This is a genomic window from Streptomyces morookaense (assembly GCF_013030945.1).
GTDB lineage: Bacteria > Actinomycetota > Actinomycetes > Streptomycetales > Streptomycetaceae > Streptomyces > Streptomyces morookaensis.
Genome location: NZ_JABBXF010000095.1, coordinates 1 through 44529 on the forward strand (window position 1 = coordinate 1; position 44529 = coordinate 44529).

Annotated in this window: 45 protein-coding genes; 24 read left to right on the plus strand and 21 right to left on the minus strand. The window is 70.2% G+C overall.

All coding sequences use genetic code 11. The annotated features are described in order from the left end of the window. Window positions 1–243 precede the first annotated feature (243 nt). The 4 genes from HG542_RS29845 to HG542_RS35520 are packed head-to-tail and all read right to left on the minus strand — an operon-like array spanning window position 244 to window position 4391. Window positions 244–933: a response regulator gene (locus HG542_RS29845; RefSeq protein ID WP_171086902.1), complete on the minus strand. Its 690-nt coding sequence runs from the start codon at window positions 931–933 to the stop codon at window positions 244–246. Continuing rightward, window positions 930–2270, minus strand: a complete 1341-nt coding sequence (locus HG542_RS29850) for a sensor histidine kinase (protein ID WP_227726217.1) — start codon at window positions 2268–2270, stop codon at window positions 930–932. The genes HG542_RS29845 and HG542_RS29850 overlap by 4 nt, the downstream gene beginning before the upstream one ends. Before the next feature lie 10 nt (window positions 2271–2280). Next, window positions 2281–3450 (minus strand): acyltransferase family protein, encoded by a 1170-nt coding sequence (locus HG542_RS29855; RefSeq protein ID WP_229922553.1) that lies wholly within the window; start codon window positions 3448–3450, stop codon window positions 2281–2283. Next, complete coding sequence (locus tag HG542_RS35520; protein WP_227726213.1) at window positions 3447–4391, minus strand: alpha/beta hydrolase; 945 nt, start codon at window positions 4389–4391, stop codon at window positions 3447–3449. Before HG542_RS35520 ends, HG542_RS29855 begins: the two co-directional genes overlap by 4 nt. 163 nt (window positions 4392–4554) lie before the next feature. On the opposite strand from HG542_RS35520, the gene HG542_RS29860 reads away from it, so the two are divergent. From HG542_RS29860 to HG542_RS29870, 3 genes are all read left to right on the plus strand, one after another. Further along, on the plus strand, window positions 4555–4956 hold the full coding sequence (locus HG542_RS29860; protein WP_171086904.1) for a helix-turn-helix domain-containing protein: 402 nt from the start codon (window positions 4555–4557) through the stop codon (window positions 4954–4956). Between the two features lie 18 nt (window positions 4957–4974). After that, on the plus strand, window positions 4975–5532 hold the full coding sequence (locus tag HG542_RS29865) for a hypothetical protein (protein WP_171086906.1): 558 nt from the start codon (window positions 4975–4977) through the stop codon (window positions 5530–5532). An 80-nt stretch (window positions 5533–5612) separates the two neighbouring features. Continuing rightward, the gene (locus HG542_RS29870; protein ID WP_171086908.1) at window positions 5613–5954 is read left to right on the plus strand and encodes a DUF2516 family protein; all 342 of its coding nucleotides are present in this window, start codon (window positions 5613–5615) and stop codon (window positions 5952–5954) included. On the opposite strand, the gene HG542_RS29875 is transcribed toward HG542_RS29870, so the two are convergent. Together HG542_RS29875 and HG542_RS29880 are read right to left on the minus strand one after the other, a co-directional pair. Beyond that, window positions 5951–7204, minus strand: coding sequence for a PP2C family protein-serine/threonine phosphatase (locus tag HG542_RS29875; protein ID WP_229922554.1), 1254 nt, complete (start codon window positions 7202–7204; stop codon window positions 5951–5953). The genes HG542_RS29870 and HG542_RS29875 overlap by 4 nt on opposite strands. A gap of 280 nt (window positions 7205–7484) precedes the next feature. Further along, a complete protein-coding gene (locus HG542_RS29880) occupies window positions 7485–8555 on the minus strand; it encodes a C40 family peptidase (RefSeq protein WP_171086912.1) in 1071 nt (356 codons plus the stop codon). 333 nt (window positions 8556–8888) lie between these two features. Here HG542_RS29880 and pstS point away from each other — a divergent pair, with 333 nt between their 5' ends. The 4 genes from pstS (at window position 8889) to pstB (ending at window position 13023) form a co-directional block, all read left to right on the plus strand. Further along, window positions 8889–10019 (plus strand): phosphate ABC transporter substrate-binding protein PstS, encoded by a 1131-nt coding sequence (gene pstS / locus HG542_RS29885; RefSeq protein ID WP_171086914.1) that lies wholly within the window; start codon window positions 8889–8891, stop codon window positions 10017–10019. 114 nt (window positions 10020–10133) lie between these two features. Beyond that, window positions 10134–11129, plus strand: coding sequence for a phosphate ABC transporter permease subunit PstC (pstC, locus tag HG542_RS29890; RefSeq protein ID WP_171086916.1), 996 nt, complete (start codon window positions 10134–10136; stop codon window positions 11127–11129). Beyond that, the gene (pstA, locus tag HG542_RS29895; RefSeq protein WP_171086918.1) at window positions 11126–12211 is read left to right on the plus strand and encodes a phosphate ABC transporter permease PstA; all 1086 of its coding nucleotides are present in this window, start codon (window positions 11126–11128) and stop codon (window positions 12209–12211) included. Before pstC ends, pstA begins: the two co-directional genes overlap by 4 nt. A gap of 32 nt (window positions 12212–12243) precedes the next feature. Next, a complete protein-coding gene (gene pstB, locus HG542_RS29900; RefSeq protein ID WP_171086920.1) occupies window positions 12244–13023 on the plus strand; it encodes a phosphate ABC transporter ATP-binding protein PstB in 780 nt (259 codons plus the stop codon). Between the two features lie 130 nt (window positions 13024–13153). Here the strand turns inward: pstB and HG542_RS29905 are convergent, their stop codons facing one another. Both HG542_RS29905 and HG542_RS29910 read right to left on the minus strand, forming a co-directional pair. Beyond that, window positions 13154–14152 (minus strand): inorganic phosphate transporter, encoded by a 999-nt coding sequence (locus HG542_RS29905; protein WP_171086922.1) that lies wholly within the window; start codon window positions 14150–14152, stop codon window positions 13154–13156. A 6-nt stretch (window positions 14153–14158) separates the two neighbouring features. Beyond that, window positions 14159–14779, minus strand: a complete 621-nt coding sequence (locus tag HG542_RS29910) for a DUF47 domain-containing protein (protein ID WP_171086924.1) — start codon at window positions 14777–14779, stop codon at window positions 14159–14161. 252 nt (window positions 14780–15031) lie between these two features. Between HG542_RS29910 and HG542_RS29915 the strand changes: the two genes are divergently transcribed. After that, window positions 15032–15403, plus strand: a complete 372-nt coding sequence (locus HG542_RS29915) for a metal-sensitive transcriptional regulator (protein WP_171086925.1) — start codon at window positions 15032–15034, stop codon at window positions 15401–15403. Window positions 15404–15511: 108 nt separating this feature from the next. Here the strand turns inward: HG542_RS29915 and HG542_RS29920 are convergent, their stop codons facing one another. Beyond that, window positions 15512–15691, minus strand: coding sequence for a hypothetical protein (locus HG542_RS29920; RefSeq protein WP_171086926.1), 180 nt, complete (start codon window positions 15689–15691; stop codon window positions 15512–15514). Window positions 15692–15817: 126 nt separating this feature from the next. Then, window positions 15818–16780 (minus strand): SCO4651 family lipoprotein, encoded by a 963-nt coding sequence (locus HG542_RS29925; RefSeq protein ID WP_171086927.1) that lies wholly within the window; start codon window positions 16778–16780, stop codon window positions 15818–15820. Window positions 16781–16875: 95 nt separating this feature from the next. Here HG542_RS29925 and HG542_RS29930 point away from each other — a divergent pair, with 95 nt between their 5' ends. Further along, the gene (locus HG542_RS29930) at window positions 16876–17043 is read left to right on the plus strand and encodes a hypothetical protein (protein ID WP_171086928.1); all 168 of its coding nucleotides are present in this window, start codon (window positions 16876–16878) and stop codon (window positions 17041–17043) included. A gap of 118 nt (window positions 17044–17161) precedes the next feature. Continuing rightward, a complete protein-coding gene (locus HG542_RS29935) occupies window positions 17162–18733 on the plus strand; it encodes an FAD-binding oxidoreductase (protein WP_171086962.1) in 1572 nt (523 codons plus the stop codon). Between the two features lie 6 nt (window positions 18734–18739). Here the strand turns inward: HG542_RS29935 and HG542_RS29940 are convergent, their stop codons facing one another. The 3 genes from HG542_RS29940 to HG542_RS29950 all read right to left on the minus strand — a co-directional run bounded on the left by HG542_RS29940 (window position 18740) and on the right by HG542_RS29950 (window position 22437). Then, window positions 18740–19438, minus strand: a complete 699-nt coding sequence (locus HG542_RS29940) for a phosphatase PAP2 family protein (RefSeq protein ID WP_171086964.1) — start codon at window positions 19436–19438, stop codon at window positions 18740–18742. A gap of 209 nt (window positions 19439–19647) precedes the next feature. Then, window positions 19648–20655 carry a C40 family peptidase gene (locus HG542_RS29945; protein WP_308111081.1) on the minus strand — a complete coding sequence of 336 codons (1008 nt, stop codon included), beginning with the start codon at window positions 20653–20655 and terminating at the stop codon, window positions 19648–19650. Between the two features lie 72 nt (window positions 20656–20727). After that, window positions 20728–22437 carry a serine/threonine-protein kinase gene (locus HG542_RS29950; protein ID WP_229922555.1) on the minus strand — a complete coding sequence of 570 codons (1710 nt, stop codon included), beginning with the start codon at window positions 22435–22437 and terminating at the stop codon, window positions 20728–20730. 146 nt (window positions 22438–22583) lie between these two features. Here HG542_RS29950 and HG542_RS29955 point away from each other — a divergent pair, with 146 nt between their 5' ends. The 5 genes from HG542_RS29955 to HG542_RS29975 all read left to right on the plus strand — a co-directional run bounded on the left by HG542_RS29955 (window position 22584) and on the right by HG542_RS29975 (window position 27207). Beyond that, window positions 22584–22976 (plus strand): DUF6507 family protein, encoded by a 393-nt coding sequence (locus HG542_RS29955; protein ID WP_171086929.1) that lies wholly within the window; start codon window positions 22584–22586, stop codon window positions 22974–22976. Continuing rightward, entirely contained in the window at window positions 22973–25096 is a 2124-nt protein-coding gene (locus tag HG542_RS29960) for a hypothetical protein (protein WP_171086930.1), read from the plus strand. Before HG542_RS29955 ends, HG542_RS29960 begins: the two co-directional genes overlap by 4 nt. Beyond that, window positions 25093–25995, plus strand: coding sequence for a hypothetical protein (locus HG542_RS34440; protein ID WP_176607132.1), 903 nt, complete (start codon window positions 25093–25095; stop codon window positions 25993–25995). Before HG542_RS29960 ends, HG542_RS34440 begins: the two co-directional genes overlap by 4 nt. 198 nt (window positions 25996–26193) lie before the next feature. After that, complete coding sequence (locus tag HG542_RS29970; RefSeq protein WP_229922556.1) at window positions 26194–26529, plus strand: hypothetical protein; 336 nt, start codon at window positions 26194–26196, stop codon at window positions 26527–26529. Between the two features lie 126 nt (window positions 26530–26655). Next, window positions 26656–27207 carry an RDD family protein gene (locus HG542_RS29975; protein ID WP_171086932.1) on the plus strand — a complete coding sequence of 184 codons (552 nt, stop codon included), beginning with the start codon at window positions 26656–26658 and terminating at the stop codon, window positions 27205–27207. Window position 27208: 1 nt separating this feature from the next. On the opposite strand, the gene HG542_RS29980 is transcribed toward HG542_RS29975, so the two are convergent. Next, the gene (locus tag HG542_RS29980) at window positions 27209–27340 is read right to left on the minus strand and encodes a DUF397 domain-containing protein (RefSeq protein WP_171086934.1); all 132 of its coding nucleotides are present in this window, start codon (window positions 27338–27340) and stop codon (window positions 27209–27211) included. Window positions 27341–27364: 24 nt separating this feature from the next. Then, window positions 27365–27496, minus strand: a complete 132-nt coding sequence (locus HG542_RS35525) for a Scr1 family TA system antitoxin-like transcriptional regulator (RefSeq protein WP_229922557.1) — start codon at window positions 27494–27496, stop codon at window positions 27365–27367. Between the two features lie 474 nt (window positions 27497–27970). Here HG542_RS35525 and HG542_RS29985 point away from each other — a divergent pair, with 474 nt between their 5' ends. Both HG542_RS29985 and HG542_RS29990 read left to right on the plus strand, forming a co-directional pair. After that, on the plus strand, window positions 27971–28543 hold the full coding sequence (locus HG542_RS29985; RefSeq protein ID WP_171086936.1) for a hypothetical protein: 573 nt from the start codon (window positions 27971–27973) through the stop codon (window positions 28541–28543). Window positions 28544–28623: 80 nt separating this feature from the next. Then, a complete protein-coding gene (locus HG542_RS29990) occupies window positions 28624–29565 on the plus strand; it encodes a putative endonuclease domain-containing protein (protein WP_171086938.1) in 942 nt (313 codons plus the stop codon). Here HG542_RS29990 and HG542_RS29995 read toward each other — a convergent pair. Next, window positions 29548–30792 (minus strand): serine/threonine-protein kinase, encoded by a 1245-nt coding sequence (locus HG542_RS29995; protein WP_171086939.1) that lies wholly within the window; start codon window positions 30790–30792, stop codon window positions 29548–29550. The genes HG542_RS29990 and HG542_RS29995 overlap by 18 nt on opposite strands. A 296-nt stretch (window positions 30793–31088) precedes the next feature. On the opposite strand from HG542_RS29995, the gene HG542_RS30000 reads away from it, so the two are divergent. The 6 genes from HG542_RS30000 to HG542_RS30025 all read left to right on the plus strand — a co-directional run bounded on the left by HG542_RS30000 (window position 31089) and on the right by HG542_RS30025 (window position 38360). Continuing rightward, a complete protein-coding gene (locus tag HG542_RS30000; RefSeq protein ID WP_171086940.1) occupies window positions 31089–31397 on the plus strand; it encodes a DUF8827 family protein in 309 nt (102 codons plus the stop codon). A gap of 207 nt (window positions 31398–31604) precedes the next feature. Continuing rightward, window positions 31605–32438 (plus strand): DUF8175 domain-containg protein, encoded by an 834-nt coding sequence (locus tag HG542_RS30005; RefSeq protein WP_171086941.1) that lies wholly within the window; start codon window positions 31605–31607, stop codon window positions 32436–32438. Continuing rightward, on the plus strand, window positions 32428–33813 hold the full coding sequence (locus HG542_RS30010) for a hypothetical protein (RefSeq protein ID WP_171086942.1): 1386 nt from the start codon (window positions 32428–32430) through the stop codon (window positions 33811–33813). Before HG542_RS30005 ends, HG542_RS30010 begins: the two co-directional genes overlap by 11 nt. Beyond that, window positions 33810–35369 (plus strand): SCO6880 family protein, encoded by a 1560-nt coding sequence (locus tag HG542_RS30015; RefSeq protein WP_171086943.1) that lies wholly within the window; start codon window positions 33810–33812, stop codon window positions 35367–35369. Before HG542_RS30010 ends, HG542_RS30015 begins: the two co-directional genes overlap by 4 nt. A gap of 20 nt (window positions 35370–35389) precedes the next feature. Then, window positions 35390–36871 (plus strand): ATP-binding protein, encoded by a 1482-nt coding sequence (locus HG542_RS30020; protein WP_171086944.1) that lies wholly within the window; start codon window positions 35390–35392, stop codon window positions 36869–36871. Window position 36872: 1 nt separating this feature from the next. Then, window positions 36873–38360, plus strand: a complete 1488-nt coding sequence (locus HG542_RS30025) for a DEAD/DEAH box helicase family protein (protein WP_171086946.1) — start codon at window positions 36873–36875, stop codon at window positions 38358–38360. A 27-nt stretch (window positions 38361–38387) separates the two neighbouring features. On the opposite strand, the gene HG542_RS30030 is transcribed toward HG542_RS30025, so the two are convergent. The 5 genes from HG542_RS30030 to HG542_RS30050 all read right to left on the minus strand — a co-directional run bounded on the left by HG542_RS30030 (window position 38388) and on the right by HG542_RS30050 (window position 43407). Beyond that, window positions 38388–39557: a helix-turn-helix domain-containing protein gene (locus tag HG542_RS30030; protein WP_176607139.1), complete on the minus strand. Its 1170-nt coding sequence runs from the start codon at window positions 39555–39557 to the stop codon at window positions 38388–38390. A 130-nt stretch (window positions 39558–39687) separates the two neighbouring features. Further along, window positions 39688–40794: a serine hydrolase domain-containing protein gene (locus HG542_RS30035; protein WP_171086950.1), complete on the minus strand. Its 1107-nt coding sequence runs from the start codon at window positions 40792–40794 to the stop codon at window positions 39688–39690. A 140-nt stretch (window positions 40795–40934) separates the two neighbouring features. After that, window positions 40935–41597 carry a response regulator transcription factor gene (locus HG542_RS30040; RefSeq protein WP_171086951.1) on the minus strand — a complete coding sequence of 221 codons (663 nt, stop codon included), beginning with the start codon at window positions 41595–41597 and terminating at the stop codon, window positions 40935–40937. Further along, a complete protein-coding gene (locus tag HG542_RS30045; RefSeq protein WP_171086953.1) occupies window positions 41594–42805 on the minus strand; it encodes a sensor histidine kinase in 1212 nt (403 codons plus the stop codon). Before HG542_RS30045 ends, HG542_RS30040 begins: the two co-directional genes overlap by 4 nt. A gap of 26 nt (window positions 42806–42831) precedes the next feature. Continuing rightward, the gene (locus HG542_RS30050; RefSeq protein ID WP_171086954.1) at window positions 42832–43407 is read right to left on the minus strand and encodes a GNAT family N-acetyltransferase; all 576 of its coding nucleotides are present in this window, start codon (window positions 43405–43407) and stop codon (window positions 42832–42834) included. Between the two features lie 117 nt (window positions 43408–43524). Here HG542_RS30050 and HG542_RS30055 point away from each other — a divergent pair, with 117 nt between their 5' ends. Continuing rightward, complete coding sequence (locus HG542_RS30055) at window positions 43525–44502, plus strand: hydroxyacid dehydrogenase (RefSeq protein WP_171086957.1); 978 nt, start codon at window positions 43525–43527, stop codon at window positions 44500–44502. The last annotated feature ends 27 nt before the right edge of the window (window positions 44503–44529 follow it).

Consider the following 44529-nt stretch of genomic DNA (forward strand, 5'->3'; position numbering starts at 1 on the left):
TGTCGAACTTCACGAGCTCACCCCCGTGTCCCATGTGCCGCCACTCGACGACGCCGTCATGTCTATCAACATCGCCGCGGCGGCAACACAGCACCCCTGCACCTGACGGTTAATCAGCATTGACCCGCCGGAGAGCGGGGATCCTTTTGCCCGCAATTTCCGCCATAACCAGAAAGGTGCATTGCACATGAATCACACGGAAGTTGCACAGGGACCTCCCGGAACCCCCATGCGGCTGCCCCCTCAGTACCCCGCCGGCCGCACCAGGCCCGTCTCGTACGCGAAGACCGCCGCCTGCGTCCGGTCCCGCAGCCCCAGCTTGCCGAGGATGCGGCCCACGTGGGTCTTCACCGTCTGCTCCGCCACGACCAGCCGCTCCGCGATCTCCCCGTTCGACAGTCCCTGGGCGATCAGGACCAGCACCTCGGTCTCCCGCTCCGTCAGGCCCGCGGCGCGCTGCCCGACCGGGGTGCGCACCACGGATCCGGCCGTCACGCGGGAGAACTCGGCGATGAGCCGCTTGGTGATGTTCGGCGCGAGCAGCGCCTCGCCGGCCGCCACCACCCGTACCGCCTGCGCGAGCTCCGCCGCCGAGGCGTCCTTCAGCAGGAACCCGGAGGCGCCCGCGCGCAGCGCCTCGTACACGTACTCGTCCAGGTCGAAGGTGGTCAGGATCAGCACCTTCACCGCGGCGTCCGGCGGGGCCGTGACGCGGCGTGTCGCCTCGATGCCGCCGAGGCCGGGCATCCGGATGTCCATCAGGACGACGTCCGGGGCGAGTTCGGCGACCTTGGCGACGGCGTCGAGCCCGTCCACCGCCTGCCCGACCACCTCGATGCCGGGCTCGGCGTTGAGCAGCACCGTGAAGCCCTGGCGGACCATCATCTGATCGTCGGCGATCAGTACGCGGATCGGCGGCGGCGTTGTCGTCATCGGATGTCCTCGAGAGGGGCAGCGGAAGCAGCGGAAGCGGAGGCGGGCAGGAACGCGGTCACTTCCCAGCCGCCCTCGGGCGTGGGCCCGACGGCGAGTTCGCCGCCCAGCATCGCGGTGCGCTCGCGCATGCCGAGCAGGCCGTGCCCGGCGCCCGGGGAGGGCGAAGCCGTCTGTTCCGGCGCGGAGTTGGTGACGCGGACCGTGAGCCCGGTGGCCCCGTAGCCCGTCTCGACCCGCACCTCCGCCCCCGGTGCGTGGCGCATCGCGTTGCTGAGCGCCTCCTGCACGATGCGGTACGCCGACAGTTCGACGCCCGGTGGCAGCGGGCGCCGCTCGCCGGCCGTCCCCTCGGTGACCGTGAGGCCCGCAGCGCGCACGTTCTCGATCAGCTCCCCGAGCTGGTCGAGGGTGGGCTGCGGGGCGTGCCGCACGCCGTCCGGCACGGCGTCCTCGGAGCGCAGGACGCCCAGCACCCGGCGCAGTTCGGCGAGGGCCTCGACGGCGTTCTCGCGGATGCCCGCGACGTTCTCCCGCAGCGCGTCGGAGGGGTTGTCGACCAGATGCGGGGTGACCTGCGCCTGGATGGAGATGACCGACATGTGGTGCGCGACGACGTCGTGCAGCTCGCGCGCGATCCGGTTGCGTTCCTCCAGCTGGGTGCGCCGGGACCGTTCCTCGGCGGTGAGCTCCTCCTGGACGACCAGCTGGGTCCGCGCCACACGGCGGCCGCGCACGAGGGTGCCGAACACCGTGGTCATCGTGAGGGCCAGGACTCCGAAGCGGAGGTCGTCGTAACGGCTCAACCCCCCGAACGGGTCGCGGAGCAGCGGCATCACCAGCGAGATCGCCAGGGCCTCGAACGCGGCCCGGGGACGGCATCGCAGGGCCACCAGGAACAGCACCCAGGCCTGGGCCAGGAGTCCGTTGCCGGTCCAGGGGACCATCGCGTCGATGCGGACATCGACGTGCGTCGCCCATGCGGTGTTCGCCGCCCACGCGGCCGCGGTCACGACGGCCGTCGACGCCCACCACGCCTGGAGCGGGCGGAACACCGCGACGACGACCGCCGCCGCCTGGACCCCGCCGAGCAGCACGCCGGCATTGGAGCCGAGCCCGTACCCGTATCCGTACTCGCGCTGCAGGCCGATCCACAGCAGGAACCCGATCAGCACCAGCGGCGGCATGAACGCCGGCCACCAGTCCTGCCAGCGCGGCCTCCTGGCCCCGGCCGGCAGCGGTTCGGCCGCCCCCGTCCACAAGTCCTCGCGCAGTGCCCCCGGCACCGCCCGCAGGGCGCGCACGAAACGCCGCCCCTCCCCGTCCCCCGTTTTCACATCCGTCACCTTAAGCACGCCGCATCTCCACCACTCGGAGGGGCTGCACCTCGCGCACGGTCCGGCGGCCGTCCCGCCGCGGCCGCCGCTGCTCGTACCCCCGGAACGCGGCCCAGCAGATCAGCAGCGCCAGCGCGAACACCGGCAGCCAGGCCAGCCGGGCGAGCACCCAGCCGGGACCGTCGGGCGCCGTGTGCAGCCCCGGCAGTGGGTGCCCGGCGAGCAGGCCGGCCGCGGTGACCGCCATCATCGCCGTCTGGTGCCAGAGGAAGACCGTCATCGCCGAGAGGTTGACCAGCGCCACCGCCGCCCACGCGGCGGGCCGCGCGAGCACCCGGCGCAGCGGGCCGCGCAGCAGCAGCGCCGCCCCGCACTGGGCGAGTCCGAAGGTGACGGCGGCCAGGGTCGGCGGGTTGAGGTTGGATATCGCGGCGCCGGGCACCCCGACCATCGAGGCGGGGTAGCCGCCCCACAGCACCAGGCCGGCAGTGGCGGCGGTGCCGCCGAGCAGCAGCAGCCATCCGGTCGCCCGGCTCTGCAGGCCGCCGCGCGCCCAGGCCGCGCCCAGGCAGTACGGGACGAGCCAGCCTGCGGCCACGTTGATCCAGCCCGTCCAGGCCGGGCCGCCGAAGCCGAACCGGTACACGTCGACGTACAGCACGACGGCCAGCGGCCACAGCGGGTGCAGCCGGGCGACCAGCGGGGTCGCCGCCGTCAGTCCGGCGAAGACCAGCAGGAACCACAGGGGCGAGAGCACGAGTTTGAGGAGCGTGTGCAGGGTGTCGACGCCCACCCCGGCGGCGAGCATCGCCACCGCCGCCACGGCCCACACCGTCAGCACGGCGGCGACCGGCCGGAACAGCCGCGCCCACCTGCCGCCCAGCCACTGCAGGTACGTCACCCCACGGGCCCGAGCGGACGCGTGGCTCTGCGCGCCGACCTGGCCGCCGACGAGGAAGAAGACCGCCAGGGTCTGGAACACCCAGGACACCGGCGTCAGTCGGGGCAGGTGCGCGAGCGGGCTGGCGCCGTGCACCGTGCCGCTGTCGGCGACCAGGGCCGTCACCAGCCAGTGACCGAGGACCACGCCCAGGATGGCGAAGGCGCGCAGGGCGTCGACGGCCCGGTCGCGGCCGGGCGGAGTTGCGGAATCGATCCGCTGTACCCATCCATGCTTCACGGCTGCTGCACCCCTTCCACGATCCGGGCGATGTTCTTCAGGGACACGGAGCCGGGCTTCAGGTAGTCGCTGTGCCCGCCGTCGCCCGCGTCGAAGATCCGGGCACCGAACTCCTTCGACACCGGGTCGGTGCCGAATCCGACGGTGGTGAAGGGGAGTTCGAGCCGGACGTGCGGCACCTCGGCGATCCAGTCGTCCGCGCCGCGCCCGGCCCAGACGGTGGCCGGGGTGTGCAGCTGACGGGCGGTGGCGGCGCCGGTGCCGGGGCTGCCGTACAGCACGATGTCGGCGACCCGCAGGCCCGGCGCGGCGCGGCCGCAGACGACGGAGCCGTAGGAGTGGCAGAGGAGTGCGACCCGGGCATCCGGCTTGACGCGCGTCAACTCCCCGACGAACGCGCGGAGTCCGGCCGCGGCGTCGTCCGCCCGGCCCGCCGTCAGGACCGCCGGGCTCACCGTGCCAGGGGTCCGGTAGCCGAGCCAGGCCACGACGGCGGCCCGGGAGCCGCCGAGCCGGCGCTGGAGGGCGACGGCGCCGGCCCGGAAGCGCTCGTAGGTGTCGAGGCTCGTGTCCGATCCCGGTACGAGCACGGCGATGCGCCCGGCACGGGACAGGTCGCCGAAGACCTCGGCCGTCCGCCCGCCGTCGCGCCCGTCGAAGGAGAGGAACTGCCGCCCCGGACCGGCCATCGCGTGCAGCTCGGCGGCCCGGCGGTGGTCGCCGTGACCGGCGGCCATGCGCTCGGCGGCGCGGATGCCGTCGCGGCCGGCGGCATACCGCGCCTTCAGCTCCGCCGGATCTGCGGAGGCGAGCGGCGCGACGGCGGCCGGATCGGGCGCGGGCGCCGGGACGGCCGCGGGACGGGCCGCACCGGAGACCGGCACGGCCACGGAGGCGGCGACGAGCGCGGCGACCAGGCCGCGGCGGAGACGGGTGAGCATGCGAACGACGTTAGGAATCGGACACCCTCGCCGGCGTCACACCGGGGAGCCCACTTGTCGTGTAGCTCCTGGGTACTACGGGTAGGGGGCGGGTGTCCGACCGCACACACTTTTGCAAGCGGGCTGCTTGCAAAAGTTAGCAAGGTGCGGCAGCATCGCAGACATGGCCTCACTCAACGTCGGCAATCTCGGCGAGTACCTCCGCGAGCAGCGGCGCACCGCGCAGCTGACCCTGCGGCAGCTCGCCGACGCCGCCGGAGTGTCCAATCCGTACCTCAGCCAGATCGAGCGCGGCCTGCGCAAGCCGAGCGCCGAGATCCTGCAGCAGCTCGCCAAGGCGCTGCGGATCTCCGCCGAGACGCTGTACGTGCAGGCCGGGATCCTCGACGAGCGGGACCGTGAAGAGGCCGAGGTCCGCAGCGTGATCCTCGCCGACCCGACGATCAACGAGCGGCAGAAGCAGGTGCTGCTGCAGATCTACGAGTCCTTCCGCAAGGAGAACGCCGCCGAGGCGGAGAACGACCGCCCGGGCGCCGGCCCGGGCGACACCACACCTTCCAGCTGACCCCGGGAGATCAACGCCATGGCCATCACCACCCAGGACATCCGCAAGACGGCCACCACCGCCGGCTACGCGGCCGCCGGTGCCGCCGACCTCACCGCGGAGAAGATCGGGCAGTTCGTCACCGAGGCGCCGGAACGTTTCGAGCAGCTGCGCAACACCGACCCGAAGGCCGTGCAGGAGCGGGTGACCAAGGGCGCCAAGGAGGCACAGGCGCAGGTCACCGCGAAGTTCACCGAGATCGTCGGGTCGATCGACACCGATGTGAAGAAGGTGGGCCAGCAGGTCCAGGACCTGGCGCTGCGCGGTGTCGGGCAGGCCGTGAGCCTGGCCGCCGCGGCGGGCGACGGCTACGGGAAGCTGGCCGCCCGGGGCCGCGAGGCCGTGAAGACGTGGCGCGGCGAGGCGGCCGAGGAGCTGTCGGAGATCGCGGTGGCCGTCGAGCCGGATGCCGGCACGGCGGCGCCCGCCGACAACGGCGGTGCCCAGGCCGGGTCCCAGGACGCCGAGGCGAAGCCGGCTGCCGCGCGGCGGACCACCACGGCCCGTAAGCCTGCCGCCAAGAAGACCGAGGGCTGAGCGTTCCTCATTGCGCGTGCAGTAGTCCCGCGCCCCTCACGGGCGCGGGACTGTACGGTGGGTCGTACGGAGGTGGCGGCATGCTCGTCGAAGGATTCAACGAGATTCTGTACTGGGTGTCGGTCGGTCTGCTCCTCTTCACGGTGGCCGCGTTCATCGACGCCGCAGTCCGCCGCGAGGATGCCTACCGCGCGGCCGACAAGCACACCAAGGGCTTCTGGCTGATCATTCTCGGCATCGCGGTGGCCGTGAACCTCTTCCTCGGGATCAGGTCCTTCCTGCCGATCCTCGGGCTGATCGCCACCATCGTCTACTTCGTGGACGTGCGCCCGGCGCTCAAGCAGGTATCGGGCGGCCGCGGTCCCCGCCGCCGCGGCTCCAGCTCGGACGGGCCGTACGGGCCCTGGAACGGCGGGCGTTAGGGCGCGTCCGCGCCCCGGCCGAGGAGCAGCACGGCCAGGTCGTCCGTCAACTCCTCGCCGTTCAGGGCGCGTACCTCGGCGACGACCGCGTCCAGCAGCTCCTCGCCGGCCAGCCCCTCCTTGACCTGACGGGTCACCAGCTCCGTCATGCCCTCCTGGCCCAGCCGCCGCGCCCCGGCGCCGACCTTGCCCTCGATCAGGCCGTCCGTGTAGAGCAACAGGCTCCAGGCGTCGCCGAGTTCGACCCGGCGGTGCGGCCAGCGCGCCTGCGGGAGCAGGCCGAGCGCGGGGCCGCCGCCCTCCTGCGGCAGCAGGCCCGGGGCGCTGCCGGGCCGCACCAGCAGCGGGGCCGGGTGACCGGCCAGGCAGAGACCCGCCGAGCGTCCGTCCGGCGCTATGTCGACGGTGCACAGCGTCGCGAAGATCTCCTCGTCGGCGCGCTCGTGCTCCAGCACCTGCTGGAGCGTGCCGAGCAGTTCGTCGCCGCACAGCCCGGCGAACGTCAACGCCCGCCAGGCTATGCGCAGTTCGACGCCGAGGGCGGCCTCGTCCGGGCCGTGGCCGCAGACGTCGCCGATCATCACGTGCACGGTGCCGTCGGGCGTGCGGACGGTGTCGTAGAAGTCGCCGCCGAGCAGCGCCCGGCTGCGGCCGGGCCGGTAGCGGGCGGCGAACCGCAGGCCGGAGCCCGCCAGGAGCGGGGTCGGCAGCAGGCCGCGTTCCAGCCGGGCGTTCTCCTGGGCGCGCAGCCGCGATTCGGTCAGCTGCCGCTGCGCCAGGTCCGCACGCTTGCGTTCCACGGCGTAACGGATGGCCCGGCTGAGCACCCGGCCGTCGAGCTCGTCGCGGAAGAGATAGTCCTGGGCCCCGACCCGCACGGCCTCGGCGGCGCGCTCGGCGTCGGCCTCGGCGGTCAGTGCGAGGACGGCCTGGCGCGGGGCGAGGCGCAGCACGTGGCGCAGGATGGCCAGTTCCTCGGGCGGGCCGACGGCCGCACCTTCGGGGAGGCCGACGGCCGGGAGGGCCAGGTCGAGCAGGATGCAGTGCACGTCGTCGGTGAGCAGCCGCTCCGCCTCGGTGAGGTTGCGGGCGGTGCGGATGCGCATGGGGCGGCCGGCGGAGCACGTCGTCTCCGCCATCGCGGGGACCGAGAGCGATCCCGTGGGGTCGTCCTCGATCACGAGCAGCGTCAGTCCGCCCTCGGGCAGCACGACGGAGGGCTCCGCCTGCCTCTGCGCGGGTACGGACATCACTCGGTTTCCTTTTCTCCCCCCGCGGGCGCGGCACTCCGCCGACGGGGCGGGCATCGGACGTGACCCTAGCGCCAGGTCCCGGGCGAACGGAATGGTACGGAGCCATCCGCCTCTGTCATATGCCCACGCCAAGGCCCCTTTCGGCCGCATAACGATGCGGACATGACATGACCAGCGTCACGCGGGACGAGCGTCCGCTCAGGGTTTCGTCTCGCTCCATGGACGGCGACCGGAACCACGACCGGGACGCGACCGGGGCTCATGGAGCCCCGCTGCACTACCCCGGCCGCACCACCCCGAGGACCGGCATCGAGCCCGCGCCCGTCGTCGTCACCTGCCGCCCCGGCCGCGGCGCGTGCACGATCATGCCGTCGCCCACGTACATCCCCACATGGCTGGCGTCGGCGAAATAGATGACCAGGTCGCCGGGGCGCATGTCCTTGACGTCCACCCGGGGCAGCTGCCGCCACTGTTCCTGCGAGGTACGCGGTATGGCGTGCCCGGCCGCGGCCCAGGCCTTGAGGGTCAGGCCCGAGCAGTCGTAGGTGTCCGGGCCCTCGGCGCCCCAGACGTAGTCCTTGCCGATCTGCGCTGTCGCAAAGGCGACGGCCCGCCGGCCGTCGGAGCTCGCCGCGCCGGAGCCCGTGAGCAGACCGCCCTGCCCGGCCAGCCATTTCTCCTGCGCCTGCCGGGCCTGCTCCTCCTCCAGCTGCCGCAGCCGCTCCCGCTCCTTCTCCTGCAGCCGGGACTCCAGCTCCTTCGCCGCCGCCAGCCGGGACTCGATCTCCTTCTTCGCGTCCTCCTTCTCCCGACGGTCGGCATCGAGCCGCTTCCGGCGCTCGTCGGCGGCCTTGGCGTACCGGTCGAGCTCGGCGCGGGCGGCGGTCTGCTCGGCGATCAGGTCGCGGGTGGCCTGCTGGCCCTTGTGCAGCAGGGAGACTCCGTTGAAGAAGGCGTCGGGCGAGGGGGCGAAGAACAGCTGGGCCTGCGGCGACATCCCGCCGGTGCGGTACTGGGCCCGGGCCAGGGCGCCGGCCTGGTTCTTCAGCCGGTCCAGGCGCTGCTGCGCCTCGGCCAGGGCGCGGGTGATGTCGGCGACGGACTTCTCCTGGAGGCGTTGCTGTGCGCTCGCCGCGTTGTAGGCGTCGGTGGCCGTCTCGGCCTGCCGGTAAAGGGTCTCCACCTGCCGGTGGACCTCTTCCAGGGACGGGTTCGGGCCGGGATCGGCGTACGCCCCGGGCGCGGTCAGCGCGAGGACCGTCCCCGCCGCGCACACGAGCGCGGTGGCGGTGGCGACCCGCCTGCCGCGGCCCGCCCCAGCGCCCGTCCGTCGTCCAGGAACCCGCACAGGACACCTCCGCGACTCCGCCCCCACGCCTGACACTGCGTCACACGGAACCGGATCGTGCCATGGCTGCCCGAAATGGAACAGAGACCTGGGTCACACTTCGACCGGAACCGGCCGCGCCGTCGGCCACCACCCTGATGGGCGAGGTTCACCCTCCGTTCACCCTCCCCCATCGACGGCTTCACCTGATCTGCCTAATTTCGGCCTTGAGGGTGAGAGAGCCACACCGTCCGGACGGCCTCCACCAGACTCGGCCGTATCGAACGGCTGAACAGCACGACACACCTCTCGCACGCCGCCCCAGCGGCGGCTCCCGGAAGGAACACCCCAACAGTGAAGCTTCAGCGCAAGAACCGGCTCCGCGCCGTCGCCTTCGGCGCCATCGCCGTCTCCGGCGCCCTGGTCCTCACGGCGTGCGGCTCGGACAACAACAGCGGCGGCTCCAACGGTGGCGGCGACTCCACCAAGGCGGCCGGCAACATCAAGTGCGACGGCCAGGGCTCGCTGCTGGCCTCGGGCTCGTCCGCGCAGAAGAACGCCATGGACCTGTGGGTCAAGAACTTCACGGCGGCCTGCAAGAACATCCAGATCAACTACAAGCCCACCGGTTCGGGCGCGGGCATCCAGGAGTTCCTCCAGGGCAAGACCGCCTTCGCCGGCTCCGACTCGGCGCTCAAGCCGGACGAGGCCGAGAAGTCCAAGGGCGTCCTCAAGGGCGGCCAGGGCATCGACCTCCCGATGGTCGGCGGCCCGATCGCGATCGGCTACAACGTGCCGGGCGTGGACAACCTGGTCCTCGACGCCGACACCCTCGCCAAGATCTTCGACGGCAAGATCGAGAAGTGGAACGACGAGGCGATCGCCAAGCTCAACAAGGACGCCAAGCTTCCCGACCTGAAGATCCAGGCGTTCCACCGCTCCGACGAGTCGGGCACCACGGACAACTTCACCAAGTACCTCAAGGCCGCGGCCGACAAGTCCTGGCCGTACGAGCCCGCCAAGGCCTTCCCGGTCAAGGGCGGCCAGTCGGCCGACGGTTCGGCCGGCGTCTCCTCGCAGGTCAAGCAGACCTCGGGCGCCATCTCGTACTTCGAGCTGTCCTACGCGACCGCCAACTCCATCAAGACGGTCAAGCTCAACACCGGTGCCTCCGCCCCGGTCGAGGCCACCTCGGACAACGCCTCCAAGGCGATCGCCGAGGCAAAGATCACCGGCACCGGCCAGGACCTCGCCCTGAAGCTCAACTACACCACCAAGGCCGAGGGCGCCTACCCGATCACCCTGGTGACGTACGAGGTCGTCGGCGACAAGGGCAACAAGCCCGAGACCCTCGCCGCCACCAAGTCCTTCCTCACCTACATCGCGAGCGAGGACGGCCAGTCCGTGCTGAAGGACCTCGGCTACGCCCCGCTGCCCGCCGAGATCGCCAAGAAGGTCCGCGACACCGTCGCGAACATCTCCTGACCCGGTGCGGCCGGCTCCCGCACAGCCCGGGAGCCGGCCGCGCCATCCGGTGCACCGCCGCGCCAGGAGCCGTGACCCGCAAACGGGACCGGTTCCGCAGACCGGAGAAACCCCATGGACATAACATCCGCCACAGCAAGCCCACCGCCCGCACCGGGCGCCGGCCCCTCTCCCGCCCGGCAGCAGGGCAGGGCGGCCACCCGCGCCGGTGACCGCGTCTTCCTCGCGCTCTCCCGGGGCTCCGGGATCCTGCTCCTGGTGATCATGGCCGCCATCGCGGTCTTCCTCACCGTCCGGGCCGCCAACGCCCTCTCGCAGGACCACGGCAACTTCTTCACCGCCTTCGAGTGGAACGCCAACGCCAACCCGCCGGTCTTCGGCATCGCGGTACTGGCCTTCGGCACGATCGTCAGCTCGCTGATCGCCATGGCCATCGCCGTCCCGGTCGCCATCGGCATCGCGCTGTTCATCACGCACTACGCGCCGCGCAAGCTGGCCACCCCGCTGTCGTACGTCATCGACCTGCTGGCCGCCGTGCCCTCGATCGTCTACGGCCTGTGGGGCGCCCTCTTCCTGGTGCCGCACCTGGGCGGGCTCTACAGCTGGTTCAACGACTACCTCGGCTGGACCGGGATCCTCGCCTACCACGACGGCGCCGCCCGCTCGCTGTTCACCATCGGCATCCTGCTGGCGATCATGATCCTGCCGATCGTCACCAGCGTCAGCCGCGAGGTCTTCCGCCAGGCTCCCCGGATGCACGAGGAGGCCGCCCTGGCCCTCGGCGCCACCCGCTGGGAGGTCATCCGGCTGTCGGTCCTGCCCTTCGGCCGCTCCGGCGTCATCAGCGCGTCGATGCTGGGCCTCGGCCGCGCGCTCGGCGAGACCATGGCCGTCGCCACGGTCCTCTCCCCCAGCTTCACCATCAGCACCAGCCTGCTGGACCCGGGCGGTGGCACGTTCGCCCAGAACATCGCCAGCAGCTTCAAGGAGTCCGGTGAGCTCGGCAAGGACGCCCTGATCGCCTCCGGCCTCGTCCTCTTCGTCCTCACCCTGCTGGTCAACGGCGCGGCCCGGATGATCATCGCCCGCCGCAAGGAGTACTCGGCATGAGCGGAGTGACCATGGACCGCACGCCGGTCGCCGGGAGCGGCGCCCCGCAGCCGTCGTACAGCCTGCGCCAACCGCGCCTCCCGCGCTGGACCCCGGCCGCCCTCGCCGCCGCCGCGGTCGCCGCCGGCACCGGCATCGGCCTCGGCGCCGGACTGAGCAGCCACATGCAGTGGGGCCTGATCGCCGCCCTCCTCTACGTCGCCGCCATGTACGTCCTCGCCACCCGCGTCGAGGGCCGCCGCCAGGCCAAGGACCGGCTGGCCACCAGCCTCGTCTGGGTCTGCTTCGTCCTCGCGGTCGTCCCGCTGGTCTCCCTGGTGTGGGAGACCATCTCGCGCGGCGTGAAGGTACTGGACGTCGACTTCCTGACCCACTCCATGGGCGGCGTCCTCACCATCCGGCCCGGCGGCGGCGTCTACCACGCCATCATCGGCACCCTGGAACAGGTCGGCATCGCCACCGCCATCGCGGCCCCCCTCGGCCTGCTCACCGCGATCTACCTGGTGGAGTACGGGCGTGGCCGGCTGGCCAAGGCCGTCACCTTCTTCGTCGACGTGATGACGGGCATCCCGTCCATCGTCGCGGGCCTGTTCATCCTCAGCTTCTGGATCATCATGCTCGACAACGGCTACTCCGGCTTCGCCGGATCGATGGCCCTCGCGATCCTGATGGTGCCGGTCGTCGTGCGCTCGACGGAGGAGATGCTCAAGCTCGTGCCGAACGAGCTGCGCGAGGCCTCGCTCGCCCTCGGCGTGCCGAAGTGGCGCACGATCCTCAAGGTCGTCCTCCCCACGGCCATCGGCGGCATCGCCACCGGCGTGATGCTCGCCGTCGCCCGCATCGCGGGCGAGACCGCCCCGATCGTCCTCCTGGTCTTCGGCTCCCAGGTCATCAACAACAACCCCTTCGACGGAGCCCAGTCCTCCCTGCCGTACTACATCTACGAGCAGTGGGCGGCCGGCAACGAGGCCAGCTACGACCGCGCCTGGGCGGCGGCCCTGGTCCTCATCGCCTTCGTCATGATCCTCAACCTGGTGGCCCGCGGCATCGCCCGCTGGAAGGCCCCGCAGTCCAGCCGCTGACCGCGTCCGTTGTGAAAGAAGTAGTGATCCCCATGGCCAAGCGAATCGACGTCAGCGGCCTCTCCGCCTTCTACGGCGCCCACAAGGCCATCGACGACATCTCCATGACCGTCGAGCCCCGCTCCGTGACCGCCTTCATCGGCCCCTCCGGCTGCGGCAAGTCCACCTTCCTGCGCACCCTCAACCGCATGCACGAGGTCACCCCCGGCGGCCGCGTCGAGGGCAAGGTGCTGCTGGACGACGAGAACCTCTACGGCCCCGGCGTCGACCCGGTCTCCGTGCGCCGCACGGTCGGCATGGTCTTCCAGCGGCCGAACCCCTTCCCGACCATGTCCATCTACGAGAACGTGGCCGCCGGTCTCCGCCTCAACGGCACCCGCGTCCGCAAGTCCGAGCTGGACGCCGTCGTCGAGAAGTCGCTGCAGGGCGCCAACCTGTGGAAGGAGGTCAAGGACCGCCTCGACAAGCCGGGCGCCGGCCTCTCCGGCGGCCAGCAGCAGCGGCTGTGCATCGCACGGGCCATCGCGGTCGAGCCGCAGGTCCTGCTGATGGACGAGCCCTGCTCGGCGCTCGACCCGATCTCGACGCTCGCCATCGAGGACCTCATAGGCGAGCTGAAGGAGCGGTTCACGATCGTCATCGTGACCCACAACATGCAGCAGGCGGCCCGCGTCTCGGACCGCACCGCCTTCTTCAACCTGGCGGGCGTGGGCCAGCCGGGCCGTCTCGTCGAGATCGACGAGACGGCGAGGATCTTCTCGAACCCGTCGGTCCAGGCGACCGAGGACTACATCTCGGGCCGGTTCGGATAAACCCTGCCCAGGACTCGCCTCTGCGGCGCTGCATGGCGGTGCCGCCGCAAAGGCGAAAGGGCCCGTCCCCCTGTTCGTACCAGGGGGACGGGCCCACACCCTCGTGCCGTGCCCGTAAGGGGCGCGGGGCTCACGCAAACGCCAGGTGACCGACCCAGTAGCAGAGCGCCGCGACAGCGGCGGCCGCCGGCATCGTGATGAACCAGCCGAGAATGATGTTCTTGGCGACCCCCCAACGCACCGCGTTGACCCGCTTGGTCGCCCCCACACCCATGATCGCCGAGGTGATGACATGGGTCGTCGAGATCGGCGCCTGGAACAGGAACGCCGTGCTGAACATGACCGACGCACCCGTGGTCTCCGCCGCGAAACCCTGCGGCGGGTCCAGCTCGATGATCTTCCGGCCCAGCGTGCGCATGATGCGCCAGCCGCCCGCGTACGTACCGAGCGACAGCATCACCGCACAGGCGATCTTCACCCAGACCGGGATCTGGTCGTTCGGACCCTCGACGCCGCCGATGACCAGGGCCATCACCACGATGCCCATGGTCTTCTGGGCGTCCTGCAGACCATGGCCGAGGGCCATGCCCGCCGCCGACACCGTCTGGGCGATCCGGAAGCCCCGCTTCGCCTTGTGCGGGTTCGCCTTCCGGAAGAGCCACATGATGGCGACCATGACGAGGTAGCCCAGCACCAGCCCGACCAGCGGCGACAGGAACATCGGCAGGACGACCTTGTCCCAGACGCCCCACCAGTAGACGGTCGACGAACCGGCGAGGGCCGCGCCCACCATGCCGCCGAAGAGCGCGTGGCTGGAGGAGGACGGCAGGCCGAAGTACCAGGTGACCAGGTTCCAGACGATCGCGCCGACCAGGGCGGAGAAGAGGATCAGCATCCCCTGGTTGCCGGTCGGCGTCTCGATCAGGCCCTTGCTGACGGTGTGCGCGACGCCGCTGCCGAGGAACGCACCGGCGAGGTTCATCACCGCGGCCATCGCCAGGGCCGCGCGCGGGGTCAGCGCCCGCGTGGAGACCGAGGTCGCGATCGCGTTCGCGGAGTCGTGGAAGCCGTTCGTATAGGTGAAGCCGAGCGCGACCGCGATGGTCACGACAAGTGCAAACGTATCCACCGGGGGTCAGGACTCCTTGACCGCGATGGTCTCGACGGTGTTCGCGACGTGCTCGAACGCGTCGGCGGCCTCCTCCAGCACATCCACGACCTGCTTGAGCTTGAGCACCTCGATGGCGTCGTACTTGCCGTTGAAGAGCTGGGCGAGCAGCTTGCGGTGGATCTGGTCGGCCTGGTTCTCCAGCCGGTTGACCTCGATCCAGTACTCCGTGAGGTTCGTCATCGTGCGGAGGTTGGGCATGGCCTCGGCGGTCAGCTCCGCGGCCCGGGCCAGGACCTCGATCTGCTGCTCGACGCCCTTGGGCAGTTCCTCGATCTGGTAGAGGACGACCAGGTCGACGGCCTCCTCCATGAAGTCCATGATGTCGTCGAGCGAACCGGCGAGGGCGTAGATGTCCTCGCGGTCGAACGGCGTGATGAAGGAGGAGTTCAGCTGGTGGAAGATCGCGTGCGTCGCGTCGTCCCCCGCGTGCTCCGCTGCCCGCATGCGCTCGGCGATCTCGGCCCGGGCGGAGGGTTCCGCGCCGAGCAGTTCCATCAGGAGCTTGGAGCCCGTGACGATGTTGTCCGCGGACGCGGCGAACATGTCGTAGAAGCTCGTCTCCCTGGGGGTCAGACGAAAGCGCACGTGGGATCCTCGGGGTGCAGCGGAATCGGTCTCGTCGATGCTAGGCGCATCATCCGGCCACAGCTAACTGGCATTCCCTCAGTGTCGCCCATCGGGCAGAGTGCTCACCAAGGCGGTACCGCCTCCGACGGGGAATTTCGGTAGAATATACCCATAGGGGGTATACAAATCGGCTCTGACCGCGGTCCTGTGCACTGCGAACGCATTATGGATGACCAGCACAAACAGGCCGGTGGAAGCACGGAGGGCAGCATGACGGCCACGGAGGCCACAGTGACCAGCACCACTGATCCGGCCACGGAGGCCTGCCACGGCGCACCGGAGACCCCCGGGGCGGCCGGCCCCCACGGCTACAGCAAGCAGAAGGACCAGCACCTCAAGCGGCTGCGCCGGATCGAGGGCCAGATCCGCGGCCTGCAGCGGATGGTCGAGGAAGACGTCTACTGCATCGACATACTCACGCAGGTCTCGGCGAGCACGAAGGCCCTGCAGTCGTTCGCGCTGCAGCTGCTGCAGGAGCACCTGCGGCACTGCGTGGCACAGGCGGCCGTGCAGGGGGGCGACGAGATCGATGCCAAGGTGGCGGAGGCCAGTGCGGCGATTGCGCGGTTGCTGCGGACCTAGCGTCGTGTTGTGCCTGCGGGCCGGCTGTGGCTGGTCGCGCCCACGCGGCGGAGCCGCATATTCAGCAGAGCCCCGCGCCCCTTTCGGGGCGCGGCAGCGGGCCGCCCATCACTCCGCCCCGTCCTCCCGGGGCGCCCATGGGCCCACGCCCAGGACCTGGTCGATGCGGTCGGCGCTGAGCCGGTCCTCGTCGGCACTGGATGCGGCGATCATCAAATCGCCGTAGAGATCGATCTCGACGAGGGCCACGGGATCCGTCCCGCACGACGAACCGCGTCGCGAAACCACGTGATTCACCTCCTCGCGTTTCCCCGGGGCACCCCCTCGGGCCCCGGCTGTCCAGCGTAGTGAGCGGCTCCCACAGTGGGCATGACACAGATGGACCATTTCCATGGCCAACTGCGCCTCGCCGCACTATTTCTGGGGCGATGCAACCGTCCCCGCATAGATATCTGCGGGTGCCGGGAGGGAAACGTCGGGCGCAGGACCGAAGGAGAACAGTTCGACCGTCGACACCACGGTCATCGGCGCCGCGGGCGCGCCGGACACCGCGGACGCGGCCGCCGCCGTGGTCACCCGCCCCCGCCCCGCCGGTGCCCCGGCCTCGGCCACCCCGAAGCGGTAGCGCAGCAGGTGGGGCCTGCCCTCGCCGTCCACGTACGCATCGAACGCAACCGTGCCGCTGGAGAACCCTTTCGCCGCGGCCGCCAGTGCCGCCCGGTCCCGCTCGGGCGCCGTCCGTGCCGCGCGGCCGAGGTCGATCGTCCCCCAATAGTGCGCCACCTGCTCCCCGTCCAACTGCTCGGACCCCGCATAGGCCACCCCCCGCGCCCCGCCCAGCAGTTCCACCGCGGCCAGCGGATCCGTGGCGCCGCTGGTGAGCAGGTCGCCGTCGGCGAGCGAACCCGCTTCGAGCCGGACCCACTTGCCCGTGGGCACGCCCGCGCCCCGGTTCTTCATGTACAGCGCGCCCGGCGTGAAGACCTCGGTGATCGGCCGGTGTTCCGCGGCGCCCTCGGCGTCCTCGGGCAGCATCACGGTCAACTGCCCGACCGGCCGGGCGAAGTCGTAGATCCCCTGCCCGTGGATGGTCAGCCGGGTGCCCCCGCTGACCGTCTCCATCGACGTGCGCACCCGGGCACCGCCCGAGCGGGCGAGGATCCCGGCGGCCCGGCGCACCGTGGTGAGCGCCTCGGTCGGCTCGCCCGGGCCCAGCGCCTGGCGGACCTGGCCGGCGGCGTGCTTGCCGTCCTGCCCGTCCGCGGCCCGTTCCGGATCGGCGCACCCGGACATCAGCAGGGCCGCCACGACCCCGCCGGCCACCGCGGTGGCGGCCATCGCGGCCGTGCGTCTGCGTCCGTGTCCGCGCACCGCCATGTCCGTAAAGCCCCCTGTCCGCCGCACGCGAGATGGAACCCGTTCTTTCCAACGACCGCTCCCTCGTCGCCGTCACGGCCGGGTAGCGTGGTCGCGTGTCCGAAGCAGCCCCCGCGCGCCCCCGCGCGGAACACTCGATCAGCACCAGCGAACGCGGCTCGTTCTGCACGGCCCGCTGCATCTGCGGCTGGTACGGGCCTGCCCGCCGGGCCCGCTCGCTGGCCCGCGAGGACGCCGACACCCACCTCGCCTCGGCGGGATGACCATGAGATGACCTGAGACGGCACCGGGTCTCCCCCGGCCGGAACCACCGGCCCCGGCACACCATCTGACTGGGCGCGGGGGCAGGGAAATCCGGTGCGTCAAGGGGGAGACATGGCCATCAACAGGCGCCAACTGCTGGCAGCGGGAACGGGTCTGGCGGCGACCGGCGTCTGGGCCGCCTCCTGCGACGGCGCGGCGGGCCGGGCCGCGCCCAGCCGCATGGCCAGTGCCGGCAGGACCGTCGCGCCCTCCGCCAGGGCTGCGGGCGCCGACTGGACGGCCCTGGCCAAGGGCCTCTCCGGCGGCCTCGTCCGCCCCGGCGACGCCGACTACGCCACGGCCCACCGGCTCTACAACACCCGCTACGACGGGCTGCGCCCCGCCGGCGTCGCCTATGTCGCGGGCACCCCCGACATCACGGCCTGTCTCGACTTCGCGCGCCGCTTCTCCATACCCGTGTCCATACGCAACGGCGGCCACAGCTATGCGGGTTGGTCGAGCGGTGACGACCGGCTCGTCCTCGACGTCTCCCGGCTCAGGACCGTCCGCACGGACTCCGCCACGAGTGCCGTCATCGGCGCGGGCGCCAAGCTCATCGACGTCTACACGGGACTGGCCGCGCACGGCGTCACGATCCCCGGCGGTTCCTGCCCCACCGTCGGCGTCTCCGGCCTCACCCTCGGCGGCGGCCATGGCATCCTCTCCCGGGCCTACGGCCTGACCTGCGACAACCTCACCGGCGCCACCCTCGTCACCGCCGACGGCAGGACGCTGGACTGCTCCGCCGACCGCAACACCGACCTCTTCTGGGCCCTGCGCGGCGCGGGCAACGGCAACTTCGGCGTCGTCACCGAACTCCGCTTCCGGACCCGCCCCGCGGGCAACGGCGTCACCGGCTACGTCTCCTTCCCCTGGTCCAGGGCCGCGGAGGTGCTGCGCGCCTGGCAGGAGTGGGGGCCGACGCTCCCCGACGAGATCTGGTCCGCGTGCGACCTGTCCGCAACGGCGGGCGGCACGCCGCGGATATCCGTGGCCGCCTTCACCCTCGGGACCCGGGGCGACCTCGAGAACGCCCTGGACCAGCTGATCGAGAACACCGGCAGCTCCCCCGCGGGCCACCCGCCCCGGCTGCGCGACCACTCCTACCTGGACACCGTGCGCGCCTACGCCGGCTGCGGCGACAAATCCGCCGAGCAGTGCCACCTCCCCGGCACCGTCCCCGGCCACGACACCGCGGGCAGCCTGGGGCGCGAAACGTACGCGGCGCGTTCGGACTTCTACGACAGCTCGCTGAGCGAGGACGGCATCCGTGCGCTGCTCGGCCAGCTGGAACGATTCAGCACAGGTGGCGGCAGCGGCGGCGCCTCCGTGCAGCTGACCGCGCTGGGCGGCGCCGTCAACCGCGTCCGGCCGCTGGCCACGGCCTTCGTCCACCGCCGCTCCCGCTTCCTGGCCCAGTACCTGGCCTCCTGGCAGGAGGGCGGCTCCGGCACCTCGCAGATGTCCTGGCTGAACGGCATCCACGCGGCCATGCTGCGGTACGCGTCGGGGGCGGCGTACCAGAACTACACGGACCCGGCGCTGAAGGACTGGCGGCAGGCGTACTACGGCAGCGCGGCGGACAGCCTGAAGAAAATCAAGGACCGCTACGACCCGGACCGGGTCTTCGACTTCCCGCAGGCGCTGTGAGGGGTCTCAGGCGGCCAGATCGCTGTGCCGGTGCCCCACGGCCCCCGGCTGATCCGGCACCGCGACCAGCGGCGTCCGAACCCCTGGCGCCCGTACGAGCCATCCGCCCCGCGACCGTGCGACCCACCCCACCACCGGAGTCAGCAACATCATCGCCAGCGGCGCGAGGAGCAGCGCGACGGCCGTCCCGAGCGCCAGTCCGCCGACGACATCCGTCGGGTAGTGCACGCCGAGGTACACCCGGCTGAACCCCTCGAACAGGGCGAGGAGGATACCGAGGAACCCGTACTTCCGGTTCGCTACGAACAAGCCGACCCCCAGGGCCATGGCCAAGGTCGTGTGGTCGCTGACGAACGAGAAGTCGGTCTTGCCCTTCACCAGGACGTCGAGGCCCTGGTGGTCGAGGAACGGCCGCGGCCGTCTGACGAACCCTCTGATCGGGATGTTCACCAGCACCGCGATCCCCGCGGCGAGCGGCGCCCAGGCGAGGGCGGCCACCGCCGGCACCGCGTCGTCCTTCTTGCGCACACTCCACCAGGCGCAGACCATCAGCACGCCGAGCGCGATCAGGATCCCGTACTCACCGACGAACTCCATGGCCTTGTCCGCCCAGTTGGGCGCACCCTTGGCCATGCCGTTGATGTCGTACAGCAGGCCGACGTCCGGGTTCGAGCCACCCTGGGCCTCCGGCACGGTGTACCCCATCGCGAGTCCAGCCACTGCCCGGCCCCTTGTCTGTCGCCTGTGCCTATATCCCGCTGCTGACCCCCGTGGTCGTGCGCCGCAGCGACGGCGCTGCCGCTGCTGTCCACTTCCATGGAACGCCCCGATCCGGCCAGGCGTTCCACTCTCCACTCAATGATCACCAGGACGTTACCCAAGGGTGACTCACCATCGCCTCCCGGGGCGGGTGTTCAGGCCCCGTTCGTCCTGGGCAGTGCCTTCGCCCCGTCCGCGGTGACCCGGGTGGCACCGATGTAGTCGGGCAGATCGATCTTGTCGAACCGGATGACGGCCCCCGTGTACGGCGCATTGATCATGTACCCGCCGCCGACGTACAGCCCCACGTGGTGGATGGACCGGGGGTCCTTCAGATCGTGCGCGAAGAACACCAGGTCGCCCGGCAGCAGCTGGTCCCGGCCCGGATGCGGCCCGGCGTTCCACTGGTCGTTGGCGACGCGCGGCAGCTCGATCCCGACGGACGCGTACGCGGCCTTGGTCAGCCCGGAGCAGTCGAAGCGCCCGTTGTCCTCCTTGCCGCCCTCGCCGCCCCACAGGTACGGCGTCCCCAGCTTCTCCTGCGCGAAGTAGATCGCGGCAGCGGCCTGCTGCGAGGGCGGCGCCACCCGCCCGACGGGCCGGGCGAAGCTCTTGGCGAGCGTGCGGATCTCCTTCACGTACCCCTGGGTCTCGCTGATGGAGGGCACGCCACCCGCATTGATGACGCGGTACGGACCGGCGTTGTAGGCGGCGAGCATGTTGTCGGTGAGGTCACCGTTCACGCCCTTCACGTCGCCCGACAGCGCACAGTCGTAGCGGGCGGCGGACGGAATCGCGTCACCCGGGTCCCAGATATCCGCTTTGCCGTCCCCGTCCGCATCGAACCCGTAGACGGCCCATGTCTCGGGAATGAACTGCGCGATCCCCCGCGCATCGGCCGGACTGACCGCCTTGGGATCCCAGTTGCTCTCGGTGTAGAGCTGCGCGGCGAGAACAGCCGGGTTGAGGGCGGGGCAGAGGTTCCCCCACTTCTGCACCAGCGGCTGATACTGCGCGGGCACCGCCCCCTCGGCCAGCCCCACGGCCCCCGACCCCGGAGTGCCCAACTTCCAGGCGGCCGTGTACACACCGAGCACGAGCAGCGCCAGGAACGCCGCGAACATCCCGAATGCCGCCCCGCCCACCACCCAGATCTTCCGCACCCGTCAACCTTCCCCCACGCGGACTCCTCGCACTGCAGTTTTCAGGGTTCCTCAGGTGTGTGTCTATGCCGCCTAGTTCACGGCGAAGCCGTCACAGGCGATGTTCGTGTACTCGCCCGGACTCTTGACGTGGAGGTAGAGCACGGTCCAGTTGCCCGGATCGTTCCCGGTCGGAATGCCGCCGCCGATCGGCTTGCCGCGGACGAACTGCTGGAAGTCGTCGGGGTAGGTGAGGTCGACCCACTGCGTCGGGTCCTTCGCGAAGAGGTCGACCGGCTTGCTGGTGTAGCCCAGGCTCAAGTTCTGCTGCAGCAGCCCGCCGATCGGCTTGCCCGTATCGGAGTCGATCTCGTGCGGGGGTTTGACGGCCACGGAGACGAAATAGGGCTTGGCGAGGGCGGGATCGGCGTACTTGAGGCGGAACGAGACCTTGACCTTGCCGTCGTGGACGTCGCCGACGGCCATCTGGAGGTACGAGGCGCGTTCCTCGGCGGGCAGATTGCAGGTGCCACCGGCGAGGCCGTTGCTGTTGGGGGTCCAGTAGTCGCGGCTGGGGTTGGTGGCCTCGATGTACCCGGGTTCCCTGCCGGTGGAGGGGACGGAGGAAGGGGCGGAGGCAGGGACGGAAGGAGCGGCGGAGGAAGGAGCGGAGGAAGCGGCGGAGGAAGGCGTACTGCCCGCCGACGCAACGCCCTTCGCCGATGCCTGTGCCTGTGCCTGTGCCTGTGCAGGCGTACCTGTACGCGTATGCGAACCGTCTGTCGCCCACAGGGCGACTCCCGTCCCGACGCCGAACGCGGCCACGGCCGCCACGGATGCGAGCCAGACCTTCTTCCGCCGGGCACGTCCGGACGACGGGGCGACGCCGGGCACGAAGGTCGGCACGTACGCGCCGGCCGCCTGCGGGGCGGAGTGCCCGCCGACCTCCGCCAGCTCCCGGTACACCGGGTCGTCCACCAGCGCCGACGTCACCCCGCACCGGGCGATGATCTGCGCGGGCGTGGGCCGCTTCCCCGGCTCGCCCGCCACGCAGTCCCGTATCAACTCGGCGAGCCGCGGCTCCACTCCGGCCACGTCGATCTCGCCGTGCACCACGCGATAGGTGACGGCCTCCATCGTCCCCGGACCGTACGGCGGCCGGCCCGTGGCGACGCACGCCATGGTCGCGCCGAGCGCGAAGACATCCGACGCGGTGCTCACCTCATCGCGCGTGATCACCTCGGGTGCGGTGTAACCGGGCGTACCGGGCGCGGAGCCCGCCTGGGTGAGCGCCGTCTGCTCCGCGCCGCGCGCGATCCCGAAATCGATCAACTTCGGCCCGACGGGCGAGAGAAGAATGTTGTGCGGCTTGAGATCCCGGTGCAGCACGCCGTACTCGTGCACCTGCGCAAGAGCCTCGGCCAGCGCGGCGAACAGCCGGAAGCACGTCTCGGCCGGCAGCGCACCGCGCTCGGCCGTGGCCTGCACGAGCGTGGGCCCGGGTACGTACTCGGTCGCGAGCCAGTACGGCGGAGCGGCGAGCGAGGCATCGATCAACTGCGCGGTGTACGCGCTCCGTACGGCCTTGACGGTCTCCACCTCACGCCGAAACCGCGCCATGGCCTCGGCCGACCCGGCGAAGTCCTCGCGGATGACCTTGATGGCCACCTGCCGACCACCCTGTGTCCGGCCGAGATACACCTGCCCCATACCGCCCGCCCCGATACGGGCGAGGACTGTGTGCGTGCCGATGCTGGTGGGGTCCTGGGGACGTAGCGCTTCCACGGCGGTGGACTCTGCCACATGTGTATCCGGCCGGACGCACCCGCATCCGGCTTGAGTACGGATACTCATGAGCACTGTCAGTGCCCTGTTCGATACTTTCTCCCAGTCAGTTGCTGAGTACACGGGGGCAGGACGACAGGTTCTGGGAGGGGTGTGGCGTCGTCATGGCGCGCTGGGACGTCGAGCCGGGGACGGTTCGCACGGTGGTGGGGAACACGGCCAAGGCGGCAGGTGAGTTGCAGGGGCCGGCGGAGTCGTATGCGAAGCATGTGCAGTCGGCGGCGACGAACGCCGGCAGTCTGGTGGGTCCGTGCGAGGCCCCGGGCGGCTTGGTGGGTCCGGCGCTGGTGGCGTGGGCGAACGGCATGACGCCGGACCTGGAGTTCATGGCGGAACGTACACAGCGGACGCTCGAGGGCGCCCTGTTGGCGGTCGGAGCGTACGAGGACGGCGACCAGGAGATGGCCGAGCGTCTGGAGCGGGCAGCGATCGAGGGGCGTGACCCGAAGGACATCCTGGGCGAGGCCGAGACTCCGGGCGGGAGGAAACGGTCGTGACGGTCATCGACCCGATACTCATCCCCCACTTCACGGGGAATGTCGACGCGTTGGAGCAGGACGTGTCGGCTTTGGCGAAGGCGGCGTCCGGCGTCCGCGGAGCCGGCGCGGACATCCACTCCACTTTCCAGGGCATCTCGCCCGCGTTCGACACCCCGGAGCGGGAGCAGTTGCTGGCGGCGACGCTGCCGGTGCGGCAGCGGGGCGAGGAGTTCGCGCGCCAGCTGGAGACGGTGAAGTCGGCGCTGGCGGAGTACGCGGCGGAGATCCGCCCCATCGTGAAGGAGCTGAAGAGCCTGGCCGACCAGGCCACGGCTTTCCAGGAGTCGATCCGGGGCGACGACCACTGGCGCAAGGACCAGAAGAAGTTCGACCGCAACAAGGAACTGATCCAGGCGGTGGCGGTGGCCCAGGCCCGCTTCCATGCCGCCGAGATGGCGTGCGCCAACAAGATCAACGCCCTGTCGTGCCGGCCTGCCTACAGGGCGGACGACGGTTCGCATCAGCCGGACATGTACGGCTACAAGCCGGGCGATGCGGCGAAGGCGAAGAGCACACCGTGGGGCGAGGTCGGCGAACGCGAGTACGCGGCCTGGGACGTGGGCCAGATGGTGCGGGGCTTCGCCGTCGACAATGTCGTGGGGATGGTCAAGGGCTTCGGCGTCCTGCTCGGCACAGAGGGCGAAGCCCAGGCGCGCCAGGCGCGGAAGAGCATGCTGATGCTCGCTGTGGGGTCCAACCCGGCATCCGCGGTGCTCGATCCCGCCAGGGTCATGCCCGACTCCTGGCTGCCCAAGGCGGTACGGGACTACAAGCACGTCATTAACGCCAACGGCAAGGCATTCGTGGCCTGGGACGAGTGGAGGACGAACCCGTCCCGCGCAGGCGGCACGTTCGCCTTCAACGGTCTGACGACCTTCGTCCCCTTCGCCAGGGCGGCCGCGGTCACGAGGGAAGCCACCACGGTCGGAAGAGTCCTGGGAGGCGTCGCCAGGGTCGGCGAGGTCATCGACCCGATGACCCACGTCACGAACGCGGGCGGCAAGGTGATCGGGGCGGCCGCGAAGGTGGCACTCCCCAAAATCGGCGACGTCGCGGCGGAGTTGAACCGCAGCCTGGGCAGACTGGAGCACCACGCACCGATACCGGCCGACCGTTCCGTCAAGCTTCCCAGCTGGGACGGCGAGACCCGATACCTCGACCACGACGGAACGATCCGCGGCGCGGAACTCGGGGTGGAGCAGCCAGGGCATCTTGCGCGGCGGGAAGCTGGCGGTGACGAGCTCACCGTTCCGCAGGATCGCCGCGTCCTTGCTCATGCCGGTGTGGGCGGCGCGAGTGAGGCCGCCCACCCGGGCGGTTCCTCCAGGGCCGACACGCCGATCCGAGGCGGTGCGAGCTCGGGCAGTATGGAATCGGTCAGCCGTAGCAGTTCATCGCACGGAGCCAGCGATTCAGTACACCCGGGCAGGGGCAGCGGGGACCACCACGCCTCGGCCGACGCACACCACCATGACTCGGGGCAAGAAAGTACTGCTGACGGCGCCCACGACGCGCACAGCGGGGGTAACGGCAGCGAACACGTATCTCATGACGGCGCCTCCGCCGAGAATGAGGGCGCGCCGGCCAACAGGCCGAGCGGCGGTGGATATGACGCCGCTGCTGAGGCCAACCGCAAGGGTGTGTGGCCCATCAAGACACATCTCGATGGGCCGGCGGGCAATGAAGAGGTGCTGAAGCGACCGAACCCCAGGCACACAGTGGGTGGGGCAGGCACCAGGGAAGTCAAGCCCGTCAACAGCGTCATTCTGCGTGGCTACACTGATGCGATAAACAGGGACATAGCCCAAATAGCAGAAGGGCGGGCAAAACTTGAAGGGGGTAACCACTACGTGATCAACGGGCGTTCCTATGGAGTTGAGCGCGGCGGAACCGTGATTCCCGTGTCAGGGCCCGGCATCGTGCAGCTGGACAGGAATGAATACGCTGCACTCCAGCAGATAGTCAAGGCCAAGGGCAACCTCGATGCGGCCCCACAGTTGACGAAAAATCCGCGCTTCGTCAACAACCCGGAAGCCGTGCAGAAGGCGCTGGACATCTATCATGGGACGTACGAATGACGTACAACTTTTTCACTGTCGACCCTCTGGATGAGTCCACGCTTTACCAAGCGCTGGCTTCCTGCCTTGAAGTGGACGTCGACTCCGTTGACGTAGCCGATGCAGATGGCGACCAGGATTCCCGGAACTGGGACGCCCTGGTCCTCTGCGACCACTCGGAAGTCCATGGGAAGGTTTCACGGTACCTGGACATCTATGTTCAGGATTCCGTAGCCCATCAGCCCAGCGAGGCCGACCTGGCCCTGCGGTTCGCTACTGCAACGCAGTCAGTGATTCTCTACCCGGCTGAGGAGAACATCCCCAGTGCGTACTGGTTGGTGACCCCGAGCGGGTTGGTGACTCGCACTCGCCTTATGGCTGCTGACGACGATCGGTCGGTTTACACGATCGATGCCGTCGAGTCGGCGGTACCACAGCTTCCCGACGTGGACGTTGAGCAGTTGCCTGAAATTGTTCGCGCGCACTCTCTCCCTACGCCGATTGCAGACGCCTTTTCCGAGGCAGTTGCCGCTCGAAGGGGACGAGTCGGAGAGCCTCCGAGTCCTTCCCTCGCGGATGAGCCAGGTGCCGCTTTCTACCGTGCCCGCATCTCCCTGGAGGAGTGGGAGCGGATGGTCCACCGAATGAGCTCCGGTTGGCAGCCGACCGGCCGCTACCCTGGCGAGCTTTACAGGGAAGCGCTGGAGGCTCGCGACCGTGTCTCGGATGTCATCAACGAACTGCCCCAGCCGGTTGGCGCTCAGCTGCTTACGGGAGTCAACCAACTTGACGACGAGTTCCAGCGCTTCACTCAAGACGACAACGGGCAGACTATGGGGCAGTCTTTCGGCCTCTCTGGGGACGATGTGGCCGGCCGCGCTTGGTGGTGGAAGCGGAAGCCCGTCAACCTCCCCTGGTAAACGTTGACGTTACGCAGGGAAGGCACTCGACATCCGTAATGGGCAACTGCTTCGACGGTGGTGATCACTGTCTCTCCATGTCCAACGGCGGCACCGTCGTCTTCGTCGACGTCCTGACGCTCGCCGTCTCCGAACTCGCCGACGAGCCCTGGCACTACCCGGTTCGCCTCGCTCATTGCGCTGCAGGACCAGAACCTCATGGGCCGCGGCAACGTCGGATTCGACCTTGAGGACATCGACTGGGGGCCGTCACCGCAAGAGCAGCGAGATGCCAAGAGGTTCGTGCTCCGCGTCATCGACCTCGCCCTCGCCCGGCACCGTTGGGACGAGCTTGGTTATGAACCGCCCTACGCTGCCCAGTACCTGGAGGCGTTCCGGGCCATGGTCGAGGCGTACGACCCCGCCACGCCGGCCTGCGGGCTCGGCGGCCCCTTCCCCGCAGTGGAAGAGGCCGCCCTCGCCTCCTGCGTCAGGCACCGTGTCCTCACCGGGCTGCCGTTCTGGGACGGCTGCACCTTCTGCCATGCGGAATGAATTCCTCCGGTGGCGGAATCCATGAATTCCCCGGCGTAGAAGTCGTGGTTTCCGACACCGCAGTGCAACTGCCCCGCAGGAGACCGAAGTTGTGGTGCGGATGCGATTTGGCGTGGGATTGGTTGCGTGAGCGAATACCAGCAGCACTACCAACAGCCCCCGCCGAACCCCTACATGCATGCTGCACCCCCGCCGCCGTACTACCCGCCGCCCGGGTATTACACGACGCCGGGTCCGCCCTTGCATGCGCTTGCCAATCCGGGGATGCGGCTGGTGGCGCGTCTGCTGGACCTCGTCCTCGTGACGATGGGCGTGGTGGGTGGTGCTCTCGCTGCGGCCACCCTTCTCGGTGTCGGCGGTGGGGATACGCACGGAGTCGAGGGCATGGTGGGCTGCGTGGGGGCCTTGCTTGCCGTGCTGTGCTACGAACCTCTGCTGATCCACCGCTACGGCGCCACCCTCGGCAAACGCATATGCCGCCTGCGGGTCGCACGAATTGGGGACGGCGGGAATCCGGCCCTGGGTGCCGCCATGGTGCGCTGGGTCATCTACGCCGCCTGTAATGGCGTTCTCTTCGTCGGAACGATCAATGCCCTGTCCTGCCTCTGGGACAAGCCCTATCGGCAGTGCTGGCACGACAAGGCCGCCGACAGTGTCGTCGTCAGGCGTGACGCGTGAATCAGTGCAGCGTACCTGCGCTGATTGCGGTGACGAAGCGCTTCCACGCTGCGGGCGGGACGAGGAGGGTCGTCCCGTGCAGGGCGGTCTTGCTGTCCCTTATGGGGACGGGGGCGGCGGGTATTCGATCCATACGGTTCTCATGAAGAAAATTCCTTCAACCGGTGCGGACGCAGTCCGGCGTCTGGAGAAGGCCTGGTACGGAGCACCCTGCGTACTGGCGGATCGACCTCGCCTGGGCCTCGATTTCGCGTAGGCGCTCGCACTTGTCCGGATGCGACGCCCGCAACGCCAGCCCGTACAGTCCGTACAGCAGCTTGAAGACGCCGACCGCGTCCAGCTTCTCCGCTCGAGACCGACTTCCGGAGCGTACGCGTGGATCACAATCCCTCGGGCAAACCCGTCAGTTGATCCCACGTACGAGGCACCCCGCCCTGAACCGCCCGAGCCTCGGGAGTCGAAACCTGAGCGTTCTTTCCAAGGAATGGTGGGTCGCTGGACCCACCCGCCCTCCCAACTCCCGCCTATACACGTACGGATGACATTTCGCTAGCGCGGCACCCCGGCCCTCCGCGGCCGTGTAGCGTGCCCAGCAACAAGCAACCCCCGCCCGGTGCTGGAACACCGGAACGGGGGTCTGACCACCGTGATCGGATAGGACGATCCAATGGCTGCCGCCCAGCTTAGCCCTGCCCCGCGCATGGCCCGACCCGGATTCGGGAAGCGCTCCGTACCCGACGCCCAAGGCCCGTGCAGCAGACGCATGTTCGCCCGCCTCCCGCCCCGCGAGGCCTTCATCGCCACGCACATCGACCGGCTCCCCGACGGCGCCGCCGTCGACATCAAGACCCTCTCCAAAGAGATCCCCGAGTACGGGCAGCAAGCCATGGCCTCCGCCCTCAAGGCGATCTCCGCAGTCGGGCACCTGCGCCGTGTCCGCGAACGCCTCGGCGGCGACCGCACCCAGTGGGTGCAGCGCACCTACTTCTCCCGCACCCCGCGCAGCGACGCCTGGTGGCGGCAGTTCCTCTCCGGCAGCGATTCCCCCGCAGAGGCGGCACCCGAGCCACCGCGCCCCGTTCACCCGCCCGGGCGCACCCCCGCCTACAGCGCCCTCGCCGCGCTTGGCCGCACCGACCCCCGCATGACCCTCTCCGCCAACGAATGCATCGCACTTGAGCCCCTCGCCGCCGAGTGGTTGGCCCGCGGCGTGACCGCACCGCACCTCGTCCAAGCCCTCACCAGCGGGCTCCCCGGCCGACGACCACGTCCGCGCCCACCCCCGAACCATGCTTCCAGCAGCCCAATTCACGAATCCTCGACCGTAAGTTCGTGAATCGCGCTGCCGGAACGGCCCGCTCCGTGAGTTATCCACAGGGGTTCACGGGCGGCGTTCAAATCGGCTGTGCTGGGCACATGAAGGTGAAGGAAAAGCACCGTCCACTGCACCGCCTTGCCGCTTCGCAAGGCGGCATCCTGCTGACCTCCCAAGCCGTCGCCTGCGGGCTGCTCCGCAGCGGAGCCGCCGACATCCTGCGGCGTGCCGGCTGGGTCCAGTTGCTGTTCGGCGTGTGGGCGCAGCCCGGACGGAACGTGGACTTGCGATTGCGGTTACTCGCCGTGCAGCTAAAGCAGCCGCACTGGATTGCGAGTCACAGTGCAGCCGCCGCACTTCACCGCATCGACATGGTGCGGCCCAACAGCATCGAGCTCACCGTTCCCCGGCGCGGTCCCCGGACGCGGGTTCGCGGGGTCACCCTGCATCCGGCGCCTCTGGCCGACGACGAGGTCACCGTCGTCGCAGGAGTGCGGGCCACCACGGTCCTTCGCACCACATGCGACCTGATGTGCACCCTTCCCCTCCACGAAGCCGTCATCGCCGCCGACGACGTCCTCGCCCGGAGACTCCTGCGCCGGGAGCACATTGCCGACGCACTCGCGCCCCCGCGCCCCCGCCGCGTCGGGGTCCGCGCTGCGCGGCGGGCGTTGGCACTTACCGATCACGCCTCCGGGTCCCCTGCCGAGACCAAGGCGCGGCTGGAGATGCACGAGGCGGGGCTGTTCCCCGAGTCGCAGGCGGAGGTGATCACGCCCAACGGGCGGGTGCGGCGGCTGGACTTCCTGTTCCGGGCCGAAGGGCTCGGCATCGAGATCGAAGGGCACGCCTGGCACGGGAGCCGGAGCGCGCATCAGAACGATGCCATCCGGTTCAACGAGCTCGCCGGATGCCCGGAAATCAGGGAGATGCTGCGGTTCACGTATGACGACGTCTTCCGGCGGCCACAGCGCTTCATCCGCACCATCCAGGAGGCACTCCAGCGGCTTCGCCGCCAGGGTCCGTTACCCCGGCGGGAGTGAGTGTGGTGGCTTGTGGTGCTTGCGAGGCTTCTGCTTTGGGGCAGTTGAGGTGGGCGGGGTGGCCGAGGACATCGGGTCGGGCAGGGCAGGCGGGGCCACCGAACCCGTTCCTCCTCCGGTCCCGCCTCCCGTTCCGCTCTTGTCCCCGCTGCTGAAGAGCGACGAGCCGATCAACGCCGCCACGACGAAGGCCACGATGCCGGCGATCACCCCGATCAGCGTCTTGCGCCGCTTCGGCGGCCGGGCCGACCGGGCCGACCGGGGCGGTTGGGGCGGTCGGGGTGATTGGGGCGGCCCGGACGGCGGGGTCGGCCGCACGGAAGCCGGGGCATACGCGGGCATCGGCGCCGGCACCGGCGGAGCCATCGGCTGCTCCGGCGGCAACGGCCTTACCGGCGGCGCCGCCCTCTGCCGTCCCCCCGACCACTCCCGCCCCGCGAACCACTCCGCCGTCTCCTGTGCCGACGGGCGCTCCTCCGGCGCCTTCGCCAGCATCCGCAGCACGAACTGCTCCAGCGCGGGCGGGATCCCGGGGTTGTGCCGGCTCGGCGGCACGGGGGCGTCGTCCACATGCATGTACAGCAGCGCCGTGGGGTTCTCCGACCAGAACGGCGGGCGGCCGGTCAGCAGCTGGTACAGCACGCAGCCCAGCGCGTAGACGTCCGACTCCGGGCCCGCCAGCCGGCCCAGTGCCCGCTCGGGGGCGAGGTATGTGCTCGTACCGACGATCTGGCCCGCGCGGGTCAGCCCGGCCGAGGTCGCGTCGACGAAGCGGGCGATGCCGAAGTCGCCGATCTTGACGGTGTCGTTCGGGGCCAGCATCAGGTTGGCCGGCTTGATGTCGCGGTGGACCACACCCTGGCCGTGGGCCGCCGCCAGACCGCCCGCCGCCTGGGCCGCGATGCGAGCGACGCGCTCCGGGGCGAGGGGGCCGCGCGCCGCGACCTCCCGGTCCAGGCTCACGCCGTCCACCAGTTCCATGACCAGGTAGAAACGGCCGTCCCACTCGCCGAAGTCGTAGACCGCGACGACCTGGGGGTGGTTCAGCCGCGCCGCGGTCTGCGCCTCCAACCGGAACCGGGCCGCCGACGACTCGTCGCCTCCCTCGGGCAACAGCAGCTTCACAGCCACCTGACGCCCCAGCACTTCGTCCGTGCCGCGCCAGACTTCGCCCATTCCGCCGCGACCGAGCAGCTCCCCCAACCGGTACCGACCGGCAACCTGCACCCGTACCACCTTGAACTCGAAGAACTCGAACGACCCCGCGATGCGCTGAGGCAGCAGGGTACCGACCGAACACCCTCTCGCCCGAACCCCGCCCTCCGGGGGAAATTGCTCCGCGTTCATACCCGTGATACACAGAGTCACCGCAGGTCAGTGCAGTGGCAGCGGGCCACATAAGGGTTCAGGCAAAAATTGCCGCCAAATCGACATGCAGTGGCGGGGTTTCGGCGAAGATAGGTCCCGACCTTTGCCCTGAGGCAGGGCGGGCACAACTACCCATAAGGGGCGGTGAGTTACAAATGTTTTTGGCGGCCGGTAAGGGCGACATCAACACCATTATTGGCGGAATCGCCCCCAACTGGGGGCCTTTCGGCACCCTGGGCAACGAGGCGCGCGTGATGATCGAGGTCATCATGGCCGTGGCCATCCTGCTCTGCCTGGCGATCGCCATCTGGGGCGCGGCGAAACAGCGCATCGGCGCCACGGCCCTGCGCGACACCTTCAGCGCCGAGCAGGGCAAGGGACTGATCGTCGCCGGCCTGACCGGTGTGTTCATCATCGGTTCGCTGGGCACCTTGTTCACCATCGTCTATGGCATGGCGGTCTGACGTCCGCCTGCGTTTTCGACGCGCCTCGCCCCCATCCCCCCGCGCATCCGCCCGCGCAGGCCCTCCCGTCCCTGATTCCCCCCGCCACCGAGGCTGCCTCCTGATGCCCCCTCACACCCCCACGTGCTCCCCCCGGAAACCGTTCGCCCCGCTACCGTCTTACGGGGGCGGCAAGCCAGCCACGACGTACGAGGGAGCAGGCGAGCGATGAGTCTCGGCGACGACGGTTACGGCGACGACCGCCACATGACCCGTACGCGGCTCCCCGAGGGCGAGTTCGCCCCGCATGCGCAGCCGCGCCGCGGGCTGCCCTCGCGGCGGAACCTGATGACGGTGGTCGGGGTGGTGGTGCTGCTCATCGCGGCCATCGCCTTCGCGAACCGGGGCGGGGGCAACAGCGGTTCGGGGAACGGAGGTTCCGGTTCCGGCGCCGACAAGGGGGCGAGCAGCCGGGCGACGGCGCCCACGGGCACCAAACCGGTGGAGGGGAAGGGGGCTTCCGGGCTTCCTTCGGGGTTCGCCCATTCGGAGCAGGGTGCCGCTTCCGCTGCCGCGAACTTTGCGGTGTCCCTGGTGTCGGCCGACATCCTCAAGCCGCAGCGGCGGCATCAGATCGTCGAGCAGATCTTCACGGGGGACAAAGCCCCCGAGTTGCAGACCAAACTCGATGCCGCGTACTCCAAAGACTTCCTGGCCAAGCTGGGCCTGAACGAGAACGGCGACGCCGCCAAGGGCATGACATACGTGTCCCGCACCGTCCCCGTCGGCACCAAGGCGACGGAGTACAGCGACTCGTCCGCTTCCGTCGACGTCTGGTGCACCGGCGTGTTCGGCACAGCCGGAACCGGCTCCACCACCCCGGTGGCCAACGACTGGTTCACCATGACGATCAAGCTGCGCTGGGTGGACAACGACTGGAAGGCCGAAGCCTTCTCCCAGAAGGACGGCCCCGCACCGGTGAACAGCGACCGCACCGCATCCACGGCAGATGAGATCGCAAAGGCAGTCGAGCAATACGGAGGCTTCACTTATGCCCGGTAGGCCCCACCGTACTCTCAGGCTCACTGCCGTCCTGGCTAGCGTGCAGACAGCTGTCGTCCTTCTGGCAGCTCGCGCCGTAGCCGCACCGACGCCCACTCCGACGTCTCCCTCGAGTCCGCTCCCCACGCCGGCGGGATCGCCGACAGTGACGCCGACACCGGGCGCCAGCCCTTCGCCGAAGGACAACTGCGACCTCATCGTCGGCCCCGCCAAGGACTACTGCCAAGGCGGCAACGGAAGCCACGGCTCCGGGCTTTCCCCCAACGACCCCCAATCCACCCTCGACCCCCTCTCCTCCCTCGCCAAAGGCTGTGCCGACGCCGCCGCGTGGATCGTCAAGAAGCTGTCCCAGGCCGTCCACGCCACCGGCAACGTGGACTTCACCAACGGCTCCTTCCTCCGGCAGTACGCCGTCGTCTTCGCCGCCTCCACCGTCCTGACGCTCGTCCTGTGGCTGCTGGCCGTGGCCAAGCGGGCCGTGCGCGGGGTGCCGTTCTCGGAGGCGGTGACCGAGGCCGTCGGGTTCCTCTGGCTCACCGTGCTGGCCTCGGCGTTCACGCCGCTCATCCTCTACACGGTCGTCAACGCCACCGACGCCGTCACGGACGTGATCGCCACGGGATCCTCGTCCGACAACGACACGTTCTTCGGCGGGTTCGCCGACGCCCTGCAGAAGGGCAACAACATCGGCGGCGGCCCGATCATGCTGATCGTCGTGTCGCTCGTCTCCGTGCTCGCCGCAGGCGTCCTGTGGCTGGAGCTGGTGATCCGGGCCGCGCTGCTCTACGTCGGCGCACTGCTGGGAACCGCCGTGTACGCGGGGCTCGTCGACAAGAACATGTGGGGGCATGTCCGCCGCTGGGCGGGCATCATGATCGCGGTGATCCTCGTCAAGCCGATCATCGTGATCGTGCTGGGCCTGGCCGGGGCGCTGTCGTCCGGCAAGGGACCCAACTCCTTCTCCGCGGTGGTGTCCGGCCTCGCGATCATCGTGCTGGCCATCTTCGCCAGCGCGATGATCTACCGCTTCGTGCCGGGCTTCGGCGACGAGATCGTCAGCAGCCGCAACGCCAGCAAGGACGCGGCGTCCCGGCAGGCCGCCGCCGTGATCTCCTCGCCCGCCGCGCTCGTCAAGCAGGGCATCACCACCCACAGCGCCCGCGGCGGCGGAGGCGGCAACGGCGCCGCCCCGCAGCAGTCGCGCCCCGCCAACCCCGTCTCGGGCGGCGTGTCCACGCACGGTGCACGCCCTGGCGCCGCCCCCGGCGGCAACGGCAACGCCCCCTCCGCAGTCCCCGCGCCCCGCGGGGCGCAGAACAACAGCAATCGCAATACCGGCAATACCGGCAAGTCTTCCGGAGGTGAGCGGAGTTGACGGTCCCGGCGCAGTCCCAGCCGATCGCGGCCCGCCGTACGTATCTGATCGGCCGCGCCCGCCCCAACGCGGTGGTCGGCAAGAACCGGGAGACCGGCGAGATCGCACTGATCATCGCGGGGGCGTTCCTCGGCATGATGTGCGGGCTGCTGGTACCGATCCTCCCGCTGCGGATCGTCACGCTCAGCGGCTTCCCCGCGCTCGCCCTCGCCGCCGTCTACGTGCCGTACAAGGGCCGTACGTTCTACAAGTGGTTCGAGATCAACCGCTCGTTCAAACGCACCGTGCGCCGCGGCGCGACGTACCGTTCCGCCGCCGCCGAGGCGGGTACGCGGCTGGACGGGCGGGAGGTCGAGGTCGGGCCGCCGCCGGGCATCGGGCGGATCAACTGGCTGGCCGCGCCCTTCGGGCCGGACGAGATCGCCGTCCTGCTGCACGCGGACCGGCGCACCGTGACGGCCGCCATCGAGATCGAGGGCCCGGGCGTGGGCCTGCGGGACTCGGAGGACCAGGAGGCGCTCGTCGAGCGCTTCGGCACGCTGCTCAAGCACGTGGCCAACGGCGACGGTTACGTCACCCGCATCCAGATGCTGGCCCGTACGCTCCCCGCCGATCCGGACGCGCACGCCAAGGATCTCGAGCGGCGGGGCGACGAGACGGCGCCGGCCTGGCTGAAGGATTCGTACGACCAGTTGCAGTCGATGGTGTCGACGTCGTCCGAGCAGCACCGCGCGTACCTGGTCGCGTGCATGCACTACAGCCGGGAGCTCGCCGCCGAGGCCCAGGCCATCGCCCGCGCCTCCCAGCACGAGGGCGGCAGGCGCAGGCTGGACCGCGACGGTGCGCTCGCCGTCGTCATGGCACGCGAACTGACGGACATCTGCGCCCGGCTCGCCGAGGCCGACATCCGGGTCCGGCAGCCGCTCGGCCAGAGCCGGCTGGCCTCGCTCGTGCACTCGATGTACGACCCGGACCACCCGATCGACCACATCCAGGCGATGACCCGGCGCAACGCCTGGCCGGCCGAGCTGGACGCGATGGAGCCCACGTACCTGCAGGCGAAGACGCGTGAGTCGGCCACCCGTGCGCCCTGGTGCCACTCGACCGCCTGGGTGAAGGAGTGGCCGATGACGCCGGTGGGCGTCAACTTCCTGGCCCCGTTGCTCGTTCACACGCCGGATGTCATCCGCACGGTCGCCGTGTGCATGGACCTGGAACCGACCGAGGTGGCCATCGAGCGGATGCTGACCGAGAAGACGAACGACGACGCCGACGCCTCGCGCGCCGCCAAGATGAACCGCGTCGTCGACCCCCGCGACGTCGCCCACCACTCGCGCGTCGACCAGCGCGGCGAGGACCTCGCCAGCGGAGCGGCCGGCGTCAACCTCGTCGGGTACATCACCGTCTCGTCCCGGTCGCCGGAGGCGCTCGCGCGCGACAAGCGGACCATAAGAGCCTCGGCGGGCAAGAGCTACCTCAAGCTCGAGTGGTGCGACCGCGAGCACCACCGCGCCTTCGTCAACACGCTGCCGTTCGCGACCGGCATCCGACGATAGAGGGATGTGAGGGGTTTCCCGTGCTCGATCCGCTCGCCGCCGTCACCGACGCCTTCACCAGCCTGCTCTTCGGCAAGGTGGAGACCACCCGGCTGCCGGTGCGGACATCCACCGGCCAGGCACAGGCCGTCTACCTCCCCACCGCGGCCCCCGGCCTCGGCGACTCGGGAGTGATCATCGGGCGCGAGGTGTACTCCGGCAAGGGTTATATCTACGACCCGTTCCAGCTCTACGGGCAGCAACTGCCCGCCCCCCACTGGCTCGTCCTGGGCGAGTCCGGCAACGGCAAGTCGGCTCTGGAGAAGACGTACGTCCTGCGCCAGCTGCGGTTCCGCGACCGGCAGGTCGTCGTCCTGGACGCACAGGGCGAGGACGGCGTCGGCGAGTGGAACCTCATCGCCCAGCAGCTGGGCATCACCCCCATCCGGCTGGACCCGATGTCCGCCCGCGAGGGCGGCACCGTGCTCAACCCGCTCGACCCGGCCATCACCACGACCGGGCAGCTGGCCCTGCTGCGCACGATCATCGAGGTCGCGACGGGGCGCGGGCTCGACGAGCGGGCGGGGTTCGCGCTGAAGGTCGCGCACGCGGCCGTGCTCGATCAGTACGGCGCCGCCTCCGCCGAGGGGGACGGGAACGGCACCGGCCGGCAGCCGGTGCTCACGGACATCGTGGAGCAACTCCGGCACCCCGAGGCCGAGTCGGCGGAGTCGATGAATGTCGACATAGACGACGTCCGCGCCTGGGGTCTGGACGTGGCCCTGGTGCTGGACCGCCTGATCGACGGCGACCTGCGCGGCATGTTCGACGGCCCGACGACCGTGGGCATCGACCTCGACGCACCGCTGATCGTCTTCGACCTCTCCCGCATCGACCGCAACTCCATCGCCATGCCGATCCTGATGGCGATCGTCGGCGTCTGGCTGGAGCACACCTGGATCCGGCCGGACCGCAGGAAGCGCATCTTCCTGGTCGAAGAGGCCTGGCACATCATCAACTCCCCCTTCGTGGCCCAGCTGTTCCAGCGGCTGCTCAAGTTCGGGCGGCGGCTGGGCCTGTCGTTCGTGGCGGTCGTGCACCACCTGTCGGACGTCGTCGACGGCGCGGCCGCGAAGGAGGCGGCGGCCATCCTCAAGATGGCGTCCACCCGCACCATCTACGCGCAGAAAGCGGACGAGGCTCGGGCCACCGGCCGGGTGCTTGGCCTGCCGCGCTGGGCGGTGGAGATCATTCCGACCCTGACGCCGGGCATCGCCGTGTGGGACGTCAACGGCAACGTGCAGGTCGTCAAGCACCTCGTCACCGACGCCGAACGCCCGCTGGTCTACACCGACCGCGCCATGACCGAGGAGGGCACGGCCCGCGAACTCGCCGCCGAGGCCGAGGCCGCGGAACGGGCGCACGCGGCGATAGGCACCCCGTACGCCGACGAGCCGTACGGATCACCTGATCCTTCCGAATCATCCGCATCATCCACATCTTCCGAATCGACGGTGGCGTGAGATGGCGCCGGGGGGCGGCGAGCCGGGAACGTCCCGGCCGGAACGGGGAATTCCCGACGGGGTGCTGGTCAGCGTCATCGCCTTCCTGCTGGGGCTGACGCTCCTGGTCTGGACGGCGACGGGCCTGGCTGCCCTGATCGTGCACGGCAGCTGGCCGCACGGGGTGACCGTCCTGCACACCCCGCAGGCGATGCGCCACCTGATGACCCAGCCCCGCGACCTGCCCGCCGCCTGGCCGGAGACCACGCGGGACGAACTGTCGGGGTACGGGCTCTTCTGGGGCATCCTCGTCGGCGAACTGCTCGTGGCCGTCGTGCTGATGGTGTTCGTCATCGGCACCCTGGCCCGGTGGCGCGCGGTCCGGGGGCGGGCGCGGAAGGCGGAATCCTTGACGGGCGAAACGGTGCCTGTCCAGGCAACGGCCGTTGCGGCGGAGGCCGTTACAGCGGAGGCCGTTGCAGCTCCTGTGACTGCAGAAGCGGCGCCCACGACACCGCAGCCCGTCCCTGCCCCTGCCCCCGCCCCCGTGCCGGCACCGGCCACGGAGGCGGCCGCACCCGTGCGGCTCGTCTACGCCACGGGCACCGCACGCCGCCCGGCCGCCGCCCGCGCGGTCCTCGAAGCCGCCGGGCCCGCCCTCGTCACCACCAGCGACCCCCAACTCTGGGCCGACACCCGGGGATCGCGCGCCAAGCTGGGCCCGGTGCACGTCTTCGACCCCAGCCACCTCCTCGACACTCCCGACCGGCTGCGATGGAGCCCCACCGCGGGCTGCGAGTCCCGCGCCACCGCCGGCGCCCGCGCGGCCGCGCTCCTCGCACCCGTACGCCCCCCGAGCGCACTCGACTCGGCCACCGCCGACACCGCCGAGACGCTGCTGCGCTGTTGGCTGCACGCGGCCGCCGTGGACGGCCGCCCCTTTCGTCAACTGCACCGCTGGGCACAGGGTTCGGCGGCACACGAACCCGTACGCATCCTGCGCACCAACCCCAAGGCGATGGGCGGTACGGCGGGCGAGCTGGAATCCGCCCTCACAGCCCACCCCGAACGGCGCGACATGGCACAGGAGTTGACGGCCCGCGCGCTGGGGGCGCTCGACTCCATCCACATTCGCGACGCGTGCAACCCCAATCGGGCGGATTCGCTGGCACTGGAATCATTCATCGCCGAAGGGGGAACGCTCTACGTGGTGGGTGAGGCGATTGAGGATCCCCGCACCCGCCCGGGTGCGATGCCGTTGCTGACCGCACTCGCCGCAAGCGTGGTCGAGCGCGGCCGGGGCATGGCCGAACGGTCATCTTCCGGTCGGCTCGACCCACCACTCACCCTGGTGCTGGACGATGTGGCAGCCGTGGCACCACTGCCTTCTCTCCCGGAACTCCTGGAACAGGGCGATGAGTTGGGCCTGCCCGTGCTGGCCCTGATGCGCTCGCAGGAGCAGGGCCGGGCCCGCTGGCCACGAGCCGCCGCTTTCGCCGCACGGACGTAGCCGGGGACGATATCGGCTCGCCACGGCCTACGCAGCCCACTCATCCGGCGTGCGGTCGGGCGACTGCGACCGGATCTCGGCTATGAGCAGCTGCAGCAGGTCGGTGGAGTTGCCGGGGGGCAGCGCGTCCAGGGCGGCCTGGGCGTAGGCGAGACCGCCGGCCACATCTCCGGCCCGGGCCAGCACGAGGCCCCGGTGCAGCTCCATATGCGTGGCGAACCGCAGAAGCTGCGGCGGGAGTTCACGCTGCGTCTCGTCGTAGGCGTGGTCGGCCCGTTTCTCGTCCCCCAGCCGGGTCGACAGAAGGGACAGGAAACCGTTCACGCGCCAGGCAGGTATGTCGAAGTCGCTCACCTTTCCCGATATGGAGAAGGGCCGCGGACTCCCGGATGCCTCGGCGGCCTCGAAGGTCCTGCGCGCGTCGTCGGCTAGCCGCAGCGCCTCCGTCCGCTCCCCGTGGATGGCGGCCGAACAGGCCTTGCTGAGATTGGCGGCCACGAGCCCCGGCGACGGCTGCCCGCCGAGGGCCAGAGCCTGGTCGGCGAACATGTCGGCGAGGCCGAGGGAGGTACCCCAGTACCCCAGGGACAGCACGGCCCGGCCGCGCACCCAGACGCGGATCGCCCGGTCCCCCGACCGGTCCGCCGCCTCCGCGGCCGACCGGTACCAGGAAGCCGCCCTGGCCTCCTCCGCCTGGGAGAAGGTCGTCGCATACATGGTCATCAGCAGGGCGGCCACGGCCCACATCCGGGGCTCGTCGAGCTGCTGCTGGACGACGACCAGGTCGTCGGCGAGCCGGCGCTGCATCTCGGCCGCGCCCAGGACCAGATAGTCGACGCCGTGCCGGGTCAGCCGGGCCTCCCACTCCTCCAGCGGGGGCCCGCCCCGCAGCCGCACGGCGAACCCCCTGCTCAGCAGGTCGTCGGCCACCGCGGGGGCGACCTTGGCCACGAGGCCGTCCGGCACCCCGGACGGGCCCCGCCCGGGTCCCGTCCCTTCGAGCACGCTCAGCGGAACGCCCAGAGCCACGGCCAGGTGACGCAGGTAGAAGGGCCCGGGCCGGACCTTGCCGCGCTCCCACCCGCTGACGTACTCGCGCGTGAGGTTCGCCCCGGAGCTGCGGTTGAGCTCCGTGGCCAGCCTGCCCTGGCTCCACCCCTGCGCCTTGCGCAGGTCTCTGATGAGATCGCCGATCATCACGGATCACATCTTGCCCCTAGAAATGCCACTACCGAACGCCGGGCCTGCAGGAGAGGGTGGCAATCGAGTCACGGGGGAGCCGACGGGTCCGGATGCGCAACGGGGGAACGCATCCGGGCCCGTCGTTTCACCGGTCCCCGAAGCCCGCCTTGATGATCTTTCCGACGATCACGTTCCCCTCCTCGCCCTTGGCATCCGTCGCGTTCACGGAGTACACAGGGGTCCGCGAGAGGTCTCGCGTGGCGCCTATCCCGTCCTGATAGCCGTAGCGGGCGCCGGTCTTGCCGTAGACGACCTTGTCCCCGATCGTCATCCGGGTCAGGCCGCTCGTGTACGCGGCCTTGCCGCCGCCGTACATCGGAACGTCCGGAACCGTGAACATCAGCTCCAGCTCCGGCTGCGGCACGACCCGGCCCTTGAAGAGGGCGGTCATGAACCGCTCAAGGTCGGCCGTCGTGGTGATGAGGTCACCGGAGGCCCAGGTGCAGGACTGGTCCCACGCGGTGACGTCCTCCAGGTGCGTGGTGCCGTCCTTGTCCTTCACCACCTGGTAGCCGTGCGTGTGCGGGCCGCGGATCCCGGTCGCGTTCCCCGGGCTGTAGGTGTCCTTCAGCTGGAGCGGCTTGAGCACCCGGTCGCGCAGCTCCTGCTCGTAACTGCGCCCGGTGGCCTTCTCGATCAGCAGGCCCAGCACGTTGTACCCGATGTTGCTGTAGTGCTGCTGGGTGCCCGGCTGGAACTCCATGCCCTGGGTGAAGCCGGCCTGGACGAGCTTGCGGTGGTCCCACGTGGTGAACCGCCCGCCGGTGTCACCGCCGGGCAGCCCGCTCGTGTAGTTGAGCAACTGCTCGACCCGCACCTCGGGATAGCCGGCCGGCAGCAGGCCCGGCAGGTACTGCTGCACGGTCCCCTTCAGGTCCAACTTGTGCTCGTGCACCAGTTGGAGCACCACCGCCGCCGTGAACACCTTCGTGACGCTCCCCGCGCGGAAGCGCTCGTTCCCGTGCACCGCCCGGTGCATGCGGATGTCGGACTGCCCGGAGACGCCCGTCCAGTGCCCGTCCGCACCGCCCACCCGCACCTGGGCCGCGGTCGCGTCCGCGCTCGGCAGCCCCGCGATGGCCCGGCGCAGAGCGGCATCATCCGGCTGGGCGGCAGCGGCAGGACCGGCCACGCCCATGCTCACGGCAGCAGCGGCAATCGCGGCCACAAGGGCAATCTTCTTACGGCGCATGGTGGTTCCCCCGAGGAAATCGTCGGCAACTGCTGTCGGATTCCATCCTCGGGAAACCGCCGCCTCCGCGAATCGCCGACGCGACGGGTCTTGTCACCCGCGCAACTCCCCCGCGCGGGGGACCCGGTCACCCGGGCCGCTCACTCTCCCGGGGCGATGAGCCCGGTCTCGTACGCGCAGATGACCGCCTGGATCCGGTCCCGCAGGCCCAGCTTCGACAGCACGTTGCTCACGTGGGTCTTCACCGTGTGCTCGCTGACCACGAGTTCGTTCGCGATCTCCGCGTTGGACTTCCCGCGGCCCAGGAGGACCAGCGTCTCCCGCTCGCGCGCGGTGAGCCTGCCCAGGCGGACGGACGCCCCCGACTCCCGCCGCGCAGGCCCCCTGCTGGTGAAGTCGGCGACCAGCCGGCGGGCCACGGACGGCGCCAGCAGCGAATCCCCCGCGGCCACCACCCGCACCGCGTGCACCAGGTCGTCCCGGCGCACGTCCTTGAGCAGGAAGCCGCTGGCCCCGGCGTGCAGGGCCTCGTAGACGTAGTCGTCCTGGTCGAACGTGGTGAGCATGACGGCCTTGCACCCCGACTCCGCGCACACCGTGCGGGCCGCCGCGATGCCGTCCATGCGGGGCATCCTGATGTCGAGCAGCACGACGTCGGGCGTGTGTCTGCGGACCGCCTCGACGGCCTCCACACCGTCCGCCGCCTCCGCGACCACCTCGATGTCGGGCTGTACTTCGAGCATCATCGCGAAGCCGCTGCGCACCAGTTCCTGGTCGTCGGCCACCACCACACGGATCGTCACCCTCCCACCTCCGCAGGCGAGGAGATCACGACGGGCATCTCGACGGCAACGCGGAACCCTCGCCCCTCGGGGCCGGGTCCGAACTCCGCGGTGCCGCCGTGGGCCACGGCCCGTTCCCGGATGCCGATGAGCCCACGACTGCTGCCGGTGCCCGCCAGCGCGGCGGGCGCGCCCGTCCCGTCGTTCTCCACGGTGACGACGAGCCGCCGCCCCTCCGCAGTCTCTGCCGCCTCCCAGACGAGCCGGACGGATACGTCACGGGCGTCGTCGGCGTGCTTGAGAACGTTGGTGAGCGCCTCCTGGACGACGCGGTAGACGGTCACCTGGGCGTCGGACGCCAGGGGTTGGGCCGTGCCCTCGACGTCGAGGCGCACCGCCAGCCCGGTGCGCCGCACTTCGCGGACCAGGTCCTCCAGCCCGTCCAGCGTGGGCTGGGGGCTGCGGGATGCGGCGCCGGGAGGCCGAACGGTGCCAGGGGGATCCTGGAGGACCCCCAGCATCCGCCGCAGCTGCACCATGGCCTCGCGGCCGGCCCCCGCTATGGCGTCGAACGCCGCCTCGGCACGCGCCGGATCGGACCGCACGACCAGCGGGCCGGCCTCCGCCTGCACCATCATCAGGCTCACGGCGTGCGAGAGCACGTCATGCATCTCCCGCGCGATGCGCGCCCGTTCCCGCTCCGCCGCGCGCTCGGCCTCCACCACCCGCGCCCGCTCCAGCTCGGCGGCGCGCGCCTCCACCGCCTCGGTGTACGCCTGCCGGGTACGGGTCAGCACGCCCAGGGCGTACACCATGCCGAAGAGGAAGAAGGCGAAGAGGTATTCACGCGCCGAGTCGGCCCGCACGGCCGCGGCGACGGCGGTGACCGGCAGAGCGAGCGCCAATGTCGCCCGCCGCTGCCACACCCCGCCCCGGGCTGCAACCGTGAACACCCCCACGAGATGGGGGTACGGCAACGGCTGCCCCGGCCCGTGCATCGTCAGATACCCGAACCCCACGGCGGTGGCCGCCAGCAGCGAGCCCAGGGGCGCCCGCGTACGCCAGAGCAGGGGCAGCACCTGGAGCGTCGTCACGGCGTACGTGGCCCAGGTCGCGGGCGGCACGTCCGCCGCGCGCGGCACGACGAACGGGATGGTCATCGCCGCCTGGACGACGACGGCCACCAGCGCATCAACGGCCCATGGACTGCGAAGCCGTATCTGCCTCATGGAGAGCTGTTTTACGGAGAACCGCTTTACGGAGAGCATCGAACGGCCGGGCGCGGGCGGACGATCGCCAGCTCGAATTCCTTCTGCGAAGGGTCTTCGGACAGAGGCACGGTGAGGCCGGTCGGCTCGAAGCCCATCTTCCGGTAGAACGCGCGGGCGCGGTCGTTCTGTTCGTGCACGAAAAGGCGTACGCGCTCCACGCGCGGCTCGGTGAGCGCCCAGGACCACTCGAGAGCCGCCTCGAACAGGGCACGGGAGACCCCGGTGGCACGGTGCTCGGGACAGACATAGACACCGACGATGTGGGCCTGCGGCACAGGGGCGGAACCACCGAAGAGCCCCTCGGCACCGGGAAGTTCGACCAAGACGGTCACACTGCCCACCCATGCGCCGTCGGGCCCCTCGGCGATGAACCCGATGCTGTCCTTCCCGGCGGCGTTGCCCGCTGTGCGCTCCTGCCAGTGACTGTCGGGGCGGGCCACCGCCTGGTCATAGGTGTCGAGAAACGCAATGGGGGCGGCCGGGTCCTGGAGCGCCTCCAGCCTCAACTCCCTGGCCTGCCGCCACTCGTCGGCCCGAACAGATCTGATGGTGTGGTCCATCGCAAAATCGTCGCTCCCGGGTGAAGCCACGGGCAACGTGTTTTCCCTCTCGGGACACAGGGCATACGGGTGCCCGTGAACACCGAGAGCCCGACGCGGCCGACCATTGTGGTGGTCATGGGGGATGCAGAGCTGGCCACCGCCGTCCTCGACGCCGAACTCCGGTCCCGCCTCGCGGAGGTGGCAGAACTGGGGCCCGATGCGCTGCATCAAACATTGGAGTCGCGGCCGGGCCGGGAGTCCGCCCTGGGGCCGGCCGACCTCCTGATCACGGGATGGGGCTGCCCCGCCCTGACGAAGGAACTCCTCGCCGCCGCACCTCGACTGAAAGCCGTCGTCCACGCGGCGGGTTCGGTGAAGTCACTGGTGACGGAGGCCGTATGGGAACGGGGACTGACGGTCTCCTCCGCAGCCGACGCCAATGCCGGCCCTGTCGCCGACTACACCATGGCCGCCATCGTGCTGGCAGGAAAGAAAGCCCTGAGCACGGCAGCGGCGTACGGGACCGGATGGCCCGCATTCCGCGACCGCCAGGGCCTGGATGGGAGACGCATCGGAGTCGTGGGCGCATCCCGCATCGGCCGACGGGTCATGGCCCGGCTCAACACCTTTGAAGCCGGCTGCCAGATCCTGCTGTACGACCCCTACGTCTCCGCGACGGAGGCCGCACGGCTGGGCGTGGAACTCGTCGATCTCAACACGCTGTGCCGGGCGAGCACGATCGTCACGCTGCACGCCCCCGAACGCCCCGAAACCCGGTGGCTGTTGGACGCCGAACGGCTCGCGCTCATTCCCGACGGCGGCACGGTCATCAATACGGCACGGGGTTCGCTGATCGACACGGAGGCGTTGACCCGCGAGTGTGCTTCGGGGCGCCTGGACGCCATTCTCGACGTGACCGATCCGGAACCGCTGGAACGCGGGCACCCGTTGACCACGCTGCCGAACGTCCTGCTCACCCCGCACATCGCCGGCGCCCAGGGCAGCGAGGTGCGGCGACTCGGGGCGTTCGCGGTGGAAGAGGTCGAGAGATGGGTCCGCGGAATGCCGCTGCTGGGGAGGGTGCGGAGAGACGACCTGGAAAGGCTGGCGTGAGGGTAAACGCAAGAAAGCCCTGACAGG

Coding starts and splice junctions, on each gene's coding strand:
- HG542_RS30000 (WP_171086940.1), top strand. CDS start 31,089: ATGTTTTTGGCGGCCGGTAAGGGCGACATCAACACCATTATTGGCGGA.
- HG542_RS30045 (WP_171086953.1), bottom strand. CDS start 42,805: ATGAGGCAGATACGGCTTCGCAGTCCATGGGCCGTTGATGCGCTGGTG.
- HG542_RS29985 (WP_171086936.1), top strand. CDS start 27,971: ATGTTCGCCCGCCTCCCGCCCCGCGAGGCCTTCATCGCCACGCACATC.
- pstB (WP_171086920.1), top strand. CDS start 12,244: ATGGCCAAGCGAATCGACGTCAGCGGCCTCTCCGCCTTCTACGGCGCC.
- HG542_RS30025 (WP_171086946.1), top strand. CDS start 36,873: ATGGCGCCGGGGGGCGGCGAGCCGGGAACGTCCCGGCCGGAACGGGGA.
- HG542_RS29955 (WP_171086929.1), top strand. CDS start 22,584: ATGGCGCGCTGGGACGTCGAGCCGGGGACGGTTCGCACGGTGGTGGGG.
- HG542_RS30030 (WP_176607139.1), bottom strand. CDS start 39,557: ATGATCGGCGATCTCATCAGAGACCTGCGCAAGGCGCAGGGGTGGAGC.
- HG542_RS29970 (WP_229922556.1), top strand. CDS start 26,194: ATGGGCCGCGGCAACGTCGGATTCGACCTTGAGGACATCGACTGGGGG.
- HG542_RS34440 (WP_176607132.1), top strand. CDS start 25,093: ATGACGTACAACTTTTTCACTGTCGACCCTCTGGATGAGTCCACGCTT.
- HG542_RS29940 (WP_171086964.1), bottom strand. CDS start 19,438: ATGGGGTACACCGTGCCGGAGGCCCAGGGTGGCTCGAACCCGGACGTC.
- HG542_RS30035 (WP_171086950.1), bottom strand. CDS start 40,794: ATGCGCCGTAAGAAGATTGCCCTTGTGGCCGCGATTGCCGCTGCTGCC.
- HG542_RS29845 (WP_171086902.1), bottom strand. CDS start 933: ATGACGACAACGCCGCCGCCGATCCGCGTACTGATCGCCGACGATCAG.
- HG542_RS29870 (WP_171086908.1), top strand. CDS start 5,613: ATGCTCGTCGAAGGATTCAACGAGATTCTGTACTGGGTGTCGGTCGGT.
- HG542_RS30005 (WP_171086941.1), top strand. CDS start 31,605: ATGAGTCTCGGCGACGACGGTTACGGCGACGACCGCCACATGACCCGT.
- HG542_RS29925 (WP_171086927.1), bottom strand. CDS start 16,780: ATGGCGGTGCGCGGACACGGACGCAGACGCACGGCCGCGATGGCCGCC.
- HG542_RS29860 (WP_171086904.1), top strand. CDS start 4,555: ATGGCCTCACTCAACGTCGGCAATCTCGGCGAGTACCTCCGCGAGCAG.
- HG542_RS29875 (WP_229922554.1), bottom strand. CDS start 7,204: ATGTCCGTACCCGCGCAGAGGCAGGCGGAGCCCTCCGTCGTGCTGCCC.
- pstC (WP_171086916.1), top strand. CDS start 10,134: ATGGACATAACATCCGCCACAGCAAGCCCACCGCCCGCACCGGGCGCC.
- HG542_RS30010 (WP_171086942.1), top strand. CDS start 32,428: ATGCCCGGTAGGCCCCACCGTACTCTCAGGCTCACTGCCGTCCTGGCT.
- HG542_RS29980 (WP_171086934.1), bottom strand. CDS start 27,340: ATGGATCGAATACCCGCCGCCCCCGTCCCCATAAGGGACAGCAAGACC.
- HG542_RS30050 (WP_171086954.1), bottom strand. CDS start 43,407: ATGGACCACACCATCAGATCTGTTCGGGCCGACGAGTGGCGGCAGGCC.
- HG542_RS30055 (WP_171086957.1), top strand. CDS start 43,525: ATGGGGGATGCAGAGCTGGCCACCGCCGTCCTCGACGCCGAACTCCGG.
- HG542_RS29865 (WP_171086906.1), top strand. CDS start 4,975: ATGGCCATCACCACCCAGGACATCCGCAAGACGGCCACCACCGCCGGC.
- pstA (WP_171086918.1), top strand. CDS start 11,126: ATGAGCGGAGTGACCATGGACCGCACGCCGGTCGCCGGGAGCGGCGCC.
- HG542_RS29915 (WP_171086925.1), top strand. CDS start 15,032: ATGACGGCCACGGAGGCCACAGTGACCAGCACCACTGATCCGGCCACG.
- HG542_RS29990 (WP_171086938.1), top strand. CDS start 28,624: ATGAAGGTGAAGGAAAAGCACCGTCCACTGCACCGCCTTGCCGCTTCG.
- HG542_RS35520 (WP_227726213.1), bottom strand. CDS start 4,391: ATGCTCACCCGTCTCCGCCGCGGCCTGGTCGCCGCGCTCGTCGCCGCC.